Origin of the sequence: Paenibacillus xylanivorans, from assembly GCF_001280595.1 — a bacterium.
GTDB classification, from domain to species: Bacteria; Bacillota; Bacilli; order Paenibacillales; family Paenibacillaceae; genus Paenibacillus; species Paenibacillus xylanivorans.
In genome coordinates this window covers 41,867-99,537 of the sequence record NZ_LITU01000070.1, presented here as the reverse complement: position 1 = coordinate 99,537, position 57,671 = coordinate 41,867, and the positions used below count along the sequence as shown (strand labels likewise).

Here is a 57,671-nt window from a genome sequence, read left to right as displayed (position 1 = left end):
GACCCCGTTTGATGCACGTTTCGCGCTTTTCATCGGTGTGTTAATCGCTCTGGCTGGGTTCTTCGGAAGTCTGACGGTTTCTGTTCTGAAACGGGATTTGTTAATTGGAGATGACACCAAATTCGATGCACTGAAAAAAAGCTACCTGAGCCGAGTCGACAGCCTGACGTACACTTCTCCGGTCATGTTCCACGTGGTGCGTTATTTCTTCGACTTCATGTAGAGTAGTAGTACCCGTTAAAACACAAAGTTGAACGCCGCACGATCGACCAGTATGCGGTGTGACATTACGGCATCACTAAAAAGCAGCCATAAAGGCTGCTTTACATATTTAGGGGGAGAATTGAAGACGCACGCACAGTGTGTCCGTTTCATTCTCCATTTGGATCAACAGAAGAAGACGTAGCACACAGCAATAATCCGCCTGATTATTTTAATTTAATTTCCTTTTCCGAGGTGACTTCCTTCCCCTCGTCATTGGTAAATACAAACGTCGCTTTGCCCCGTTCCCCCTTCATCTCATCCGAATAGATAAGTCCGGAGAATTGCCCGTCACCGCTGATATAAAATCCTTCTTTTCCATTCCCACCATGCTCAATCGCTTCCTTGTAGGAATTCACAATCGTTACCGTGTTGGACGTCCAACGCATCTCGGTTAAAGCGTAACCCTCAGGGATTTGTTTGATCGCAAAATCAAAGCTGTTGCCTTCAGACGGCTTGTCCGTCTGGTCAATTACGATCATGACCTGTCCTTCCGCATCAGCAGAGGATTCCGATTGGGCGGTAGGTTTGCCCTCATTCCCACTTTCGTTCGCCTGATTATTGTTATTCTTCGCCTCAATATTGGGAACGGAACTATTCCCTGCTTCCTCTATGGGCTGCTTCGATTGTGGATAGGCGTGTTCCTGTACGGATTCATTGTTGTTTTTCGCTCCACATGCGCCGGTCAGCAACAGGATACATAGGGCAGAAACCCAGAGTATAGATTTATTTGTATTGAGATTCATCATTGGAACTCCCTTCATGTTCATCTAAAGTTACGAGCATTATGCATTCTTTCAAAGATAACGTTCCAATCATCAGCAACTCTTATAGTAATTACTACACCATATCGTCTCACATTAAGCTCCATATTATGTAAATGAGTTATAAGATAGCTCGATTATTTCATCGATTGTGCCCTATAAACTTAATTTAAATCAGGTACAAAACATAATTGGGATGACGTTCTGAAGTGCGTCTCCCTGGATATTGATGAGGAAAGCGTCATGATTGATGCCACGATTGTGCGTGTTCACCAGAATGGATCAGGCGCAAAAGGGGCAAGGCAAGCGATCGGACGTTCCCGCGAGTACTAAGCACCAAAATTCATACCGTAGTTGATGCGCTCGGAAACCCACTTCAATTCGAATTAACGGGGGATGAAGCTCATGACTCTGTCCAGGGCTTTATTGGAAATTGCTGATTGTGATTTAGATAACATAAAGTTAACCTTATTCATAAATAATGTTAATTTTATGTCATTCATCACTTAAATTGCTCTGATATAATTTCTGCTAGGTAGATAAATGGGGAATAAATTGTTGAAAAATGAGCGACATCGAAAAATAAAGTAAAAGCATCCCCCCATTTGATATACAGCAGTGAAGGATTACTCGCTGTATGGAAGTAGCTTTTAGCACATGGTGATATAAAAAACGATGGAACAGGAGATTTTAATCCATACGTGGATTAACTCAGTTATCAAGCGAGTAAACATGCGAAAACATAATTTTATAGTAGGAGTGTGAGATATGAAAAAAACATTATTGGCTTGTATGATGATAATGCTGATGTTAGCATCAGCTTGTGGAAAGGTTGAAACGACTTCAAGTTCAAATACATCTAGTGAGCCAAAACCTGAAGCAAAGGAGTCTACCAGTCCAGCTAGCACCTCCGAGTATTGTTCGCAAGGACGTGTAAAATTGGATAGTGAAACTGAAAAATTTATTTACGGAACTTGGAAAGTTAAGAAGCACCTTGGGTTTGCAAATTCTTATAATGATGCTTCTGAATATCCAACAGGGCAAAAATTTATTGGGGATGACCTTATAATCGAAAAAGACCTTTTTTCATCTAAAGGACTTAAAAACTATAGTGATTATCAATATGAGCTGAAGAATCCATTATATGAAATTACATCAACATGCGATAACGCTGACGCATTTTATAGACTATATAAAATAGATATGCCGGATCTGAATGCTAATGATGTAGTAAAAGCCATCGATATAAGTGATCCATCAACAAAGCTCAGTATACCTGTTAGCGTAAGTTTCTTTGTTGTTAATAACGATAGGCTGATCTTATTATCAGAGGGGACTATTTTTGAGCTTGAAAAAACGGATGACTAGATGAGTTTGCTTATGGTAATAAATTTTGTGATAAAAGAAAGAAAGGTAAGCCATAAAGGCTGACCTTTCCTGTATGTGTTGTAAGACGATTAAACTATAGTGTATATACTGGATATTTATGAGTATAACCCGAGCCTTTACAGAATAGTTCAGCTTCTTCATTTCTACGTCTTTGCAAACTTCTATCATATGAAAATGCTTTACTTACTAGTTTAGAATAATTGTCAAGTTCCTGAGTTGAACGTGGCCCTTGGAAAGATGGGTAGATTAGCTTGTATGCAAGCAGAGCTTCTACATCATCGGTACTAAGCACACCAGAGCCTGCATTAAAAGTAAGCGAAACAAGTGCATCAAACTGATTTTGTGAAAGGGACATACCTGCAGGAAGTGCCACTTTATTTACGGATGCTACAGCACTTGCAGTATCATTGGTGAAAAATGTATTTGCCTGAGACTGAGTAATTGGAGAAGTATAACTGAGTCCCAAAGATTTTGATAGAGCGTCAGCTTGTGCTTGGGTTAAAGTTGTATTTGCTGTGTATGTTTTAGACTTTGTTATCAGATGTCCATATCCAACTGTTGGAAAACCTTTTGGATCGGCATAGAATTTTAAGTTAAGTCCCTCATGCCCTTTCATAAAAGTTGCTCCATTAGCGCTTAGATTTGCCATAATAAATCACTCCTAAAGTTATTTTTATTAGTTATGAGAGCAATAAGGAGGAATCATAGCCAGAATAACCATTCCCAAGTTTTCTGCGATGCCGTATTGCCTTCACATATATATAAAGAGAAATAAGGCTCTTTTTTTACAACCACGCTCCAAATTTTATTTCAATTCACTAGTATCGAAAGTCTGTATCACCTCAATTATTTTGACATAGAGTTCCTGTCTTAAATCATCTCGATGATCAGGGGGGGACTTGTCGCAAGGAGGCTTTGATCTTTGGTGTGAAAGATTCTAGGATATGTAATGTTGCCTCGTGATCGTGGTGTTGCTGTGCTCGTACTAAAAGTTCGGCCAACATAAAATCACCGCTTTACGTTTTTTTGTATTTCATTCTTCAAGCCATTAATGGCATCGCTTAGATCAGATATTTTTTTTCAAAACGAATAAGTAGATACAAAGTAATTGCAATCGGAAAACCTAAATTAGCAATAAAAGTAGCAATGTCACCCTCCGTCATAATTCATCCCCCTTCCGTTATTAAGCTGCGCAATTTAGTTAGAGCTTTTAAGCGGTGTTTCGAGACATTTTGTTGGGATACTCCCAATATTCTGGCTATTTCCTTGTCATTTAGTGCTTGTACTTAAGCAAAAGATAAAATCTGTTTTTGTTGTGCTGAGAGGGATTCATAAGCTTGATAAAGTGAGTGCTCCGTAATGTGATCTTTTAAATTTGGTGGCACAGATTCTGAATCATGAACAGTAAGTAAGACAGATTCTAGGTTTTCATCGTTGTCTAAAGTCAGCGGGAATCCTCCATTTTTCGGTGTCTTATCCGGCTGACTGCTTCTAGACGAAGTCATTCAGAACTACGTATATATCGGTGGACTATGCATATTCCTAGGGATCTTTTTGGTAAACTGGAGTGGACGGACAAATCATAAGAAAACATCATCCAAATAAGCATGCTGCATGTTCAAATAAAAATATTCATGCCTGATTTTCGGCGATGCCCTGTGCATCGTTTTTTTATAATCAATTTGTGGAACTACGAAACGATACGACAAGGGAGAATACAGAACGAATTCGTCGTGACCTAGTGATATGTATAGCTCGTTTTGATACATCTATTGAAGTAAGGACGTGCGCCAATGATCTCTGCTGATCTGAAGAAACAATACTATGAGGCTCTTGTGGCTAAGGATTCGGAATACGAAGGTTTATTCTATGTAGGCGTCAAGACGACGGGTGTATTCTGTCGGCCTACCTGCCCCGCCCGAAAGCCGAAGTTCGAAAACTGTGAATTCTATGCGACGGCGCAGCAGGCATTGCTTGCTTCGTATCGTCCTTGCCAGCGCTGCCGTCCGTTATCTCATCCTAATCAGGTATCTGATGTGGTACGCATATTGGTGGAAGCGGTGGAGAAAAATCCGGAGAAACGCTGGAAAGGCCAGGATTTCAAGGCATTATCCATCGATGAATCCACCGCCAGACGTCAGTTCAAGAAGCGATTTGGCATGACATTTGTCGAGTATGCCCGCGCCCGTCGCATGGGACTGGCCCTGAAAAATATTCGCTCCGGTCGTACGGTCATTGATGCCCAGCTGTCCACCGGTTACGAATCCGGCAGCGGGTTCCGGGATGCCTTCTCGCGAATCATGGGCGCAGCGCCTACACAAGTGGATGAAGAGCATGTCTTGAAGGCATCCTGGATCGACACACGTCTTGGACCCATGATGGCTGTAGCCGATGAGAAAGCATTATATCTGCTCGAATTCGTGGATCGCAGAGGTCTGGAGCGTGAAGTAGAACGATTACGCAAACGGACAAAGTCAGCCATTGTTCCTGGAGTAACAGAGCCGATTCGTTCCATTGAACGGGAACTTGCACAGTATTTTGAAGGCACGTTAACTGTATTCCATACCCCGTTGTTCTGGTTAGGAACACCATTCCAGAAGAGTGTATGGGAGCAGTTGATTGCGATCCCGCCGGGGGAGACGAGGTCATATCAGGATATTGCGAATGCACTGGGTAAACCCACAGCATGTCGAGCGGTAGCACAGGCCAACGGAGCCAATCAGCTGGCCATTGTTATTCCATGTCACCGTGTGATCAATGCCAGTGGTGAACTGGGTGGATACGGAGGAGGTCTGACACGTAAAAACTGGCTTTTAACTCACGAAAAGCAGGGTGATAACTGAGTAGCTCAAGAGAAAAGAACGGCAAGTAGTATGAAGGATTACAGCTATGTAACGGAGGAGATAAGTATTATGAGTACCCTACAAGAAAAGGCGACGTTATTCCACCAATCCCATATGAAAGGTAATCCATTGGTTCTGGTCAATGTCTGGGATGCCGGAAGCGCACAAGCCATCCAATCTGCTGGAGCAACAGCAATCGCTACTGGCAGTTGGTCTGTAGCTGCCGCCCACGGCCAACAAGATGGCGAAGCGATGCCTTTCCAGCTGGTTCTGGACAATCTGTCCCGGATTACAGCAAGCGTGAATTTACCTGTAACGATCGATATTGAGGGAGGGTATGGCAAGTTTGCGTCAGAAGTGAAGGAAAATGTGAGCCAAGTGATCCATCACGGTGCCGTGGGAGTTAATATCGAGGATCAGCTCACCGATGGAATTGGACTGTACACTGTGGAGGAGCAATGCCTGAGACTGTCGGCTGCCCGGGAAGCTGCGGATGAGGCAGGCATTCCACTGTTCATTAACGCCCGCACAGATGTCTTTTTGCAAAATGCACCTGAACAACACAATCACACTCTCTTGGAAAAAGTGCTGATTCGTTCCAATGCATATGCAGAAGCAGGAGCCAGCGGGCTATTCGTTCCAGGCTTACAGAATCCACAACTGATTCAGGAATTGTGTGAACGTTCGTCGCTTCCGGTCAACGTGATGGTTACATCCCGCGAGCCTTTACCAAAACAACTTGCCGAGCTGGGTGTGGCACGCATAAGCTATGGGCCTTATCCTTATCTGCAAGCGATGGAACACCTGAAAAAGTTCGGGCGAAATATTCTGTCTGGAAGTTAACAGAAAGGCGCACTTCTCATTTTTCACCAGAGGGAGACTTACTTCCTCACAATTTTTAATATAAGCGTCTATTATAAAGCGATCATCTATGATGTGAATCCTCAAACAGGTGCTAGAATGCACCTGTTTGAGGATGCTTATTCCTTTTCACCTATGTTATAATCACCACTACCCAACACTAACAGGAGGAAAATATGCTTAACGTTGAACAAAAGCTTGAAGTGCTACAATCGTATCCCCAACTGCAACGCAAAGATGTTTCTCTCGGTCGTGTTAATTTCCATTATGAAGAAAGTGCGTATGACAAAAAGATTGTTGCTTTCCATATTCATCCTAACGGTAACGGTTATATCTATGCAGGGCTACTGCCCAACTATGAGACCGATGATAAAGGATTCGTCAATATTCGTGATTACTCCGAAGCAGATCTACGCACATTGTTAGATGAAACGATCAAAGCGATGTCTTACAACCCCAACGAAGTAGAATCAAAAGAGCCAGAACAAGCAAAAGCTGCTCCTATATTGGCTACAAGCTCTGCTGGCGGCGGAACATGGATCGATGAAGATGGACATACACTTACTTTAAAATATGAAGATGACATGTGGTATGTGTATTCCGGTCTTAATCTGGATATGGCTTTCGAATCTCGTAGCGAAGCTGGCGAGTATCTCAAAGACGAAGGATTTAAACCACAAGCTCAAGCTTAACTCATACAAAAAAACACGAGGCGTGTATATACTCCCTCGTGTTTTTCTGATCTTAATGGATAGTTAGCCTGCTTCATCAAAAGCGTCTCTTATCAGTCTTTTCTGCCTTTCATTGTAAGCGGCGCATTCTTCATCATGGGATACGTACTCAGAAGGAGAGCACCTCCAATGGCCCCCAGTGTGGTGACCAATGCGATAAGATTGACATTCGTAAACCACTGGACCCACACGCTCAGATCGGATAGAACAATTACCAGCGTGACGATTAAGCTAGCCCCAAAGAACAGGACGAAAAAATTACGCATCCCCAATCGAATCCAACAGACCGTTGAAAAGATGGATAATCCCAGCACCAGAAAACCAATCATCAGATCAAACCACAGGTAGGGAAAAAAATGATATTCACTTGAATACAGCATTCCTGGTTGATAAAAGGTTACGTCAAGCGTTCCATATTCATGGAGAAGATGCATAATGAAATAAATGACATTCAGTATGCCAATCGTCGCCACGACCATCCATATCGAATTGATATAAAAGGATTTCATAAACTGTATTCGTGTACTGCCCATACCTATTGCAACCGGAAACAATGTTATGATCCCCGCGATCGCAAAAGCACAGATTCCTCCGTACATTGGACCAAATAATTGCGTCGTATACGTCACATCAAATATGAATCCAATAGCCAAATAGACGACTGTAAGCATGAGTGTAATCGACGAGAAAATCATTAAATACCAGCGCATATCATCCAGAATCAGCCGGTTCGTACCTTTCGTTGCGTTCATCGCTTAACCCCCTCTTGATTACGGGTCCTGTTAATCAAATAATCTTGTAATGTCGCCTTCTCAATGGAAAGCCCTTGTGCATGAGCAATGTCTTTCCACACTTTGCAGTACGGCTCATCAATCATCACTCTCATGGTCGATCCCATCTGGGAAGATTCTATAACCTCCACGTCAGCTGTGACACGGTTGATGTCATCAATCCCTCCTGTTAGAAGAACTCCTTTTTCACGCATCTCTTCCATAGGCTGATTAAGTAACACTTTTCCCGCTTGTAGAACGATGAGGGACTCACATAAAGGCTGAATCTCCTCAATATGATGGCTTGATATTAGAATTAGACGCGGGTTATCTTCATAAGTCTCCAGTAAAGCATTGTAGAAGTATTTACGTTTCTCGGCATCAAGTCCATTGGTGGGCTCATCAAGAATCGTTACCCTTGCATTACTGGCAAGCCCCAGTATCATCTGGGCGGCGGTCTTCATGCCTTTTGAGAATTTGACGATCTTCTTCTTCACTGGCAATTCGAACCTATCGATTAACTGCTCCGCAAATGCCTGATCCCACTGTGGATGGAAGTATTGACCGAATCGAACCATGTCGTTGATCGTCCAGTTTCTACCCAGGGGATGGTTCTCCTGTATATAACACAGGTTTTCCTGCGCAGCCAAATTGTTGTAAGGGTCCTGGCCCATCACTTGAATGGTTCCAGCATCAGGTCGGTTATGACCTGCGAGCAGACTCATCAGGGTTGTTTTGCCGGCACCGTTTCTCCCCCACATTGCACTGATAATCGGCTCACTCTCAGTTAAAGTCACGTTGTTCAGCACGGGTGTCTGTTGATAGCTGTAGGTCACCTGCTCGATCTGAATCATAATTCACTCTCCTTATCCTTCTTGCCTCGGATCAAATCAACAATCATGTCCTCATTCATGTGAATCCGTCTGGCCTCTTCAAGTAAAGGCTTGATATATTCCTCGTAGAAATGCTGCTTTCGTTCAACAAGCAATGCTTCCCGGGCTCCCTTTGCAACAAACATGCCAACACCTCGTTGTTTGTATATGATGCCTTTGTCTACAAGCGATTGAAGTCCTTTCCGTGCCGTGGCTGGATTAATATTGTAAAAGCGAGAGAGTTCATTGGTTGAAGGGACCTGTTCCTCCACCATCAATCTGCCGTCTACAATGTCATCCATAATCATCATGGATATCTGATGAAAAATGGGCTGAGATTCATCCAAATTCGATTTCATGCGATTCCAACTTTCATTCATCGTTAATTAGTTAGTCGGTTAGTTACTCATGTGACTAACTATAGTGCACGAAAACCAATATGTAAATAGGCGAACCACTAATTGATCAACTTTTTCATTTTGGCTCGATTGTATTGATTAATAAGGCCGTCCAGAACTACAGATTGCTGGATAACTTCAGGATGAAGCAGACTGCCGTATTCCGACTGCAGGCGGTGAAGCTGTTGTCTGGCTTCTTCGATCTGTGACATTAACTCCAGGCAATCCATAGTACCCCTCCTTTTTGTCATATTTTAGTTTATTATGCCAATCGATAGGCCGCAAGGGGTACGACATACTTTTTCTTCCACCAGACGCAAAAAAAGACGCCTCTGAATGAATATTCAGAAGCGTCCCTTACCAATTTTTTAAGTTCCAAATCCGTGGTCAGCAGTTCTCATAATTGCGGGGTCTGGAACTTCCTTACCTGAGACAGGTTCCGTAGCAGGAGCTACAATGTAAATAATAATACTACATGTAGCTATCAGCAAAGCCAACTTTCTCTTCATTGAGTTTCTGCACCTCACTAATGATCAATTTGTATTGCTGTTTCGCCGTCTCAGTTGCAAACTCCCTATATTGCTCAAACAGTCCGACACCTCTAAGCATACCTCGTCCACTGCTAATTTCAATAGAGAATTGCAAACTATCCAGAACAAATTGTATTCCTGTGAAATACTCGTCCTTCTTTAGATAATACGCAGCGAGATCTGCTAAAAGACGTAGATATCGATCATCTGTAACCTGTCTGCTGACTTTTCCAATTCGGTTGCTCTGTTCTTGGTACGCAAAGTATGATTCATACTGTTCGAGCACATCATCAATATTTTTATCATAGCGATTCGCAGCAGTCACAATATCACAAAGCGCCGGGAAAATCTCATTTTCTTTTGTTGAGATATAATTCAAATATTCAGGCAACACATCAAACTGTCCGCTCATTAATTGATATATATAACGGTTGCCCTCAGCCCATTCCTGAAACTGATTCATAACTACCATTTCGTCCTGATCAGGGTTCTTCACCCAACTGTTATCCGTATATAAAGAAACATATTTAAGCGCGCTTTGATAGTCTTTAAGTTGATAGCACGCACTCCCTGAAGCCAAATAGGAATACAGAATGTAGAACACAATCGGTCTTTTGGTTTCTTCCTGTTTCCTTCTCCCGTTCAGCTCATAATGGATGGTTGCTTTCACCCTTAACTTCTCGGACAGCTCCTGTACTTTATTCCATCTGTGCAAGGCACCAAAAGCATTAATCAATTCGTTGAGCGCATCCAGCTGGTAGCGTTCATCGAGCCGATCCACATAGTATTCGAATTGAGCGGCGATGATCAGATTTCGTTGCTGATCATTGGTCAGTCCCAGCCTGAATAATCGATACTGACATAATGCGAGCCGTTCGGAGTGTTGCATTTTCTCACTTTCGGCTATCGTTTCATATAATAAAACGGCCGGTTTAAATTTACCAGCATGGTAGAATTCTTCAGCCAGATCAAATAACAAAGGAATGTAAGATAGATTATCCATCATCAACCGGATCACATCTTCAATACAATTCAATTTATCCAATTCTGCACATCGATGAAGGAATGGTCCCAGTCTTCGCCAGTCAGGGGCAGCATGGACAAAACACTCATCTATGTACAATTCATAGAAGTAACCTTCTTCAAGTCTCATAGCTGAAGTGATTCGATCCAGCTGCTGCATCGCAATCGGACGATTCTTGTTCAAAATATTGCTCAGCGTACCGGAGTTAATTCCTGACGTTTCCGAAAAAAGACTAATGGACATCTGCTCACGCTTCAGATAACTTTCTAAGTGATCGCGTATCGTGGTTGTCGGCTCCAAACTAACACCACCCTCCAAAATAAAAAACCATAAACAGGATTAACGGTATGCAAAAGTAATTATATGTAATAATTAAGCAAGGGTCAATAAGATAAATTCAACTAATTTGTATTAATTACAAAAAAAACCTTTTGTTAAAATAGAGGCCCTATCCTTATTTTATACCGGGAACGGACAAGCATCAAATAAAGGATAAAATAAAAACACGAGCGGCATATGCGCTCGTGTTTTACATGCAATATAGCAGAACGATCTGCTATATATATTACTCTTGGTTTAAGGTAGCACATTACCAGCCGCGCGATAAATTTCGTACCACTCTTGGCGTGTAAGGTGAACATCGCCAGCTTTGATGCAATCCTGCAAACGCTGGATATTCATCGTACCTGTCACTGGCTGCATTTGCGCCGGGTGACGCAGCAACCAAGCAATTGCGATAGTCGTGTTGGTCACTTCATATTTTGCAGCAATCTCGTCGATCTTCGCATTCAGTTCCGGGAACTTATCGCTGCCCAGGAATACGCCTTCGAAGAATCCGTATTGGAACGGGGACCATGGTTGAATTGTGATATCGTGCAGGCGGCAATAATCAAGAATACTGCCATCACGGTTAACCGCGGCATCGTTCTCCATATTCACGTTGATTCCACTGTCAATCATCGTGGTATTGGTAATACTCATCTGCAACTGGTTGGCCACCAGTGGCTGCTTCACGTATTTTTTCAACAGTTCGATCTGGTTCGGATTCTGGTTGGATATCCCGAAGTGACGTACTTTGCCTTCGCGCTCAAGTTGGTCAAAGGCTTCAGCCACTTCTTCCGGTTCAACCAATGTATCCGGGCGATGCAGCAACAGAACATCAAGATACTCAGTTTTCAAGCGTTGCAGAATGCCATCCACCGAATTCAAGATATGCTCTTTCGAGAAATCAAACATGCCTTTGCGGATACCGCATTTGGACTGAAGAATCATATTTTCACGAACCTGGGGATTCATCTGCACAGCCTCTGCAAAGATCTCCTCACACGCTCCGTTTCCATAAATATCAGCATGATCGAAGAAGTTCGCGCCTGCTTCCATGGCGGAATGAACAAAATGTTCAGCTTCTTTGCTGCTTAATGAATTAATTCGCATGCAGCCAACGGCTACAACCGGTATTTCGAGTGCGCTGCTGCCAAGTTTAATTGTTCTCAAGATGATTTCCCTCCATATTCGAATAGTATCGTACTCTAATTGCCATGATCATTGCCATCTAGTATATACTTGTCTTCCGTCTATGATTGTGACACAGAACTGCAATCGGTTTCAATGGAATTTTAGAACTCTTATATGGAATAATGGAGGTTTTTTTCTGTGTGATTCACTCGCCTATACTTCTTCCGGGACGATCACTTCAATATGCTGAGGCAATACACGGATTCGAATGGGCAGGGAAGGCCCTTCCTCTCCATCCACATTCGTGCGGATTGTTGCATCCGTCGAACGGACATGAACTTCTTTTGCCGTAAAATAGTCAACATCCTTGTGGTTCTTCAGATTGCCAAACAGCAGGGACGTTCCGAGTGTAACCGTATTGAAGACGTTCATGCTACGGATCACAAAACAATGAATTAACCCATCATCCACCGCTGCTTCCGGCGACAATTTCTCAAAACCTCCAACCGAATTGGTCAGCGCCGCGAGAAAAAGAGGAGACTCCCCCTCCCACGACTGCCCGTCATATTCAATGGTTAGTTGTTTGGCAGGTGTGTTCATCAGGTCTTTCAATCCTTCTTTCAAATAAGCGAATGAACCCAGCTTCGACTTTTCCTCCGACGACACCGAGAACAGCGCCTCCGCCAATGAACCGGCTGCCACCACGTTGGCAAACAGACGATCATTGATTTTACCGAGGTCCACCTTATGGATCTGCTCCGATCGCAACTGCCGAATGGCTTCCTCCGGATCAAGCGAGATATTCAGCGCACGCGCAAAATCATTCACCGTACCCAGCGGCACCACACCCAGTCTGGGACGATGCTCCTGATCCATCATGCCGTTAATCGTCTCATGTAACGTCCCATCCCCTCCAATGGAAATAACGAGATCACAGCCGTCTTGGCAGGCACTCAGGCAGTAGTTGGTCGCATCGCCCTCCCCGGCCGTCTCATTAATCACCACTTCATACTGCTGTGATTCAAGAATTTCCTGTACCTGGGACACATATTGCTGAGCTTCTTCTCTACCCGACGATGGATTGCTAATGATCATGGCTTGGCGCATACTCGCATCTTCTCCTCCAAATGGCATCTTTACTTCATCTATACCCTCTCTGCTATGGAGTTGAATAGGATTAGGGAGAGTTGTACAATTTTTTTTGAAAAAGATGGCTGGAAGAGTGCAGTATGGGGTTTGTATCATATAGAATAGAAGTAGATGCTCTGCCTGTCATGAATTTCATGTTCCTTTTACTCCATGATGGGTTAATAACTATAGATGTGTTTGTCTATTCTATCTGTCCATATCGTAACTATAATAGTTTATCGACATAAATTGGTACTCACAAGTACATAAGAACAGTACACTTACCTATCCTTAAAATCGGAATCGGAGGGAATTCATGCAATGAGAAGAATGACTCTACTATTTCTAGTATTCATCCTGAGTCTTGGGGCGGCTGGGCACGCGATGGCCTATACTACTGCGGACTTGGGCGAAGGCATCATTGAAGATCCTGCACTAGAGAACGGACTGAAGCTGATCCTGAACAAACCGGTAGATTCTCCTCTAACCTCATCCGATCTGGAGCAGTTGAACGTTGTGGATCTGAGCAATGCTGGCATTCAAAGCCTATCCGGTCTGGAATACGCCACGAATCTGACTCACCTCCGGTTATATGGCAACGAGATTGACAATCTAACACCGCTGGAGCATCTGACTCAGCTTCGCGAGGTTGACGTTCGCAATAATTACATTACATCGATTGATGCACTGGCTGATTTGAAAGACCTGGGACGGCTGTATATCAGCAACAATTCCATTTCTTCCATAGAAGTTGTACGTGGATTCAACCGACTACATACGTTTCACGCCAGCGGCAACCAGATTACCAGTCTCTCCGCTCTGGCTGATGCAGATGATCTTCAATGGCTCGAAATCTCGAACAATGCGATAACGGACCTGACACCACTGGCGGATAAAAGAAAACTTAAACAGCTCAATGTGGCCAACAACCATATTCACACACTGGATGTACTGGCTGAGCTGCCGAATACACTTCAGAAGCTGAATGTGGCAGGCAACGAGATTTCCGATCTGATGCCACTGGAGCATATAACACGTCTGCAGACGCTGGACTTCTCCGGGAATCAGGTTCAGCATCTGGCACCCTTGGAAGGCCTGATAGGGTTGAAAGAACTGAATGCGGAGTCCAATCAGATCTATGATCTTGAGCCATTACGACAGCTGTCCAAGCTGGAAGTACTGAAATTGTCCAATAACCGGGTGTGGGATCTTACACCGGTTGCCGGTTTTACTTTTACAAGAAATAGCTCTGCCAATACAAATACCATAACGGATATCTCGGATTCCACTTCCATATCCTCTGGCACCCAGACTTCGGTCTCTGAGCCGGAACCTGCAGGGCTAACGGTACAAAATAATTATCTAGATGTTGCGAACGGCAGTGACACGATGCGCCTGCTAAATCAAATGAATGTACGGGAGCAAAAGCGCACCCCGCAAGGCAAATTCCAACGACTGATTGAAGGGTCCACAACCGCCTATGTGGGTGATCAGGCTTACGCGCTGGAGGCTGCGCCTTTTATCGAGGATGGACGGACCTATGTGCCGCTCCGCTTTGTCTCGGAGCAATTGAATGCCAGCGTGAACTGGAATCCGGACACACAGGAGGTTCAGATTGCGCAAAATGGTACAGTGCTTAAGTGGACGGTGGGCAACAAACAGGTGAGTGTAGATGATACACTTGCAGTAAACGACGCACCTCTGTTGATGAGGGATGGCAAGGCGTTTGTCCCGGTACGATTTATTTCAGAGCAATTCCATACGACGGTTGGATATATCGGGAGCAGCAAAACGATTCTCATCTTCGAAAACAAGGCTCAAAACGAGAGTGTACAACAACCTTAATTAAGCAGAGTATAATCAAGCACAGCGAAGTCCCCGTCTGAACCGTCAGCGGGGATTTTTGGCGTGCATTATATTGGTTGTGGGCACGCGGGAATTCGGTTTATTCAAAAAAACGGATGCTGCCCATCGTCTGTCTGTATTCACTAGGACTCATGCCAGTCCATCGCCTGAACTGTCGGCTGAAATGCGCAAGACTAGAATATCCGAGCATGGCGGACACCCGGGTGAGGTTCAGATCAGGTTGATGTATCAGCTGCTTGGCCTCGTGGAGCTTCAGCTCGGACAAATATCTGCGTGGGGAGATGCCATATACTTTCTGAAACGTCTCCAGTGCATATCCAGGACTGATTTGGAGAGAAGCTGCGATCTCTTCAATACGGATCTCTTTATCCCCCAACCCTTCTAGTTGGATGTTCCCGGCATTGAAGCGGCTTTTGATGGCCTCGGCAATCAATGTTGCATAGTGCGCCACCGTAGGCGATACGGATTCTTGGGAGCGGGAGGAGCTTTGCTCTGACAAGATAGCCAAAATCTCCAGCAAACCAGACTGCATGCGGAACAGATCTGCCGTCGTAAATTCTTCTTTTTGCTGAAGAAGGTCCACCCATTTCATCATCACTTCCGTCAATCGCTGATTATCCTCGCTACCATTCGGGAACAACAGCTGCACTTGTCGGCTCATCCCTTGTCGGAACAAAGCCTCGTCCACATTGAAATGGGCAATAAAGTAGGTCAATCCCTGCTCCTGATTGCATTCATTGGTATGTTTGCACCCGGGCGGGATAAGTAATATATCTCCTTGATGAAGGTCATAACGGATATTCTCCAGTATTGTCGTTTGTGCGCCTTCCAAAATCAGAATTAATTCAAAGGCCAAATGGGATTCCTGGGGCACATGCCAGCCTTGGTTCACCTTCTGCATGTGTGCACCAAACAGCTTGACGTTCCAATCCGTCGCAGGCAACCACCGGCTCTCGGGAGACAGGTAGGAACGGTATGGTTCAGGGATGATCATGGATTTCACCACCTTGGATTAGGGCAAATTTTACGCGGTTCAGCGTATCTTCTTTTGGAGCAGGACTTGATATACTGACTGTACTGTACATCATACCTGAGGTTCAAGCGAGGAGGAAATTCCAATGTCCCTGACGTTACATGGCTATTCCACTACACCAGATCTTTCGTGGAAAGAGATTTCTTATACAATCGCAAATGAAAGCGCTAACTTAAAACTTACAGGTGAACAACATCAACTCGTAGAAGGATTTGGCGGCTGCTTCAATGAACTTGGTTATATCGCTCTTTCCCACTTAAATGAGGAGCAGCGACATGAAGTCTTTCATTCCCTCTTCCATCCGGAGGGCGAACACAAATTCAACATCTGCCGCCTGCCAATCGGCGCGAGTGATTATGCAGAGCAATGGTATAGTCATAATGAGGTAGACGGCGATGTGGCCATGGAACATTTTTCGATTGAACGCGACTTCAAATATCTGATTCCATACATCAAGGAGGCCCTGACCTACAATCCGAATCTTCAATTCTTTGCCTCACCGTGGAGCCCGCCTACCTGGATGAAGTCACCGAAAGCCTATAACTACGGAACACTGCGCTGGGAAAAAGATATCCTGGAAGCGTATGCGTTGTATTTCGTCAAATTCGTGCAGGCTTACCGTGAGGCAGGTGTTACTATCCATCAGGTTCACGTGCAGAACGAAGTCATCGCGGATCAGAAATTTCCTTCCTGTATGTGGACTGGCGAGCAGCTGCGCGAGTTTATCGCCGATTACCTGGGCCCTGCTTTTGACCAGCATGGTCTGGACACGGAAATCTGGCTGGGGACGATCAACGCACCCGATCCATGGGAAGAATTGATCAAGAAAAAATCGAATGATTTCGATGAATACGCCGGACTGGTGCTTAGTGATCCGAAAGCGTACGCCTATATCAAGGGAGTAGGTTATCAGTGGGCAGGCAAAAATGCCATTCAACGGACAGCCGCAAGCTACCCGGAGCTTCGTTACATGCAGACGGAGAATGAATGCGGCGATGGCAACAATTCGTGGAACTATGCCAAATATGTATTCAACCTGTACCAGCACTATTTCAGCAATGGGGTCAATGCGTACATTTACTGGAACATGGTTCTGGAGCCGAAAGGCCGCAGCACGTGGGGGTGGGAGCAGAACTCGATGATTACGGTAGACCCGGATACGAATGAGGCCATTCGAAATCCCGAGTATTATGTGATGAAGCATTTTGCCCATCATGTTGTTCCTGGTGCACGAAGAGTGGGTCTGTCTGGTGCCTGGAGCGGCAAATCGGTGGCTTTTCGCAACCCTGACAACAGTCTCGTGATTGTCATCAACAATCCGTTCAAGGAACTTCGTGACCTGTATTTGGCATACGAGGGGCAGACACTCAAGTTTGAATTGGAGGCTGACTCCTTCAACAGTATTGTTGTCTCGGAAGGCTAGAAAGAAGATACAAACAGAAATAGCGCCTTGCTCCGCGGCTTGACCGCGGAGCAAGGCGCTATTTGGGGATGCAGTTGATAGCATAAGAGCATGATTATGAAAACTTAGGGATTGTTGGCAAGATAATTTCTCAGCCATTGCATTGCTGGACGCTCCGTACCGTTGCTGTTGACCAGATGGGAACCACTTACCCAGGTTTGACCCTGATTGTAGCCCCACAGCGTCACACCTTTAACGGCAGAGTGCTGCCAGAGTACAGGAAATTTCTGCTGATAGCGCTGTAACTGCGTGTTATCATCGCCGGTCATGTCCAGTTCGGATACATAGATCGGCAGACCTGTCGCAGCCAGCTTGTTCAGCACGGTGTTCATCGTGCTTACGGAGACATTGTCCATATTAAAGTAGTGGGCCTGAATGCCGATGCCGTCAATCAGGCCTCTGCTTTTCAGGATATTGATGATCTGAACGTATTGATCAGCTGCGTTCGGATCGCCAATAATACCATAGTCATTCAGCAGAAGCTTGGCGTTCGGGAAGGCTTGTCTCGCCTGTTGGAAGGACCAAATTACCCAGTCCCAGCCTGTTGCTCCATCCCCTCCGATGGCATTGCGATAGGAAGGTTTGGCATGCAACGGTTCATTAACCACATCGACAAAAGCTGCTTTGGGATAACGCTGACCTGCCGCCTGAATCCACTGTGTCACTTCTGCTTTCTGATCGGCAGCGGAGAGTCCACCAATCCAACCTGGCTCCTGACTTCCCCAGACAAGCGTGTGAAACTTGAACGGAAATCCATTACTGTTGGCATAATTGTAGGCGATATCTGCCTGAGACCAGTTCATATTGTTACGCGTGGCTTCGACTGCGCCCCATTTCGTTGAGTTCTCCGGCGTTACTTGGTTCCAATAGGGACTGAAATTCGAGGGAACACTGCTTGCAATGATATTACCCAGAAACTTGCTTCCTTTGGCCAAACCTGCACTCACACTGCCGACGGCTACCGATGTGGCAAGCACACCCACTAACGCTAACGCACCCACGGTCTTAAACCATTTGGACTTGAACAATGTACTTCCTCCTTTAGTTTTTAATAGTTGACAAATTAGTAAGCGTTTACATTTATCATTTTACTGGATATATTTGTAATTATCCATGTAGAAAGTATAGCTTGTCCCTCAGAAAGTATAGATAATGGGCACTAACATGATAACTTCAACAAAGGCGTTACACTTTATTATATTTACAAATCTATAAATATAGATATAATGTAATTCTGAGAACTTATTATATCGGCTATAATTCCACACAGAGGCAAGGAGGTATTTTTTTAGTTTAATATATCTATTTTTCTATATATATAAATGAATTTGGAGGTCTACTTTAACATGAAATCACAACAGGTTAACCCGCTCCTCATCCTCATTCTGGCATTGGGTGTATTCGCAATCATCACTACAGAAGTAGGCATTATTGGAGTGCTGCCCTTGATCACGCAGAAATTCAATATCACCGCTGCACAGGCTGGATGGCTGGTAAGTATTTTCGCTCTAGTCGTTGCCGTATCCGGCCCTTTCCTGACTTTACTCGTATCTGGTATCAATCGTAAAACCATTTTGTTAATTGCCGTGCTGTTGTTCGCCATATCGAATGTAGTATATGCCTACACAACCCGCTTCGACATGATGTTAATCTTTCGGATTATCCCGGCCATTTTTCATCCGGTCTTCTTCTCCGTCGCTCTCGTCACGGGTGCCAAGCTGGTCCCACCGGAAAAAAGCAGTCAGGCGGTTGCCAAAGTGTTTACCGGAATCACTGCCGGCTTTGCATTTGGCGTGCCCCTAACTTCCTATCTTGCGGAACGTTTCTCGTTGGAAGCTGCGTTTTGGTTTGGAGCGGTTGTCAGTATCATTGCTTTCATCGGTATATGGATTTGGCTGCCATCAATGCCTGTGCAAGAGAAGATGTCTTATGGCAAACAGATCGGCGTTTTGCGTAAACCTGCACTGTGGCTAAATATTGCCACTGTCATTTTTATCTTTGCAGCGATGTTCTCCGTATACAGTTATTTCGCCGAATACCTTGGGCAAGTCACCCGTATGGACGGTTCATGGATTAGTGCGATGCTCTTGGCCTTTGGTGTTATTATGATCGCCGGCAATTTGGTATTCGGACAGCTTCTGCATCGGAATATTCCGAGAACCGTTCTCCTCTTCCCGGTGTTATACATGGCCGCTTATTTACTCGTTTTCTATGCAGGCTCCTATTTCATTCCGATGATTATCATGGTGTTCGTCTGGGGTGCGATTCACTCTGGTGGTCTGATTGTCAGCCAAACTTGGCTAACAACGGAGTCTCAGGAAGCACCGGAATTCGGAAATAGCCTCTTTGTCTCTTTCTCTAATCTGGGGATTACCCTCGGCACCTCCATTGGCGGCTGGTTCATTGCCCAACTTGGAATCCATCAGGTCATCTGGAGCGGAATAATCTTTGGTTTGCTTGCTTTGGTATCCATCGTTGTCAAAATAAAATTTTTCACCTCTCGTAGTCGTAGTTCAATTGAGACGGTATAAGAGTTAAGGGCACAGTTGGTCTGGACCAAATTGCTATCTCTACTCCATAACGAGAAAATCCCTTCTTCATCAGTAACATTCTGATACTGATGTGCCAAGCGTCATATACAATTAAATATGATTTGGGTGTTGTTGAGGAAGAAGTTTAAACATATAGAGAAACGTGTAGTGACTGCTCCGATCATTCCTTGTGGTGTTTCCATGGAATGATCCAGAGCGGTCTTTTTTTATTTGTCATTTTGTGGTTTACATTTACCAAATGTTTATCTAGTATTAAATCCAATTACACATATCTTTACATAACACTAGATAACAAGGGAGATTACAACATGCGCAAATTTTCGCCGAAACGTTACGCCGGATGGCCTTTATCATTCCTCTTATGTGCCTCCATCCTCTTCGCACCCTTCGCTTCCACACCGGCTCAGGCTGCTGAAGCAGACAAGGAAACCAAGATTACGTTGCTGGGAACATCGGACATTCATGGACGATTTATGCCATGGGACTACGCTCTCGACGGTCCGAATCCGACAGGCAGTATGACACAGTTGTATACGATTGTAAAAAAAGTGCGTGCTGAGAACCCGAATACAATCCTGCTGGATGCAGGCGATATGATTCAGGATAACTCAGCTGAACTGTTTAACGATCAACCTCAATCTCCCATGATGGTCGCAATGAACGAAATGAAATATGATGCATGGGTGATGGGAAATCATGAATTCAACTTTGGACTGGATGTATTAGAGAAGATTTCCTCACAGTTCAAGGGACAACCCTTGGTAGGTAACATTTTCAAAGAAAACGGCGACCGCTACATGCCAGCCTATACGATTATTGAGAAAGACGGTATCAAGGTTGGTGTCATCGGAATGAACACACCTATGATTACCGAGTTTGAGAAAGGTACGGATCACCTGGACGGCATCATTGTCAAAGATCCTGTGGAAGAGACCAAGAAGGCCATCGCCGAGCTGAAAGGCAAAGTGGATGTCATGGTTGGACTCATGCATATGGGACTGGATAACGAGAACGGGAACCCGGGCACCGGGGTCACGGATATCGCCAATGCCAACCCGGAGCTGGCTGCCATTTTTGCCGGACACATGCACACGCTGATTGAATCCCAAACGGTTAACGGCGTATTGATCTCCGAGCCGAACAAATATGGTTCACACATTTCACGGATTGACCTGACGTTTGCCAAAGAAGGCGACAAGGTTGTACTGAAAAGCAAGGAAGCTCAAGCACTCGCTGTAAAAGCAGCTGATGGCTCTTATGAAGTGTCCGATCCCGGACTGGAAGATACACTGCATCCGTTCCACGAGTTCGCTCGTGCCGATGCCAACATTGAGGTAGCTGAACTGAAAGGAACCAACCTGGTACCCGCGGATGAGATCAAAGGTATTCCTGCGGTGCAGATCCAGGAGACACCACTCTCGGATTTCTTCACCGAAGTCATGCTGCATTATAGCGATGCGGACGTTGTCGCGCACCAGATCGATAACGATAAAGCCAAACTGGATGTCGGACCGATCAAGAAGAAGGACATCGCGTTCAACTATCAATATGCCTTCGGAGAAGTAACGGTATATGAAGTGACCGGACGTGATCTGAAGGACTACATGGAATGGTCTGCGGGTTATTTTAACTCCACACGCCCTGGCGATGTGACGATCAGCTTTGATCCGAAACGGCGCGCTTCCAAATATAGTACCGACGATTTCTTCGGTGGAGTAACCTATGAAATTGACCTGACTAAGCCTTACGGCAGTCGGATCACGAATCTCAAGTACAGCAACGGCACAGTGGTCAAAGAAGGCGATACGCTGAAGCTCGGCATGAATGCCTACCGGATGGAAGCCCTTATTGCCAAAGGTGGCGCACTGGAAGGGCGTAAGTTCAAGCAATTATGGTCCTCCAAGGATGCTTCGGCATTCGGTGAGATTCAAGGTACGATCCGTAATCTGTCCATTTCTTACTTGAAAGATGTTATGAAAGGCGTCTATGAGCCGAAGATTCAGCACAACTGGAAAATCACCGGCGTAGACCTGACAGCACCTGCTCGTGCAGATATTGTAGAGTTGATTAATGATGGCATCATGTCCGTTCCGACAACGGAAGATGGCAAGTATACCAACATTGCGTCCATTAACATTTTGGATGCGGTGACTGAAGAAGAAATGACTGCTCTTGCCGGCAAAGCGAACGTAAGTATAGCGAAATTCTCTGGCGTGAAAACCAAGGGTGAGTTCTATCAGGAACTGAATAAAGCTCGCAAGGCGTCCACTGGTAGTGGTGAGGGAGAGACTACACCTGAGAAGCCTACGACACCAACGGTACCGAAACCGACACCAGACACATCGAAACCTAGCAAACCAGAAACATTACCAGGTAAACCGGGCGCAGTCGTTAAAGGCAAACAAGCCAAGGTTACTGCGACATACCTGAACGTGCGCTCCAGCGCTTCATCCAAAGCCAAAGTGGTTACTGCGGTACCGAAAGGCACCGTCCTTGAGGTAATCAGTACAGACAAGTATGGTTGGGTAAAAGTGAAACTGGATGGTCGCGTAGCTTATGTATACGGAAAATATGTAAGTATGCTGAAATAGCATGAAAGACCTCCTCCACAATGCATGTGGAAGAGGTCTTTTCTTTTTTTGATTCTATGAGTCATGCGTATTCATTTACTCATGTGCTAAGCTTCGAACCCTCTTTACAAACTTCTCCAGCCTGATTCCGTTCGTTTGTTTGGTGAATTCAAGTGCCTTGTTCGAGAACCCCTCGTAGGCAGAAAGGATATAATCACCATCGACGATATAGTACGTACCATAACGAGAGAACGAATAGCCTCCCCGTTGCTCGGCCTCTACTCCCTTTTTGATCGCTGTAACTATTCTCTGTCCAGGTTTAAGTTTAGGCTCGATCCCTGCAAACGCTGCGTTATAGAACAGAAACGTCTCCTTGGCTACATCTCCTCCTGTAATGACTTCCTGCACCTTTACTTCGTAGGAGATGAACTCTGCTTCGTAGGGAGTCATTCCCGTAGTCTCCTGCTTTTCTGCCATTTTGCGTTCGGGTGTATCTGGTTCAGTGGTCAACACCATGCTAAAATTCGGCAGAACGCTCACAACCTCTGCCACAACAACTGCATCTGCGAAGTCCATGATCTCTTTAAAGGTCACTTTTTTCATCCATGGAGTCACAAGAGACTGTGGTGATAGTGGGTACTCCTCCCTTAGTTCCTGTATCCGATCTTGGGAGAGAACATCTAATTTATCATCATCCGAGTTAGAAAAAGGGGGCGAACAACCCAATAGACCGACTGTTAACGTGATTGCAAACAACCAACACACTACACGAAGTTGTGTCACGCCCCCTTCTCCTCACTAACGTTTTCTCGCCTTATATTAACCCCGCTTGACATCCCAGCTCGCAAGCATGCCTCTTGCCATTTCCATATTGGACTCTTCCTCAGTGATTAACGCAAACTGTGCAACAATTGCCGGGTATGCCGCCCACTGCTCCCGAATATGCTCCAGCATTCGAGGCCACGTTCTCCCACCTGCCTTCTCATAGCGTTTCAGCAGATCACGCAATCCTTCCTCTTCGAAGAGCGCATAATAGATGACAAAATCCTTACCCGGGTCGGCAATCTCCGCCTCGGTCCAATCAATAAGTCCGGTGACCCGCTGGGCATCGTCGACGATAATATGCGGCGGATGCAGATCACAATGATTGAACGTCGAATGTTCAGGCCAATAGCTGTCCGTTGTCAGCCACGCTTCCCACCGCTTAGCCAGTTGATCTGGTACCTCAAAGCTTTGTTTAATCTCCTCAATATTAGCTGCAAAAGCTTCACGAGCTTCCGTAGGCGTCTTGCTGCGCACTCCGCCCTTCACCGCCTCAACGGGATCAATGTTGTGCAATGTCGCGAGTGTTGCCGCGAGGGAATCGAAAAAATCATCGGATAAGCTTTCCTGCGGAAATCGCCATGCATACCCTCCCCCTGCCGGATCGACGACCGCAATCGGCTCTCCATCAAGTAAAGGATAGGCGATCAGTTCCGGCGTAAAAATCCGCCATTCCGGCACCTCTACCGGCAGATGCCTTTTCACAACCTTCAGCACCTTGCGCTCATTTTCAGCCCGTTCCCATACATCCTCGCGCCGTGGCTGGCGCAGTATCCACTGTTGTCCCTGTTCATCGGTGGCAAACGCTACACGAAAGTCCATACCGGACTCATTGATTTTCATGGATTCCTCGACAATATGAAGCCCGTTCTGTTCAGCTAAAGATGTTAGTTTCTTTTGAAATTCCAAATGCTCATTCACACTGGGTTTTGTCATATCGGGTAATCCCCTTTTCCTCATTAAATAAAAAACACAGACATTCATGCCTGTGCAGTCCATTTCGGAAATTGGGCATACCTGGATGCTCGCAAAAAAATAGTAGTACATCAAAGAACCACTCCAGAAGAGCGTTTCGTTCATGACTAGCGGCATACGTGTAAATAGGCAAACCGATCCCAATGAGCTGCACACAGGCAGAAATACAGCAAGCGCAAACAAACGTTTCGCCAAACTATCTCAATCGGATAAAATTTGCCACACGTATCCCTCCGTTCTGTAAGTTACCCATATGTTAACATATTCCATTTTCTAGTTCCAGATTAAATGGAGGAATTTTTGTTCTTTTTCAGCGAGAGTGCCGAACTCATCATCGAAGGAGAAGAGACCACTGTCCCTTTAGATAAAACACTGATTGGCGGAAGTGCATAAGTGTGGACAGGTAATTCAATCGCAACATCACTCCCTCCCCAGGCTGGCGCTATGAGGATGGTCATCCATTAACACAAGTTTGAACAGATGATATGTTATAATAACGAAATAATCTTATAAGGAACGGGGAAGGATTCGCATGGACGCTAAGCAACCCCCAGATCAGGAGAATCCCATTTCTCGTGGTCGACCAAGGAGTACAGAAGTTCACAAACGCATACTGGATGCCACCTTAACCTTACTTGGCGAAGTAGGTGTGGAGAAACTGAGTATGGAGTCTGTCGCACAGCTCGCAGGCGTAGGCAAAAGCTCAATTTATCGGCGTTGGAGCAGCAAGGAAGCGCTGGTCGTGGATGCACTGGAACGTGTCAAGCCAGAGTTCAGCACAGCTGTACAAGGCGAACTACATGAAGTGTTGTACGAAATGGCCCAAAGTTTTGCCCATCAGATGAACAATCCGCTTGGGAAGCAGATGCTCTCTTTGCTGATTTCTACCCTATCTGGCAGTTCACAGATTTCAGAGTCGTATTGGGAAAACCATTCACTGCCGAAGACCAAGGAAATCTCCAGTTTGCTTGAACGTTATATCCCGAAAGAAAAACTCCGTCAAGATACAGATCTGGATCTGGTGTCTGATTTTATAATCGGCTTTATTATGTATCAACTCTTGCTCAAACCGACTTCATCCGATCTGGATAACGAACTGAAACGCGGTATTGATATGATTTTAAACGGAATACAACCCAAATGATTTAGGTCCCGCTAAGATTAGCAGGACCTTTTCATTGACAATTAACGATACGATACAGTATCGTATCTAATATAAAATCATTCAAGGGAGTGTAATCCATGAGTAAACCCAATAAAACAGTGATTATTACAGGCGGTAATACCGGTCTTGGATACGAATGTGCCAAAGTGATCGCTTCATCTCAGAAGTGGCATGTCGTTATTGCTTCTCGCAGCCTAAGTAGAGGAAACGCTGCGGTGCAGACTTTGATCCAATCTACGGGTAACCCCAATATCTCGGCTATGGAGCTAGATTTGGCTTCAACGACATCCATAAGAAAACTTGCAGCGCAATATATACAAACCGATCTTCCACCCCTCTATGCCATCGTTTGCAATGCCGGGTCTCAATTTGTGCAAAATACACAATCCACTACGGATGGTGTCGAGGCAACCTTTGGAGTGAACCATCTGGGGCATTTCCTGCTCGTCCGCTTGCTGCTTGAGTCGCTTCAGGAACAGGGGCGAATCATCGTTGTATCCAGTGACACGCATGATCCCGGAGCCAAAACCGGTATGCCCGCTCCTCGCTATGCTCATCCCAATATCATGTCTGATCCAGCCCAGTCGGATCAATTACTTTCAGACCTCTCTCCTTCTGCCCGGGGACAACTACGTTATACAACATCGAAGTTATGCAATTTGTATTTCACCTATGAACTCGCCCGCCAAGTCCAACAATCTGGAAGATCTGTTGCAGTCGCTGCATTTAATCCTGGGATGATGCCTGGCAAAGGTTCAGCTCTCACCAGAGAGTATCGACCACTCCTTCGGTTCATGTGGAATTATGTAATGCCTTTAATGCGTTTCTTTAATTCTGGCATACGCACCACCAGGCAGTCAGGAACTGACCTTGCAAGTCTCGTATTGCATCAACCTGTAAGCGAATTGAAGGGAACGTACTGGGATGGAACGCAGAAAATCCCTTCTTCCGAGGAATCCTACAGCCCTGAGCGTGCCATAGAATTATGGGACTGGAGTTCAGGAAGACTTGGTTTGCACAATACGATTTAAACATCATTGTGATTTACTCCGTTAACCCACCTGTATATAGAGTATAATGAAGAGGTATACGATAAATGTACGGTGCAATGCTTGTATGTAAGCATATTGCATAATTCGATTACAAACGCTCCCGTGTACAATTCGCTTTAAGGAATTATGCAATATGCTCCTGTATTCAAAACTAACGTAAAAGAGGTTAACGATGAGTAAGCAACAATTTAAAGATTATGGACTTGGCGAAGAAATCGTAAAAGCGCTGGATAGCCTGGGCTATGAAACACCAACTGAGGTTCAAACCAAAGTTATTCCAGTAGCCCTTGAAAATAAAGATCTTGTGGTCAAATCCCAAACAGGCAGCGGAAAAACAGCCGCCTACGGCATTCCGCTCTGTGAACTGGTGGATTGGAACGAAAATAAACCCCAGGCTTTGATTCTTACGCCAACCCGCGAGCTGGCTTTGCAAGTTAACGAAGATATTACCAATATCGGTCGCTTTAAGCGTATTAAAGCAACCGCACTATATGGTCAGTCCCCTTTTCATGTTCAAAAAGCTGAGTTAAAACAAAGAACGCATGTCGCTGTGGGCACACCTGGTCGGGTACTGGACCATATCGAGCGCGGCACCCTGCCGCTGGATCGGATCTCCTACCTTGTCATTGACGAAGCAGATGAGATGCTGAATATGGGCTTCATCGAGACGGTTCAATCTATCATTCAAGCACTGCCTAGCGAGCGAGTGACGATGTTATTTTCCGCTACGTTCCCTGAAGATGTAGCCAAGCTGTCACGCAAATACATGAACAATCCGGTGGAGATTGAGATCAAGGCAAGTGGCCTTACAACAGCCACCATTGAACATGCTGTAATTCACGTTCCAGAGGTGAACAAAACGGCGCTGCTTCAAGACTTGTTCATTGTTGAGAATCCGGACAGTTGTATCGTATTCTGCCGTACGCAGGAGAACGTGGATAAATTATTCCGGGTCATGGCTGACCTCGATTATCCAGCGGATCGCATCCACGGAGGCATGGAGCAAGATGAGCGCATCGAAGTGATGAATGCATTCAGAAGAGGACAATTCCGTTATCTGATTGCGACTGATGTAGCCGCTCGGGGAATTGATATCACGAATATTACCCATGTCATCAACTACGATATTCCTTTGGAAAAAGAAGGATACGTGCACCGTACAGGCCGTACGGGTCGCGCTGGCAAGACAGGTAAAGCCTTTACCCTGGTTACCCCGAAGGATGGCAGACGTCTAGCGGAGATCGAATCGTATATTGGATTTGCAATTCCTGTCGTTAAAGCTCCTTCCGAGGAAGCTGTTGACCGTCGTCGGGAAGAGTTCGAGAAGCGTTTGAAGATCGTTCCTGAACGCAAAAAGGACAAGCGTGAACAGTTGAATCAGCAGATCATGAAGCTGAACTTCAACGGAGGCAAGAAAAAGAAACTCCGTGCGGTAGACTTCGTGGGTACCATCGCCAAGATTGAAGGCGTCACTGCAGACGACATCGGGATTATTACCATTCTGGATAATGTAACCGATGTGGAAATTCTGAACGGCAAAGGACCACTCGTGCTTGAGATTATGCAAACTACAACGGTAAAACGCATGCAGCTCAAGGTTCGCAAAGGTCACAAATAGATTGGTAAGCAGGGTAGACTAACAGGTGTGCAAAAAGGGACAGCGACTTCTTAAGTCTGCCATCCCTTTTTTTCTGTCATTTCAATGCTTGTCTCTATATGATCCCATATGACTAGATGTTCTAAGTAGCACGAGGATACATACTAACTGTTCCCACATAGGAAACATCAACATTTACTCCGAGAGAGTTTGTGTTATATTCTAACTCATTTACAAATGCTGTAGCACCAAATTGAGTAATAACAGCTATTAGTAATGCAGGTGGATTTAAAATACCTGTTAAACCAAATATAGCAGTTGCCCAGTTAGCTTGAGTTTTAATGTTGTATGCTAAAGTTTTAGACTCTTGATTTGATAATTTGAAATTAATTCCCCACCAGTATGATTCAGCGCTAGCAAAAGGTTGTATAGTCCCTTGATCATTCTTAAGGGATTTTACAACCGCTGGCATGTTACTAACAAGTTGTCCATTTTCAATTTTCACTAAGTTATTAGCCAATGCTTCATTAGTAAGTGCCATACCACGTGAATAAGAATCGAATACTTCTTGACCCACATAATTCAACGCTTCTTCATCTAGTTCATAAAAATTATCATCATTCAATGTTACATATTTATCAATAATTGAAAGAGCGTTAAGATTTTCAGTTAACTGATCCTGTTGTTCTGCTGTTAAGCTGATAGATGTGATAGATGTCTGTTGATTTACTAGAAGAGGATTCTCAGATGTTGATGCAAAAGCACTTGATACAGGTACAGCTGCCAATACAGTAGCTAATGATAGAGCGACGATTTTTTTCTTCAATGTTTGGAACCTCCTAATATGTAATATCATTATCATAAATCCAACTCTCATTATTGTCAATATATTCCTTTGAAAATTTTGTATATTGATATTAATTAAAGTGAATAATACCACTATTTTCAATAATGATAGAGTTGCGTTGTAGCTAATGGATGCCTTTGCGAAGGGGATTTTAAAGCCAGGGGACTTGCTGCTAGCTGCTCAGGCCTATAAATATGTAAAAGCGCTTTTATAATGAGAATTTTAGAATCAGCTCATCAGAAAATCGATCAAAAAATCACCATGACTCCTTAAAAGTAAATGCATCTTGAATATTTATTGAGCACAAACACTTTATAAAAAGTAACAAATGTGATATTATGTAAAAAAACATTGCTGTAATGGATCCATCGAACTTAAAGTAATGTGCTTTAGAAGGAAAAATGGGTGTAGATCTTTGCCAAGAAGGTTCATATTGCTTGTACGATGGAGTTCCCGAAATCGAGTTGGGCAAAACCAGTATAGTTCTAACGATCTCAAAAGTTGATGAAGGTGGAACGTGAATGAAAAAACTCGGGCAGGACAGAAGTCTAATTAAGGACCACATTACTGTATAGGAGTGATTATTTTGAATATTTCATTTTTAGCTCTAATTATTGTAGGTATCATTTCCATTTACGCCATTGCAGCAACACTTATCATAAAATATATTGGCATGAAATTTTTCAAGGATAAAACCAATATGTATTTTCTATACGCTTCTATTATATTGGTAATCCAAGCTTTTTCTGTTACTAAAACTTTATTATCTAATCAGGTTATAAGTTCTTTCAATATTTTATTCTTCTTTATGGCGTTGGCATTTATTTATCAAGGGATAAAGAAAAAGAGATTAAATATTAAATAATGGGATATTTATTAAAAAGCTGTTTGGTTATTCCAAGCAGCTTTTTGAATTTCTCTACATTAATTTATTTTACTGAGCCATCAGCCTCGTTTCCCGTTATCCTTGAGTAAGCTGAGTTAACATATCTTGCTTAGCAAAGCTATGATCCTCTCTACACCATCGTACATGATATGTAAGAACAATTTCCCCGCTCTCACCGCTCAGCCCCGATGAAATGCCGGTTTGTTCAGAAATGGATGGATTGTTCACTTGAAAAAGAGTCTAGCTGAACTAAAATATAAATGAAAGCGCTATATTTAATTTGATATCTTTCGGGAGGTGTGTGTAATGGGTAACAGGAAAGCAGTCTGGTTTCTGGTCTTCGCGCTCACGCTAACCATGTTTGGCCTTCACCCCGAACGGACAAGCGCGGCAAGCGTGACCATCACCAACGGTTCCGATTGGCTGGATACCGCAGGCAACCCCATTCAGGCCAATAGCGGAAACATTCTGAAAGTCGGCAGCACGTATTATTGGTACGGCGAGCATGCGGTAGGCGGCAAGTTTGACAGCGTCAACGTCTATACTTCAACCGATCTGAAGAATTGGACGTTCAGCAATGCCATCCTGACCAAGGATTCGGCAACCGAGCTGGCTTCCAGCAAAATCGAACGCCCTAAAGTCATCTACAACGCCTCCACGAAGCAGTACGTGTTATGGGCGCATTACGAGAACGGCACAGATTACAATCTAGGGCGGGTCGCGGTAGCGACGAGCAGCACTCCAAACGGCAAATTCACGTATGAGGGAAGTTTTCGGCCTCTGAATTATGAGTCACGCGACATGACTGTTTTTGTAGATACAGACGGTACAGGCTATCTGGTCACAGCATCCCGCAAGAATGGCGGGGCCAATGATACGATGGCTATTTTCAAAATGAACGCCAGTTATACCGGGGTGGAATCCTTTGTGGGTTGGCAATTCGAGAATGCCTACCGTGAAGCTCCTGCCGTTGTGAAAAAAGGCAATCGCTACTACCTCTTCACCTCCCAAGCTGCTGGCTGGTATCCGAATCAGGGCGCGTATGCAACCGCATCGTCCATGACAGGCACGTGGTCCGCTCTTACACCTTATGGCAATCCATCGGCCTTCGGCTCCCAGATCCATGATATTGCCACCATTACAGGCAACAACACCACATCCTATATTTATATGGGCGACCGCTGGAATCCGCTCAATTTTGGCGAGCATAAGCACATCTGGCTGCCACTGACCCTGAATGATTCAAACGGCACCGCCTCACTGGAGTGGTACAAAGAGTGGAATATCGATGCTGCAACGGGTACGATGACACCACCCTCTCTTGTGAATCACGCCCAAGGCAAAACGGCTACCGCCATCTCCACAGCCTCCGGCTCATCTGCATCCAATGTCAATGACGGCAACTATCAGACTTCTTGGGCAGCGTCGTCCAATACTTGGCCAGCCTGGTGGCAGGTCGATTTCGGTGCACCGAAGACCATCACGGAGATCGATATCTCCTGGTTTATGTATAAAGGATCGGAAGGCTATTATAAGTACAAAATTGAGATCAGCAACGATGGCGTCAACTACTCTTCGCTGGATCGAACCAGCAATACCACCTATGGGTTTACGACCGACGCTGTTCATTTTACCGCCCGGTATGTACGTATCAATATGGTCAACGCTGTCCTGTGGAACAATCCGGGTAACTGGTACACCCCAACCCTTCACGAGGTCAAAATGCTAGGCCCAGCAACACCTGATGCGACGAATTACAGCCGTTTCAGCTCCTTCAATTATCCGGATCGGTACATCCGTCATTCCAACTTCACTGCACGGATCGACGCCAACGTCTCACCTGTACTAGATTCCCAGTTCCGCGTTGTACCCGGCTTGGCAAGCTCTACAGGCATCTCCCTGGAGTCCATCAACTTCCCTGGCTACTTCCTGAAGCGCAATGCCAGCAACAAAATCGTACTTGAAGCGTATACGGATACCGCCACCTACAAAGGAGATGCCACTTTCCTGAGCAGCGCCGGCTGGGCTGACAGCTCCAAAGTATCCCTCCAGTCGTACAGCCAGCCCGGATACTACATCCGGCATTACGACTATGTATTGCAGCTGGATGCCATCAATGCCTCCAGTAGTGCAACGGTGAAGAGTGATGCCACGTTTGGGCGAGCTGATTTTTAGTTTAGAAATTGGAGATGAGAATGAGCATCCACATCTTGGGAGAGAGGCTGCTTCTTCAGGAATCTTAACTGGAGACGTGGCCTCTTTCAGCTTTACCAAATTCCTAATTCGGAATGGGATAACCCTATTTGATATTGATTGAGAATGCAGGTTTGATTAAGGCATAATCTCCGGCCAGACTGGCTACCGGCCGCCAGTTTTCTATTGCTATTTTATAATCACCCGCATAAGCCTCATGATCAACCTGAGCCTGCTCTATTGTTCCAAGAACCAGATGATCTGTACCCACCTCAATAATCCGATCCAGTGTAAGTTCAAAGGCAATCGGAGCCTCAAGCACGGAAGGCACATTCACACGTTTGCCCGGATTAGGCGTAACACCTACCAGTTCGAATTCATTTTCCCCCGATGACACATCAGCTGACGATTGCTGCATCGACTCTACCAACGATGATGAGACCATATTAATGACATACTCACCTGTCTCCCGAATATTAACCAGTGTATCTTTGACGGTACCCTCCCTATCGCCTACGCCTGGTCCAATGGAAATGAGCAGTGTGGGTGGGTTGCGCGAAGCCACGGTAAAAAAACTAAAAGGCGCCAGATTAAGAACCCCATCCTTACTCCTCGTGGAAACCCACGCAATAGGCCTTGGCACCACGGACCCGATCATCAATTTATACATTTCCTCTACAGAGAGAGTTGCTGTTACAAACTCATTAGCATCATGTTTTGGCAATCTTTCTCGTCCTTTCTTCCATTCCCATTCGCGGCTCCTTCGGTTTACAAACTCCAATGGGACAAATATAGTTGATTTAAGAATATACACATGTTCAGTACAAAAAAAGTACGCACTTCAAAGTGCGTACCTACTCGAAGGAGCGTATCTACGATGGATAAACCAAGTACAACCAAGGAGGAAGCACTGACTCCATTTGACTACACCTTGTCCATCATTGGCGGAAAGTGGAAGATGAAGATCATGTATCAGCTTGCCTTTCATGGGGTTACACGTTACGGAGAACTCAAGAGACGTGTCCCTGGAATTACGTATAAGGTGTTAACCTCCCAACTGAATGATCTGGAGAGCGACGATATTGTGAAAAGAGTGGAGTATGACCAGACACCACCAAAGGTGGAGTATTCCTTAACACTCAGGGGGCAGAGCCTGATGCCGATTCTCGAGGAAATATGCAAATGGGGAGTACACAACGTACCGGACTCACTGACTCTAAATGAATTACAATGACTTATTGATGATCTCCAAAAATGCCTTCATATTGTATGTGTCGTCCTGAATGCGCCATTCCCCATGTTCTTGTAAAAAGGTAATCTCCCCTTCTAACGGAATGGTCTTCGTTTCTTCTCCATCATAATTCGTAAATACCAAATTCAGGGTGTACTCCACGAGCATCCAATCATTTTTACTTTCTTTCATCTTCGCTTGTATATCTTCCGTATGAAGTGACGCATCTTCTTTGTCTGCCACCTGAAATGGCAAACCCACGCTATTTCTTTCAAAGTTCCGTTCAGTCAGGAAAGGCTTCAAGATCTCTTTTTTGGCTAGCATCTTCTCTACGGTTAATAATTCTTCACTCTCCGTATTATCGACTGCAAACTCCGCCTTTTTATATTCCAAGGTCATTTCAAGAGCCTGCTGTTCTTCCTGGGCAGATGCCTTTTGGTTCGTCAATATACTCAACTGACTCGTTGAAGATGGAGCTGGCTCTTGAATACTTTCGGGTTTTGGGGACTCGTTACACCCCATCATTACGACAGACATCAGAGTAACTGTTCCGATGATATAATTTAATTTACGCAAAATCATCCTCCATCCTGTGCGTTCTTGTTATTGACTACAGCTGAATACATAAGCAGGCGGCAGGTTACGGTACACCCTTGTTATGCTTATGTTTTCGAAAAATCGCTTGAGCAAACCTCGTTTGAGTAACGTGTATTGAAAAGTAATGAATTTACCATCTTGTTTCAAATATTGCCTTGATTTAGCTAAAATGTCCAGTGATACCTCAGCAGGCAGACTCGCAAAAGGCAGTCCGGATACAATGTAATCAACCTTATCCAGTCCCATATTGTCGTATGTGCTGATCCACATGCACGGCAGAATCATGAATGATGTGTATATTCGGAAGATGACCGTATTTTTTACGCAGCAAATGGCAGAAACGTGCGTTGTTTTCAATCAAAATCAGGATAGTCCCCTGCTGTATGTTTGCAAGCAACTTTTCCGTAAACATCCCCGTGCCCGGCCCATACTCCACAATGCATGATGCACGGTCAAATGCGATGTCTTTCACCATTTTAGCTGCTAGATATTTTGAGCTGGGAGCAATCGCGCCAATCCATCGGGGCCCCTGGATGTATTGCTTCAAAAAGGATAACCACTCCATCTCGTTCGCCCCCTACGTTCAATTTCCTAAGATCAGTGTAGAACCCAAGTCCGAAGAAACTATCAAATCGATGAGAATAGGAGAAGAATGATGAGAATTTGAGAGCATGCTACATCATATTCCGAGTGGATAAAGCTTGCGAATGTTACGGGATAAACGCATAGAACTGTGGAGCACAAAAAAGAAGCCTATCGGATTACTCCTCGGGCCCCTTAATATAATCAAACTATATTATGCAAGATTAACGATTTGAAAATCTAAAGATTAACATTTCGCCATTATGGGTTTGGTCCTGCAGCTCCACATAGTTTCCCTGGGTATAGTTCGATACGGTCTTTCGCCAAAAATGTTGACCCACCTTATTTTTCTCCGAAGGATTCGTGAACAACTCCCATCGTCCCCGATATCTCCGCAATACCTCTTTTGCAGCATACTCAGCAATCCCCTCACCTCTAAATGGCTGCATCAGAAAGAATTCGTTTATAAAGAAATCCGTATCTGCCGAACAATGAGGCGCAGTAGCCACAAATACAAAACCCGCTGGCACGCCATCACCCCACGGCTGACGTAATGTGTCGTTAGAAACAGTCCTATAATCTCATTGTATTGCTCTTCTTCTGCACAATATAGGCAACAAACCATTTAAACCAAATCCTACACAAAAAGCCACATTCGATTTCTCGAATGCAGCTCTAACCTTTAAATCACTTTTTGGAATATACAATTTTCTTGATACTGTCGATGGACAAACAAAATTGCTCTATAAGTTGGTCAATGGACGTACCCGCAGCAAATAGCTGGCGGATCACATCGTTCCTTTGCTTCAACATCATCCGGCTGCCCGAACCCTCGCCCCACTTTTGATGGGCTTCCTTGGGTTTCGGGATATACACCAATCCACCAGGGATATGGCGCTGAATTTCCTTCAACAACTCTTCCGGGAAGATGGTGTCTGCGTTGATATATTTCATATTTGCTCCGCTCCTTAAAAGTTAAGATCTTTAAGGCAGCAGAGTCAACCGATGAACACTTCTTATACGCACTATACAGTTGTGGCGGAAATGAATTTCAAGCTCTATGCAAACAACCGCCGTTGTTCATCGCATGGACTCTGCATAGAGCGGATCGCGAAACTTCTTATGAATTGAATCATGGTAGCCCCCCATTCAGAGAATCATTTATCAGGTACTTTCATGGTACTCTTATAATTTCAATATGAGAACACGATATCCTTTTACAACGTATTGTACTGGTCCAAACTCCGTTCCAACATCTCTCTCACTTGTTGTTGCAGCTCCAGCGGCTCAATCACCTTTACTTCTGGTCCGTAGGAGAGCAGCTTCCGCGCTGTAAAAGGAAACTCCTCAGGTGGAACCAGTCCTCGCCATTCATTATCTTCAACCGACTTGAACAGTACATCTGATCCTGCCAGTCTCGCCCCAAAATCCGTGAATTGCAGCACGACTTCTGCGCTTTCTCTGTTTTCTTTTAAATTCAGCCATTCTTGCAAACTAGGAACCGACTCATCGATGGAATCCCGCATAACCAGCTCCTGCATGCGATCCACCCGATACAACAGCACCCGATCCTTTCTCTGGGCCGGCATATACCAATACCCGTGATCATAATAGATGCCGATGGGAACAACCTGTACTTTTTTATGTCCCTGCCGGGAATGATATATAAATTCAATCTCTCTTTTATCGACTGCTGCGCCTAATATCTCTGTTGTTACTGCCCCGGCCTGTACAGCATGATGTTGAAGAAACGTAATGTGCTGCCTCATACGTGTAATCAGATCCTGTACATCCTGAGGTAAAGTTGAATAATATTCCTCGGCCAGATGCCCACGAATCGATCCATACGGAAAATCTGGGACGTTCTCCAAGTATTCAATCATCATAAACAGACCCAACGCCTCATGCTGAGTAAGCTGAAGAGGTGGCAAAATCCGATTAGGAAGCACTCGGTAACCCCCGTTCACTCCAACCTCCGTATACAAAGGAAAGCCCAGCTCCTGCAGATCATTCAGATCTCGCTGGATCGTGCGGATGGACACCTGAAATCGCTCCGCCAATTCTCGGGCCGTAAACTTCTTTCTCGAATCCATAAGTCGCATCAATGCGAGTTTTCGATTATTCATATTCACCCCACCTAACTACGTCAACTTCTGTCATAGTTGGAGTGTATCATACAATTCAGAAGGGAGCGATTGATATGTCTAACAATAGAGTCGTGCTATACATTGCGATGAGTCTGGATGGGTACATTGCAAGACCAGATGGTTCTGTGGATTGGCTGTTTGATGTGGAAGGCGATGGTGGCGATAACGGGTATAGCGAGTTTTATTCAACGATTGGATCGGTAGTGATGGGTCGACTTACGTATGAAGAGGTGCTCAAGCTGTCGGATGAATTCCCCTATGCGGACCGCCCGACGTATGTACTTTCCCGTTCCAACCAAGCCCCTGCGCCACATGTACAATTTACGGACGAAGCAGTGGAAAACCTGATTTCCCGATTGAAGCAAGAATTCAGCGGTGATATCTGGATTGTAGGCGGAGGCCAGCTTGTCCAAGCCGTTCTGGAACAACAACTGCTCGATGAGGTTGAGATTGCCATTATTCCAAAAATCCTTGGCGACGGCATTCCCCTATTTCCAACAGGAACGGTACCAACCCATTTCAGAATGATTCATACGCAGACGCTGGGGCAAATCGTTTCAATCCGGTATCAGGTACAAGGAAAATAACAGTAGTTTAATCATCTCCTTAGATATACAAGACGCAAAAAAACAGAGCCGGTCCTTTTGTTCAAGAGAGGTCTGGCTCTGCCGATTTAAAATGTAAATTAAAATTTCAGAATTCCCTTCAGATATCCCGCTAAAGCATCAGCAGTCCTTCTATGAGACAACTCACCCGGATGACTTCTGGCGCCTACCGTCTCCTCCGTCGTATTGGGAAGCTGTATAACCGAGACCTTCGTATCGCCAGACTGTTTCGTATACGCATCAACAGCACGATAGATCGCGGGCATCATCGGGAATCCAAGCATGCCGTATGCCCATACGAGCTGCGCCTCTGGATTGTTCTTTCGAAGTTGAGTCAGGAATCGGGTCACGGCTTTCTCGAAGACAGCCAGATCCTCTTCATGGTAAGTGCCATCTTCGTTCAGGCGTTGCTTGTACAACTTTCCGGTAACGGGATCTTTCCATTCAGGGGTCTGAAAGGCGCCCCCATCATTGCTCCCCAGATTAACGACCACTACATCGGGCTGCCAGGAATTAAAATCATGCTGGTCCCCTGCGCCAAGTGCTGCGTTCTTATCTCCGGTCACCAATCCACAGACTTGCTCGTAATAATCAGGAATGTTCGCCTTCGGATTGTTATCCCAACTCGTCAGCACACCCCAGCCGCTCTGCGAGATGACGCGGTATTCTGCATTCAGCGCTTCTGCTGTCATGGCCGTATAATTATGTATGGCACTGAACCACATCGGAATCCAATCTTCTTCTGCTTTGGCCCCGATCGCACCTTCTCCAGATGTAATACTGTCACCGATAAATTCAATCTTGTACGGTTTTTCCTCTACAGGCACAAAGCTACCGTCCGATTTCAATGCATGAATTTGCAAGGAACACCCCGGATCTCCATTCATAGCCTGCACATCTTTGACGATACGTACGTTTTTCACCACATTCTCGTTCATGCCTCGGAATACGCAGATCCAATACCTTTCCGCCGTTAACATCTGTCTGCTCACCGGGACACCATTAATCAGAATGCTGATCCAGGGCTCATACAGATCATAATCGGACTCAATCTCGACCCACAATTCAGAACCTTTCACATTAAGTTCAACCGCACTTCCGGTCCAAAATAAGGTTAAGGGCACAAGTTGTCCTGTCGTCCTGCCATGGATTTTGAGATTGCTGACATCAGATAACGAGTACGTCCGTAATTTCTCATTAGACTTCACGATGTATTCCTCCCGCATGATTATTGCCCAGGGGGCAGCCTCATATGACTATATTTTAAGAAAACGGTCCACATGCTTCTGGTATTTCTCGTACCAGATTTTCCATTCTGATTCACGCGATTCCAAAGTACGGCCATCGAGTAATGCCTCAATGACATTCAGACAGACATGCCACCCTGCGAGATCCTTAGGTGTATGGCTTGTGATAGCATGAATGGTTTCGATCAGCAGCAGGCGACACCCATCCGACTCTGGATATAGCTCAAACCGAACCCGGTCTTCTGCCCAAGTGTATTCGAGAACGGAATAAGGCACAAAGTCCAGAATTTGAAGAACTAGGAATGTACCATCCGGCATATTAAACTTGATGCTCCCACCTTCCCGCAGTTCTTCCACCTGCAATTCGGTGAACCATTTTGCCAGCTTTTCATTTTCCGTTAAATAGGACCATACCTCTTCCACAGAGTACTTCCAATGACGTTCGAAACGAGCCATGTTTCCAGTTGGCGTTTGCTTCAGATCAGCGATCATAGTGTACCTCCTCCATTACGATAGATGGACTACAGGATGTGGTTACGGGGTTAACCGATGTTATGCAAGGCCTGAAGCGCTTCATCTTTGTTTTTCAAAAAGAAAACATGCTTGCCATGGTTGCACTCATAGATGAAGTCTCTGAGACTTTTGCTGTTGTATCCGTCAAAATCTCCGACTATGGCAAGTTTCACCTGGTAATTCACGTATTTCTGCAAAATATCACCTGCAAGTCTGGTCTTCAGTTCGAAGAAATCTTCGTTGAGGTTGGCTTTATTAATCAGAATTTTTTGAGCGTCATCCGTGTAATTCACAGAAGCCATCAAATCCAGTGCATCTTGAACATTGTTAATAACGATGTCATTGCTTTCGATAATAGCAACCTTGGAGCTGCCCTGTTGATCAATGGTTATATTCATTTCAAATTCCCCTTCCAGACAGCTTTTCTTTATAATATCTCCCAGTTCCATGGTGAAAAGCAACGACTTTTTGAGCGTGTTTATTTATTCATTTGAACAATCTGGTCCGCGCCGTCCTCATTGACAAGATTCCCTTTCGGAATCGATACAACAAATGCGGAACCCCTATTGCCTTGTGGCGCAGATTCCACGCTGATTCGACCTTCAAGAGACCGAACGATATCACGTACATGGGACAGTCCAATTCCGGTTGCTGCAATGCCCAATTCATTGAATTTGGTCGTATAACCGGGTTCGAAGATCACATCCCGCTTGCCCTCAGGTACACCTTTTCCAGAATCGATGACCACAAATTGTACGTCTGCTCCCTCTTCCAAAACGCGAATCTGAATCGTTCCTTCGTTCTCAATGGCTTCCACGGCATTGGCGATCAGATTGTTCATCACGGTTAAGAGAGGAATGTAGTAAGGGGAGTTACAATCATATTGCTGCTCGATGTGAATCTCAATCTTTTTGTTCAGCATTTCACTATATTTCCGATTTCCTTTGGTCGCAAAGTTCAGTACTTCGGAAAGACTCATATTCACTGATTTTTCGCTATCGTACAACTTCAACAGACCTGCAAGGATACGTTGGGAGTCCTTCTTGACCTCATGAATCTGTTGAGCGATGCCGAGTGTCCGCTGGCTATACTGGTTCAAATCCTGCTCTCTGAGATCGCGATATAGGTCGTAGCTGTCTACGGTAATCCCCTCAATCGTATTCATGGCTTTTTTCAGATAAAAGACTTCCCCATAAAGACCTGAGTTAACACTCAGCATCTGCTCCATCCGTTTTTCCTGCTCAGCATGCAGCAATCGCATCTGCCTCACCGCAAAGCTGTTATACAGCCCGATGATAAAGTAGCTTCGCAAACCACCGAGCACCAGCAGATAAAGCCATTCTTTCATATAAAAGATATTCGTCCCACTCAACACACCGCGAATGAAAAGCTCCACGAGATTAGATGAAAAATCAATACACGTAATCAATCCACCCAGCAGCAGAGGCGGTATCTCATGGAATCGGTTCTTGAACTTACTGAGGCCATAGGTAAACACGACATAATACATTCCCGCGCCCAGATTATCCTGCATGCTTTCGATGATTGAGATCGAATTCACATGATTCAGTAAATCAGCCGATTGAAAAATGAAGTTCACAATCCCCGCCAATATTCCCGTCTTCACATAAGACAGATGCGGCATAATCATCAGCAAAAATAAAAGTATACTTACACCCAGACCAATCCGGAAGTAATCTTCTCGAAAAGGATTTATTTTAAAAATCGCCCCTACAGCTGTAGCAAAAGCAACTGCGGTCATTTGCACATTTTCATTTCGAACCCAACTGCGCATCATATTCCACCCATCATAACCCCGTTTAGCGCCTCTCATTCATCCGCGCTTCTGACGTTAAACATACTAACATATGAAGAATTCATTATACATATTTAAAATAAGGAATTGTTCCTGCGATCCAGGAATAGCGGACATTGAATTGCTAGTCTGACGAAAGAGCCTGCACAACCTGCTCCAGGTCCATATATTACTCTCAAGTGCGTACGTCACTTTGAGGTGCGTACTTCTCATCTTTCTCTTTCTGATCCACAATTATGTTCAGAAGAAGAGAGGAGCATGCCCATTGAAACCCAATCAATCTATTACCAGTTACACTGCACTTGTTATCGGTGCTGGAGGCGTCATTGGAAGAAATCTGATTGATTATCTGATGACACTTCCGGAATGGAATATTATTGGTGTATCGCGTCGTGGAGGGGAGGATGCCCCTAGGTTACGTTATATCTCGGCCGATTTGCTAAACGAAGCGGATACTCAGGCCAAACTGTGTCATTTAACAACTGTTACTCATATTTTTTACGCTGCTTATCAGGATCGCCCAACCTGGGCTGAGTTGGTGCAGCCCAATCTTGCGATGCTCGTCAATGTGGTGAATACCATTGAACCGATCGCCCTCAATCTCCAACATATCAGTCTAATGCAAGGTTATAAGGTGTACGGTGCCCATCTGGGCCCATTTAAAACACCTGCAAGAGAAACGGATGCGAATCATATGCCCCCTGAATTCAATATCGATCAGCAGCAGTTTCTTGAGGAGCGGCAATCTGGAAGCAGTTGGAGCTGGTCAGCCCTGCGCCCATCTGTTGTATGTGGATTTGCTCTAGGTAATCCAATGAACCTCGCCATGGTTATTGGCGTGTATGCGTCCATCTCTAAGGAACTTGGCTTGCCACTTCGCTTTCCCGGAAAACCCGGAGCCTACCATTCCCTACTTGAAATGACCGATGCGTCACTGCTCGCTCGTGCGACTGTGTGGGCGGCAACCGATCCGCGCTGTGCCAATCAGGCGTTTAATATCACCAACGGCGATTTGTTTCGCTGGAACGAACTTTGGCCCAAAATCGCTGCGTTTTTCGAACTGGAAGCGGCTCCTCCACTGCCTCTCTCGCTTGCAACCGTTATGGCAGATAAAGAAATGCTTTGGAATTCCATGATTGAAAAATATGGATTAATGAATACCTCCTATGATGATGTCTCTTCCTGGCCATTTGGTGATTTTGTCTTCTCTTGGGATTATGATTTCTTCGCAGATGGATCCAAAGCCCGCCGCTTCGGATTTCACGATTTCGTTGATACAGAGAACATGTTTATGGATATTTTTGAAAATCTACGTGAGCGCAAGATCATCCCGTGAAACAAATAAAACGTACAATAAGCCGATTCCTGATTTTCAAGGATCGGCTTTGCATATGTACGTCAACATTCAGAGGTTGGCGGTTTGAATAGAATTTTCCCTCGATCTCCATAAACCTTTTCCACGTGTACATCTCCCCATCTACACATCAGATGAAGAATCTCTTTAAGACTCCACCCATACTCCGTTAACTCATACTCCACCTTCGGCGGGACCTGGTGATGGGAAATGCGGGCAATGATCCCCGCCTCCGACAGTTCACCAAGTTGTTGGGTCAACACTTTCTGTGTAATGTTAGGTAGCAGCCTCATCAGTTCGCCATTACGTTTCTTGCCAAAGGTAAGATGGAACAAGATAACTGGCTTCCACTTGCCGCCAATCACTTCAAGAAGAGCCTCAACAGCAGTGTTATATATTTTAATTGGTTCCTCCATATCACCTTCTATCTCCCTTCCAAAATTCAGTGTATCCTGAACAGATTATTCTCTTGTACACCAGCGATACGCTGGATCATTATTGATTTGAAGTGCTTGGCAAAGTTGCCTTACCCTTATATCATAACTAAAATTCTGCATGGATAGGTATTAGCGATACAAAAAAATAGCCTGGTTCCTTTATCTCAAAGGCTCAGGCTATTGTTCAATCTTCCCGATTCATCTTCTCAAAAATATTTACTAATTGTGCTCGATCCTCTTCGGTCAGTTTCTGGAATAAATTCTTACGCAGCTTCTGCCCCTCCAATATTGCTCTTTCAAGGACTTCGGCCCCTTTGTCGGTAATGTTCAAATATATAATGCGGCGGTCAGCTTCATCTACCATCCTGACGGCTAATTTCTTGGCAACCAGCTTATCAGCTAAATAACTGAGCGTAGGCGGGGTTAGCCCCAATAGTTTTGCAATATCCGAAGGTCGGCTTTTTCCATTTTGATTGAGATGACTGAGTACAAGCACATGAGAGACGCCGAGGTCCTCATTAAACGATTTGTTCCACTGTATAATCAATTTATTGGTAAAGTTGTCCATGTTGTGTATGAGCTCAAAAATGTTCTGTTCTTCCATGTGATCCTCCTCGTAAAAATAAACAACAGCCCTCATTCAACTTAAGGGCTGTCATCATTTTACACGCTATTGGGCTGAGTATCCACCATCGATAACCAGCTCAGATCCTGTAATGTACGAAGAATCATCCGAAGCCAGGAACAACGCGGCGTTGGCAATATCGATAGCCTGACCCAGACGTTGCAAAGGCGTTGCCTGAATTAGTCGGTCTAGCAGTTCCTTCGATGTGTTCAGGGATTGAGTCATTGGTGTTTCGATAATCCCAGGGAAAAGAGCATTCACCCGAACACCTTGACGACCAAAGGTTGTCGCCGCCGCTTTGGATAATGCGCGTACCGCGCCTTTGGATGCCGAGTAGTGGTTAAAGCCTTGTCCAATCAAAGCAGTGTATGAAGAAATATTAACGATGGAACCTTTCTTCTGCGCTGCCATATAAGGCGCGACATGTTTCATGCCAGCAAATGGACCAAAACCATTGATGGAGAGCATTTTCTGCCAATCCTGCGCATCGATTTCCTCAAACGGCTTCTCTGAAGAAATGCCCGCATTGTTGACCAGAATGTCAATTTTGCCAAAACGGTCGTTGACTGCCTTCGCCAATGCCTGCCAATCTTCATCTGATGAGACGTTCAACTTCATTCCGTGTACATTTGCTTTTTGACCTGCTTTCTCCAGTGCTTCCTCATTAATGTCTGCGGCAATAACGATGGCGCCTTCCTTTGCAAAAAGATCAACCATGCCTTCACCAATTCCTGAAGCTCCACCAGTAATAATAGCTACTTTATTATCTAATTTCCCCATTTGAAAATCTCCTAACTATATTTTATTTGGACGGCTCTACTTTAGTTGTTAAGTGTATTGTGCATGTTCATAAACTGTTCAAAATCCGGAACGGTTGGATTGGCAATATAATGGCCGCCCTCAACCTGAATAGTCTGTCCGGTAATGAATTTGGACTCATCTGAAGCCAGGAACAAGACGGTGTATCCAATATCATTGGGCTCCCCGTGATAAGGCAGCGCGTTATATTTTGCGAACATATTCAATACATCTGGGGGCATATTATTCTGGGCTGCCGGGGTCAAGATCAAGCCGGGTGCGACAGCATTGCAACGAATGTTATGTTTGCCATATTGAGTGGCAATATACCTTGTCAGATTCACAACGCCTGCTTTTGAAGCACCATAGGCAACCCGAACCGCATCTCCCGTAAAACCAGCCATGGAGGCTGTATTTATGATAGAGCCTTCACCTGCTTGAATCATATGTGGGATAGCGAATCTACAGCCAAGCAATACGCTTTTTAAATTGACGTTCATAAGCCTATCCCATTCATCCAGATCTACGTTGACCACATCCAGATCCTTCTTCAGATTGGTCAGACCAACATTGTTGAACAGGCACGTGAGTTTACCATATTGTTGCACCGTAAATTCCACAGCTTCCTTAATCGAAGCTTCATCTCCGGCATCAAGAAAAACGGCCACTGCATTTCCGCCTTGAGCCTGAATATTCGTTGCTGCTTCCTTTGCCCCATCAACATTGAAATCAGCAATAACGACTTGAGCTCCTTCTTTCGCCATCAATTGGGCTGCGGACAATCCTATTCCAGAAGCGCCTCCAGTTACAAGGGCTACTTTGTCTTTCATTCTCAACATGGTTCTCAAGCTCCTTTCATAAAGAAACCGAAAATAAATAAATAACCATTCTATTATTTAGATGACTAAATATTAGATGTCTAAATAATAGCAGAGGAATTGTCTTTCTGCAATGCATATGGCCCTGTATCCTTATTTTGGATGCCTTTAGCGAAGCAAGTGAATGTTCCAAATGGAAAAACCGGATAAGGATGACCTTATCCGGTTGGCTTAATTCGGACCTGTAATTGATCCATTCTTAATTCAACAATTCAACACAGTCATACACCCACCCGGCACTTAACCAATTGCCCAAGTCGCTGGAGCCGCTGATTGGCGTAATGGTCACCGTGTTGGACCCATTAACGAAATAGGATGCTGGTATATTCCAGGAAAAGGTTGTATTGTTGCCCCGATAGGTTCCAATCGTAAAGCTACGAGAGTTCGGTTGGGAGGAAGCTGCCGGATTGGTTAACGTATGACCGTTAATCGTTACGCTGGGTCTTCCATTGTTGTATGCTGCCGTAATACCGATGTTAAGTACATGCGAAGATGCCGCTTGGGAAGAGTTCAGGCTAAAGGTAACAGTTGTGGGCGAGTTTTGTCCACGGAACTGAATCGCTGGGAACTTGTTGGTTGCACTGCCGGTGGCATAACTGACAGGGCCCCAGCTTGGATTACGGCTATCGGAAGGATGTCGGATCGGAATCGTCTGGCCGTTCAGGAACTCGCCTCTACTTCCCTTATCAAAAAAATCTGTTCAGCATCCCTCTCGTGATCCTGAAACTTAGATGCGGCCTATCGCTACGAACACAGCTAATACCAGGAAAACGATATTCACGCCAATTTGCTTATACTCCTTACGAGCAATGTGGAATATGGCTCCTAACAGCACAACAATCGCGAGACCAATCGCTGCCAGTGGCGTTAATCCAGGGGCGATATTCGTTGCTTGAGGTACAATAAGTCCAATGACCCCAACCAGTTCCATGATACCGATAAAAAATACCAACCCTCTAGAAACTTCGTTTGCCCAAGGCCACGATTTCTTTGCCTTTTCATACTGGAACGCCTTCATCCATCCCGAGAAAATAAACCCTACTCCCAATATGCCTTGAACAATCCATAACGCCATATTCATAACCCGCATGCCCCTCTTCTTGTATATGATCAACACATAGGCATATAATATTTTATGGGGTAACTATTTGGAAGTAGGCACTTAAACTAAACATAGTATACAAAAAGAAACCTTAGATAAATTAAGGAGTGAGGACTTCATATGAGTACTTACTGCAAGTTTGAAACGGCGTTGGACATCCTTGTTGGGAAATGGAAACCGGTGATTTTACTTCGGCTTTTCGCTAATGGTACCATGAGATTTAGTGAACTTCAGAGGGCCATCCCTGACATTACCAAGAAAATGCTCACCCAACAATTAAGGGAATTGGAGTATCACGACATCGTCCATCGTGAGATCTATCAGCAGATTCCTCCCAAAGTCGAGTACTCCATCACGGAGTACGGTCAACGAATGACCCCTTTATTACAGGCCATGAATGACTGGGGCGAGGGCCACATCGAGCATTTGAACGAGCTTTATGGGGAAGATCCGACGACAGAGTCGCCTGAACGCAGCTAAACAAAACACACGGTAATCTCACCATCAACATTCCATGCTTCTTCTCCCGCATGGAATGAGAAGTTTTTAACTAAAAAAGCTGCACCCTTAGTGACGGATGCAGCTCTTCAATATTTTATATAACAGGAAGATTTAACCTTCTTTACAGTGAACCCTCAAGGTTTGCAGGTTGATTTTCCTCATTCACCAGGCCTTGAATAAAGGTCTCAACATTGGGCGCAAGCCAAGTGATTTTGTAGCCTTCTGCTTTATTCACATGAACAACCTCGGGCTCACCAGCATTGCCGGATTCACGATAATCCAGCATCACGACCTCCGAATCGGAAGGGCACTCAGACAGAACGACACCAATCTCGGGGTAACCCCCCTGCTCAATAATCACTCGGCTGCCAGCTTCTCCACACAATGAATGTGTCTTCTCCCGTCCAATACCCAGGATATTCAGAATTTCAATATGGATCTTCTCATTACTCTCCGCCTGACTAACCGCAAAATGACGATAGTGGGGAACACCACCATTATGTAGTTTCATCATATTCATATAGAATGTCGGCAGCTTGAACACCAATTGCTCCTCCACTGCTTCAATTTGCTCATCGGTAGGCGGGGACAATACATATTGATCGACGTATGCTGGACTGTCATTCCAAAAGCTCGTCGATTCCGGATGGATACCAGGAGCAGCTTCGATGATAGTTTCAGTCACCGAGTGGACTGTATCCACAGGCTCCTCTATCACTTCTTCTGTGAGCTCGTCTGCTGTTTTATTCCGAATCCATTCCAGGAACTCCTGTGTATCCTCATCTCCCGGCTCCAATCGGTCCGCTGCTTCAAAGGCTTCACGCGCGTTCTCATATTGCTCCAAATAATAATACGCCAGACCAATGCGGTAATGCCAAAGCGGATCATTCTGTCCCTCTGCTTCAACCGACAGGAATTGCTCCACCGCCTCCTGGTAACGCTCCATATTACTCAGCGCTCTGCCCAGATGGTTGACCAGAATATAATCCCGCTCCTCTTCCGGAACCTCTGTAATCGCATCCACAATCTCTTCAAATTCATCCTGTTCATGCCAAGCCTCTAGCCGTTCCAAGCGTTCATCATTCATTGATCTTGCCTCCCTCTCTTATTCGTTGTAGAAATTATATCATTTAGGTACTGCCCACTCCACAAAAGGCGATCGATATCAAATGTCCATAGTCTAAGAACCACAGAACAAAGCAACCTTTGCCGAACTTTAGTGTCAGCAAAGGTTGTTTGAATCACTTTTATTTATCAATTACATTAGTGGTTTTCAGCAATCTTGCGATCAGCGCAGTCCCGTTTCCGAATCGGTATCCATATCTCGCTTCTGTACTGCGGCAAAGTCACATCCTTGTGTTCGTTCCACAGGATTTCCGGCCCCTCGCTCAGTTCGTAATCCGAGGAGGGGAACCATTCCGCATAGATTCGCCCCCACACCTCCTGAAGCGTGCTAGGAAAAGGACCAACAGCGGTAAATACCGCCCATGTCGAGGCCGGCACCTCCAGCTTCACCAGGCCCTCAGGTGCCGCTTTTGTCGTGGCTGCACCAATGTAATGATCCAGCTCCCCCTTCTCCTCCATCCGACCCTCGCTGAAATGGGCTGAAGCACTGATTAACCCAAGCGGCTGAACGTCCGACAACCCCTTAATCGTCTCGATCCATTCCGGTGTAAGACGCTGATACATCGCAGCAATGTCCGGATTCACCCCGTGGAACACGATCGGCACCCTTTTGCTAATACCTACAATCCGAAAGGCCTCTTTGTCTTCAATGCGGTAATTCATTTCGCTTCCTCCTTGAATGGTCAATTGAAATGTCATCCGTGGGAAGGCTTTGAGCGATGGACCATGACTCCGCGCTTCGGAGGGCGTAACCCCATGCATGCTTTGAAAAGCCCTGGCGAAGGCATCCGGCGAGGCATACCCGTATTTCAGTGCAACATCAATAACTTTGCTGTCATTCCGGCTTAGCTCCAGTGCCGCCAGCGTCAAGCGCCGACGTCGAATATATTCCGACAACGTAATGCCGCTAAGAAAGGAAAACATGCGCGTAAAATGGTACTCCGAGCAGCAGGCGATCCGTGCAAGCTCTTTCATATCTACGGTGTCCGTCAGATTCTCCTCAATATAACTCAAGGCTTCGTTCAATCGCGCCAGCGTATCCATGTCATTCCCTCCCCCGTTACTTCCAGGATAGCAAAGCCATCCCCTTCGCATCCGACATTTCCTGCACCATTCTGCAGGCAGCTCCTCTCTTGCAAAAATTCCACTTGTTCATTTAAAAGGTTTCGTTTGATTTACTTCAACATGCAGAAGTCTGGTCTTCGTTACCATTCCCGCACTCTCCAATGCCCGTTTAGATGCGTCGTTATAGTACCAGCATCCAGCTATAGGCAAATGCCAAGTTCACCGCACCATTTACACAATTGTAAATCACACAAGACAATGGAGCAGACGGGTAATTTGACAAGTTATTGTGCGTATTCTCCATTTTGCAGATATGCCGTTCCTCTTATTTGCCGTTTACATATTTTAAAGAGAGATAGTTTTGATCATAACGGACAAGGGGAGCGATCGAAATGGGAGCCAAGCCAAAAAGCGCTATCAAAAAGCATGGAGTTTCTATTATTGCCTGCACGAAACGCCAAAGCTATATAAGAAACCTGTTTAATAACTACAGCCGACAGAACCATTCCAAGAAAGAACTTATCATTATTGTTAACAACGATAACATCCCCCTTACTCCTTATCTAAGCTTAGCCAAAAAACTTCCAAACGTACACGTTTATCGTCTTCCGGAACGTACCTCCCTCGGTGCTTGTCTAAATTACGCTATCAAGAAAACGAAATACAACTATATTGCCAAGTTTGATGATGATGATTATTACGCTCCCTACTATTTGGCGGAAAGCGTGCAGACCTTTCAAAGAACCAATGCCGATGTCATTGGCAAGCGGTCACATTATCTGTATTTACGTGGATCCAAGGATCTAATTCTTCGTTTTCCACATGATGAAAATCGACCCGTAACCCTGCTCCCTGGTGCAACGCTTGTCTTTAAACGGAATGTACTCCGGAATGTCAAGTTTCCGAATCGAAATGCCGGTGAAGATGATCTCTTTTGCATTAGAAGCAAACGAAAAGGCTACAAGGTATATTCAGCAGGTAGACATAATTTTGTTGCTATACGCAGGAAAAACTCATCCGATCATACATGGATCATCAGTGATAAAGAGCTAATCTCGCAAAGCAAAAAAATTCGAACGGGTAAGCATTACAAGAAATTTGTGCAGAAAAAACCTAAGGGGTTATCCTAATGGACACTCCGGTCCGTTCACATAGTCAAAAAGCCATCTCTATCATTGTGTGCACTAAACGGCGACAATGCATGGACAACCTTTTTTATAACTACAGCCGTCAGAGTTAAAGAACTTATTGTCATATTAAACAATGACAGGCTGGAGGTAAGCCAGTATATTAATGCTGCAAAACCATATAAGAACGTAAGGATATACACGTTACCGGAAAATCTATCGCTCGGCCATTGCCTCAATCACGGGGCCGCACTGGCTAGATATGACCTCATTGCCAAATTCGATGACGATGATTATTATGCGCCGGGCTATTTAACCGATAGCGTACAAACCCTAGTCAGAACCAATGCAGATATTGTAGGCAAACGAGCCCACTATATGTATTTGAGCAGCAAAAAACTCCTTCTGCTTCGTTACCCTACCAAGGCGAATCAATATGTTCCCCTGATCCAGGGCGCAACTCTTCTCGTCAAACGGCATGTGGTCATCGAAGTTGGTTTTCGTGATAAAAACCGAGGAGAATGCGTAACGTTTTGTTCTGATAGCTTGGCAAAGGGCTATTCGATCTATGCAGGAAGTCCATCCAATTTCCTTGCGATTCGCAGGAGAAACTCCAAAGATCATACTTGGATCGTGGGTGATAAATATCTTTTAACGAGAAATGTCAAAGTGCTGAAAGTGAAAAATCCAAAGAAATTTGTATGTGGACACTAGCTTTCTGTACCCGGTAACAGCTTCCTGATCTCTGCGAATAAAATATGTTTTGAAATTGCAAAAAAAAGAGCAGCTCAAGTGCTGCTCTCCTTTAACACTTCAAAAAAAGATTTCTATTTCACTCAAGCCAGATATTCCGCCATGATCTGCTCAATATCGAATGGGGTAATACCTTGCTCCACCGAATAAATCGTATCGGCCTGATCCATCGTGTCCACCCGTTCACCTCGGGCCTTGGCATGAAGCGTGAACAAGTCGTAGAGGTCCGGTTTACGCAACGTGGTCAGGGCTTTGCCCATGAGGACCATCCCTTTTTGATTGCCCTCAACATTATTGTAATATTCCGGGTGTCTAGTCAGTGCCAGATCCGTCCAAATGACCGTACGCTCTACCAAATCCATAATGACGGGAATCGCGATCTGCGTATCTGCCGTGATATCAATCTTGTTCGCCACCGTGGACGGCTCGAAGATCTCGCCAGAACCTGGCTTCTTCCGCATCATCCAGCCTACAAAGCATTCCGTCAAATCGCAATATGGATGACTCGTAAAGGAAAGCAGACTCGCCACCACATAACGTCCGCCATAAGCAACAATTGACGGAATATGCAGGTCAATAAACTCACTTGCTCCATGAGGCGCTGTCACGATATCCCCGCTGTGAACGGCCTTGTAGTTGGATGAACGCAGATTCGTATAGGAAATATGCTCCACATAGTTCCAGTTCTCATCGTACATCACCGCAGATAGATCGATATCCACGCGCCCCGTTGCTTGACCATTCACTGTGCCTTCCTTCCACCAGTTGAAGAAACGAATTGTGTCTCCTTCTGCCATCGGTACTCGGCTTCCTCGAACAATCGTATGAAGGGCCTTGCTCGCCGATCTTTGGGAAAAGGGAATCAGGTAATCATGGAGCTGTGGATCGACATACGTCTTCCCAAGCGAAGGAAGGGCTGCAAAGCGCTTCAACAGCGCCTGTTCACACATCTGCACAACGTCAAGACAAGTGCCATCGTCTATCTTCGGAAGCTGATTCGGAATGGCGTAAGCCTTCGCTACATTGCCTTTCGGGAAAAATACACGCAAATCCTGCGGCTCATTACGCCGGGCAAAATGCTGCTTCACCTGCAACAATACCGGGGTCGATACGTGCTCCAGAATTTCTCCGAACGCCAGCAATACATATTCCTTATCCGTGGTAGAACGCAACAGGTGATCCAATCTTCTCGCAAATTCACCAGGGCGCTGCTTCAACAGCTCAATCAAACTCCACACATTATGGTATTGGAAGGACAGCTCCACACTTCCGTTAAAGGTCGTAAACGACTTGTTATTACGCAAGATATCAAAAGCTTCCTCGCATCGTGGGTAACGAAGCTTATATTCAGATGGATGCAGAATTTCGCCCAGACGAATCCAGCGATCCTTGTAACGGAGCATATCTTCCGTAATTGAACCGCATTGCTCCAGCAACCCGAGCAACAGGCGTCTCTCACGCCGCTTGAATTTACGGAAAGGCGAAGCTAGAGCCAGACTGACATCGCCATCCGACCAGGCCACAGCGAGACGAAGGACATCCGTTGCCGTTCTGAAATACGGCCCGATTCGGTCGATATTGGCCTTTTCATACTTTAATAAGGAAGCTACTACGAACCCCACATTTTCCTTAAAAGGAATCTCGGCTGGCAACAGCGCATCTACTTCATCCGGTTCCGCATGCTCCAGCACCGTATCGATATCTGCTTTGTCTGTCTCCGAGATGGAGCCCTTCGCTTCAATCAGTTGGCGGATGAGCGTCTGAAATTCGGCCTTATTTCCGAGGCCAATGACTTTCAGGTTTACTTTGTCCAGCAAAGGTACTCTTTCGACGGATTCATGATTCGGATATACCAAGGTCAGATAATGAAGGATGGCGTTCAAGTAAAGCTCCACCTCATCTTCCTCCATCACCTGCGTTGGAAATCCAGGGTACATCGGTTTGTAGTCCACATGCGCGCCGACCATGATTCTCAGATCAGCCACAACCTGAGCAACCAATGCCCCAAACTGTTCCTTTGATAATGTTCGCACGGCTTGCATCAAATCATCCGAGAATGTGTATCCAAGCGTTTCTATATTTTTAAGGGCAGTCGCCAAATAAACCTTCGGCAGCTGATTCTCCCCTTGTTCTTGCTCGATCATGAGTTTGTTCGCTCTGCGCAAATAGATTGTATTGTTCATGATAAAAGAGTCCAGGAAAGCCATATCCCTACAATTGGTGGTCTGCTGTAGAAGGAAGGAATATGATAGCCTGGACGCCTCCTCTCTGAATTGAGATCTTCAGGAAAGCGGCGACCCTAAGTTCGCCAATGAAGTTAGAAGGAAGGATCGCCATAGCCTGAAGGCCAAAGGTCCGAAGCTTGTGACCCGAACCTTTGATGAACCCATCATCTCAGATTCCACGATCTCCCAACAGGGCGAAAGTATTACGACTGGTTAAATTAAGGGGGGATTCTCTAACTTGCGTCGAGTAGTACTGAAGAACGGCATACAACTGATAGTACATAAAAAAAGAGCTAAGCACGGTTTTTAGCCGGCTTAGCTCTTTATCACACGCATGGTAAACAGGTTGCATACAGTTCGTTACATCCGAACGACTGATTTCTCAGCCGTCAGCCCAAGCACCCGAGCGGTTGAAGCATGTACCTGGTTCAGTAGACTAAGATTGTCAACCAGTGATTCGCCATAGGAAGGAACCATTTCCTTGATCTTTGGTTCCCATGCATCCATATGCTGTGGGAAGCACTTCTGGAGGATCTCCAGCATCACGTGAACAGCAGTCGAAGCACCCGGTGAAGCACCGAGCAAAGCGGCAATCGAGCCATCCGCCGCAGTGACTACCTCCGTGCCGAATTGAAGCGTTCCTTTGCCGCCTTGAGCCGTATCCTTAATCACCTGCACACGCTGGCCTGCCAGCACCATGTCCCAATCCTCGCTCTTGGCGCCCGGAACAAAGTCACGCAATTCGGCCATGCGTTGTTCCTTGGATAACATCAGCTGTTGGATCAGATATTTCGTTAGTGAAATTTCTTTGACACCTGCCGCGAGCATCGTAAGCAGATTATGCAGCTTCACCGACGTAATCAGGTCGGCATTGGAGCCCGTCTTTAAGAATTTTGGCGAGAATCCGGCAAATGGTCCAAATAACAGCGATTTCTGGTTCTCGATAAATCGGGTATCCAGATGCGGAACAGACATCGGCGGAGCACCCACCGAAGCTTTTCCATATACTTTGGCATGGTGCTGCTCCACCACTTTCGGATTTTTGCACACCATGAAGATGCCGCTCACCGGGAAGCCACCAATATGTTTTCCTTCCGGAATGCCGGATTTTTGCAGCAAGTGCAAGCTTCCGCCACCCGCCCCGATAAAGACGAATTGCGCGGTGTGCCGTTCGACGGTTCCGCTCTTCAGATTTTTCACGGATAATTCCCAAGATCCATTGCTTGTGCGTTTCATATTCTTCACGCTATGTTGGTAGTGGATATCCACGTTTTGTTTCTTCAAGTGTTCCATTAGCATACGCGTTAAAGCACCAAAGTTAACATCCGTACCGGAGTCAATTTTGGTGGCTGCAATCGGTTCATTGCCTGTGCGGTTTTTCATCATTAGTGGAATCCATTCCGCCAGTTTTTTCTTATTATCCGAGAATTCCATACCCACGAATAACGGATGTTTTGCTAACGCTTCAAAGCGTCTTTTTAGAAACAGGACATTCTGCTCTCCATGTACATAACTCAAATGAGGAAGCGGCATAATGAAGTCCCGCGGATTACGAATCAGATTGCTTTTGACGAGATAGGACCAAAATTGCCTTGAGATTTGAAAATGCTCATTCACCGTAATGGCTTTGCTAATATCTACGGATCCGTCTGGTCGTTCAACGGTATAGTTAAGTTCGCACAATGCAGAATGCCCGGTTCCGGCATTATTCCATTCGTTGGAGCTTTCCTCCCCCGCACTGGCGAGCTTCTCAAAAACCTTAATATTCCAGTCTGGTGCCAATTGTTTAAGCAAAGTTCCCAAAGTTGCACTCATAATTCCGGCACCAATCAAGATAACATCTGTACTCGTTTGTCCCTGGCTCATGTCTACCGTCCTTATATCCTATATTTGCCAAAAGGATGTAAGCGTTATCGATTTGGCATTGCAGCAAGCCCCATTCTTGAACAGGCCCGCCCCTTCTCTGAATGAATATAACCTTGATCTAGTGTATCAATAATATGGGTCAATTTAAATATGCAATTTGAAGATATTTGCTATTCCATCAGTATACGCTAGTTTATGTCAGATAGATAACCCGGTTATAGGGCTGAAAGATTAATTTGTTCAATAAAAAGAGACAATTCTGGTTGCGTGGCCTGAATTGTCTCTGAAAGGTGAGTATGGTGCTACTATGAGACCACAATTTAAGGGCTTATCAACTAAAAAATTCTTTTTCTAAGTTGCCCTTATATGGATGTAAACTTGAATAGACGTACGATCTTTATATTTTTGTGAAATTAAATCGGTCTATACGATTATTTATTTCGTTCACTCACTCATTTACAAGCTTATTAACTTTCTTAGCAGTAAGTATCCCAGGGTACGATGTCTCCAGATTATCATAAAAAATTTCTATCTCGTCGCCAATTGCGAATTGGGAGATATTTACACCACTAACCCAATATACTTCACTATATTTGTTTGATTTAATTAATTTATTTGTATCTTCATCAAGATCATCTGATATCAAACCACTTACTACAAGGATTCTATCATTATGTTGGTCAATCTCTTTTACAGATCCTTGAATTCTTTGACTACCTGAATTAGAAATGGTACAGGCGCTCAATAAACATAGAGTGAAACATATTAGCAAAATCTTGCTCAATTTCACATCAATGCACCCCCTATTTAATTCAATAAGGGTTACCATTCAATCGTAAACTATATAGACATTACTTCCATTCGATTTGGCTGCTTCTAGAAACGTTGATATCCGTTGTGCGACTTCTGGTAGAGCAGGGATGATATTCTCTGAATTCTCTATTTGCTCGCCAGTTAATTTACTCATATCAAAAGATTTAAATAAATGAATAGCTGCATCAAGGTTCTGTATTTCCCATGGACTTTCTTCATACCAACCTTCATGAGCATAATACTCATGTAAGATACCTTCATTAGAAGGCTCGTACTGACACATAAGATCTAATAATGTCTCAAAATATCCATTCCACATTTTTAGAATATTCTTTTCGGTAAGGTTATCAAAAAGAATTAATATCTCGGGTTGCCCTTCAAATCCAATATAAAAGGAATCATTAACTAGTTCTTCTTTCATCGTATTACTCCTTCCAATGTCCTTGATCTAAAATCCTGACTTGTTCCGGCGTAGCAGTACCTGCTTTTCGTGCAGCTATTGCATCATACCACTTATATCCCTCAACCCACTCGCTTTCTCCAATCTTGTAAAAAGACTGTGGCCTGTTGCCCCCATTACCCGGAATTGTTCTTTGAATTACCCACGTGTTCCCTTGGTCAATAGGGGCACCAGATGTTCTAGTGTGCCATCTAACTTCATACTTATATGTCTCGTCACTCCATTTATAGGTTATCTGTTCATAGCCATCATTCATTGATTTAGCTTTCATATTCGCACTTTCAGGAATCTCAATTGGAGCATTTTGAGCATATCGTTTCGATATAGCTAATTGTTCATCTACATTCATATCAGAGAATTTCTTATTAGCTTCTATCTTTCCATTAGAACCTATGCCCTGGCCCTTACCTGTCTTCTCTTTAGCAGCCTCCATATTCTTCTTAATTTTCGCCACAGCTGAACTAGATGATGGTAAGCGAAATGGACCCTTGCCTCCCGGAACACTCCCACGAACCATCTGAATCGCCATAAATACTTGGGCAAATTTTAGAGAGGTAACCATGGTTCGAGCATAAGAATCAGAGACAGTTTCTCCTGTATAGGGATGTATTCCATTCTGAAATGCCTTGATCTGTAGTGTGAATATATCCTCCCCAGGTGGTTCAACCTTCTCACCTTGCATGCGATTAACATCCAGATGTCCATGATCCTTCTCATACGCCTGAAGAGCAGACTGATCCGCAACACCCTCCTCGTTGACAGGCATCCACACCCACTTTCCAAACATATTGATTTGTGCCATCCGATATCCCTTATCACCCGAGCTTGTATCATCTGCTGAATTGGTCATGATAGCTGCGGCACCGACAGCTCCAATTGCACCACCCAGACTTACCAACTGAGCATCTGCATCCTGGAAGCGCGTAGCGATGTCCTTCAATTCCTTGGATGTATTCACCATACTCTCCAGCGCTTTATCCAGTATAGGGCGTGATTGCTCAAACTCATAGTAAAACCGCTCCTGCGTCGCACCCATCCACATCATCTGAATGAACATGATCTGTCTCGTCAGATCACCACGTATACTCTCCAACTGTTGTCTGGCTTGATCCACCTGATTCGATACGTGATGTAGTTGTTCAGGGGTAACTTTGATTGTACTCATACGTTTCTCCGCTCATTTAAAATATGATTAACCTATGTTAGCAGAAGTTTGTAACACAGACCATCCGGCTAACATCCTGATTTGACCATTTTAAAACATAAGCTGTACCCCTCATCGGTGCTATGGTCCTATATGCATTTACCCATTTCAAAGCACTTATCACCAGCAAATAAACCCATTACCCTATCTCCCCAAAAACGCCCGATACCGCCCAATCTGCTCCGCTGTCGCATCTTCCCGCAACGATTCAAATAGTGCCGCGCATTTTTTGAAATACCGATTCATCTCAAGCTCATCCGCTAACCTGAGTGCCTGCAAAATGAACTCCACCGCTTTCTTTTGCCTTCCCATGCATTGTTCGTATAAAGCCCGGTGATAACAATAATGGTACATATTTCCGTTGTTTAAAGAATCCATTTCTCTGCCGACATCCTGAACCTGACTCGCAAACATATGTAAAACTTGATCAATCTGCCAACGATATCTAACCGCTGCCTCCACAATCGTTCTCAGACCTGCTATACATTCCTCTGGATGCTCTAGCAGAAAATTCACATACTCCTCCAACAGCTCTGCATGCCCCGCTTCAATCT

The 57,671-nt window shown here is 44.9% G+C and carries 58 protein-coding genes and 2 pseudogenes (1 of these 60 cut by a window edge); 20 read left to right on the top strand and 40 right to left on the bottom strand.

Annotation, left to right across the window (positions count from 1 at the left end):
- Nucleotides 1-223: the 3' portion of a phosphatidate cytidylyltransferase gene (locus AMS66_RS20315; protein ID WP_053782521.1), read on the top strand. Its footprint begins 695 nt before the window's first position; 223 of the gene's 918 nt are visible here — the last part of the coding sequence; its start codon lies off the left edge, out of view; the stop codon is at nt 221-223.
- Between the two features lie 205 nt (nt 224-428).
- Here the strand turns inward: AMS66_RS20315 and AMS66_RS20310 are convergent, their stop codons facing one another.
- Nucleotides 429-1,031 (bottom strand): hypothetical protein, encoded by a 603-nt coding sequence (locus AMS66_RS20310; protein WP_236703541.1) that lies wholly within the window; start codon nt 1,029-1,031, stop codon nt 429-431.
- A 762-nt stretch (nt 1,032-1,793) separates the two neighbouring features.
- Here AMS66_RS20310 and AMS66_RS20305 point away from each other — a divergent pair.
- Nucleotides 1,794-2,393: a hypothetical protein gene (locus tag AMS66_RS20305; protein ID WP_053782519.1), complete on the top strand. Its 600-nt coding sequence runs from the start codon at nt 1,794-1,796 to the stop codon at nt 2,391-2,393.
- 94 nt (nt 2,394-2,487) lie between these two features.
- On the opposite strand, the gene AMS66_RS20300 is transcribed toward AMS66_RS20305, so the two are convergent.
- The 3 genes from AMS66_RS20300 to AMS66_RS34760 all read right to left on the bottom strand — a co-directional run bounded on the left by AMS66_RS20300 (nt 2,488) and on the right by AMS66_RS34760 (nt 3,676).
- Nucleotides 2,488-3,063 (bottom strand): lysozyme, encoded by a 576-nt coding sequence (locus AMS66_RS20300; RefSeq protein WP_053782518.1) that lies wholly within the window; start codon nt 3,061-3,063, stop codon nt 2,488-2,490.
- Nucleotides 3,064-3,475: 412 nt separating this feature from the next.
- A complete protein-coding gene (locus AMS66_RS31910) occupies nt 3,476-3,577 on the bottom strand; it encodes a YvrJ family protein (RefSeq protein WP_082350811.1) in 102 nt (33 codons plus the stop codon).
- A gap of 3 nt (nt 3,578-3,580) precedes the next feature.
- Entirely contained in the window at nt 3,581-3,676 is a 96-nt protein-coding gene (locus tag AMS66_RS34760) for a hypothetical protein (protein ID WP_144424572.1), read from the bottom strand.
- Between the two features lie 531 nt (nt 3,677-4,207).
- Here AMS66_RS34760 and AMS66_RS20295 point away from each other — a divergent pair.
- From AMS66_RS20295 to AMS66_RS20285, 3 genes are all read left to right on the top strand, one after another.
- Nucleotides 4,208-5,257 (top strand): bifunctional transcriptional activator/DNA repair enzyme AdaA, encoded by a 1,050-nt coding sequence (locus AMS66_RS20295; protein ID WP_053782517.1) that lies wholly within the window; start codon nt 4,208-4,210, stop codon nt 5,255-5,257.
- A gap of 69 nt (nt 5,258-5,326) precedes the next feature.
- Nucleotides 5,327-6,100, top strand: coding sequence for an isocitrate lyase/PEP mutase family protein (locus AMS66_RS20290; protein WP_053782516.1), 774 nt, complete (start codon nt 5,327-5,329; stop codon nt 6,098-6,100).
- 194 nt (nt 6,101-6,294) lie between these two features.
- Complete coding sequence (locus AMS66_RS20285) at nt 6,295-6,810, top strand: hypothetical protein (RefSeq protein ID WP_053782515.1); 516 nt, start codon at nt 6,295-6,297, stop codon at nt 6,808-6,810.
- Nucleotides 6,811-6,902: 92 nt separating this feature from the next.
- On the opposite strand, the gene AMS66_RS20280 is transcribed toward AMS66_RS20285, so the two are convergent.
- The 7 genes from AMS66_RS20280 to AMS66_RS20255 form a co-directional block, all read right to left on the bottom strand.
- The gene (locus AMS66_RS20280; RefSeq protein ID WP_053782514.1) at nt 6,903-7,601 is read right to left on the bottom strand and encodes a hypothetical protein; all 699 of its coding nucleotides are present in this window, start codon (nt 7,599-7,601) and stop codon (nt 6,903-6,905) included.
- Entirely contained in the window at nt 7,598-8,473 is an 876-nt protein-coding gene (locus tag AMS66_RS20275) for an ATP-binding cassette domain-containing protein (protein ID WP_053782513.1), read from the bottom strand. The genes AMS66_RS20280 and AMS66_RS20275 overlap by 4 nt, the downstream gene beginning before the upstream one ends.
- Entirely contained in the window at nt 8,470-8,850 is a 381-nt protein-coding gene (locus AMS66_RS20270) for a GntR family transcriptional regulator (protein ID WP_053782882.1), read from the bottom strand. The genes AMS66_RS20275 and AMS66_RS20270 overlap by 4 nt, the downstream gene beginning before the upstream one ends.
- Before the next feature lie 98 nt (nt 8,851-8,948).
- Nucleotides 8,949-9,119, bottom strand: coding sequence for an aspartyl-phosphate phosphatase Spo0E family protein (locus AMS66_RS31905; RefSeq protein ID WP_076287270.1), 171 nt, complete (start codon nt 9,117-9,119; stop codon nt 8,949-8,951).
- A 241-nt stretch (nt 9,120-9,360) separates the two neighbouring features.
- On the bottom strand, nt 9,361-10,743 hold the full coding sequence (locus tag AMS66_RS20265) for a hypothetical protein (RefSeq protein WP_053782512.1): 1,383 nt from the start codon (nt 10,741-10,743) through the stop codon (nt 9,361-9,363).
- A gap of 276 nt (nt 10,744-11,019) precedes the next feature.
- Nucleotides 11,020-11,937, bottom strand: a complete 918-nt coding sequence (locus AMS66_RS20260; protein ID WP_053782511.1) for an aldo/keto reductase — start codon at nt 11,935-11,937, stop codon at nt 11,020-11,022.
- A gap of 174 nt (nt 11,938-12,111) precedes the next feature.
- Entirely contained in the window at nt 12,112-13,005 is an 894-nt protein-coding gene (locus tag AMS66_RS20255; RefSeq protein ID WP_053782510.1) for a diacylglycerol/lipid kinase family protein, read from the bottom strand.
- 342 nt (nt 13,006-13,347) lie between these two features.
- Between AMS66_RS20255 and AMS66_RS20250 the strand changes: the two genes are divergently transcribed.
- Nucleotides 13,348-14,871: a leucine-rich repeat domain-containing protein gene (locus AMS66_RS20250; RefSeq protein WP_082350810.1), complete on the top strand. Its 1,524-nt coding sequence runs from the start codon at nt 13,348-13,350 to the stop codon at nt 14,869-14,871.
- Between the two features lie 100 nt (nt 14,872-14,971).
- Here the strand turns inward: AMS66_RS20250 and AMS66_RS20245 are convergent, their stop codons facing one another.
- Nucleotides 14,972-15,886 carry a helix-turn-helix transcriptional regulator gene (locus AMS66_RS20245; RefSeq protein ID WP_053782508.1) on the bottom strand — a complete coding sequence of 305 codons (915 nt, stop codon included), beginning with the start codon at nt 15,884-15,886 and terminating at the stop codon, nt 14,972-14,974.
- 124 nt (nt 15,887-16,010) lie between these two features.
- Between AMS66_RS20245 and AMS66_RS20240 the strand changes: the two genes are divergently transcribed.
- Nucleotides 16,011-17,348 (top strand): glycoside hydrolase family 30 protein, encoded by a 1,338-nt coding sequence (locus AMS66_RS20240; RefSeq protein ID WP_053782507.1) that lies wholly within the window; start codon nt 16,011-16,013, stop codon nt 17,346-17,348.
- A gap of 104 nt (nt 17,349-17,452) precedes the next feature.
- Here AMS66_RS20240 and AMS66_RS20235 read toward each other — a convergent pair whose 3' ends face one another.
- Nucleotides 17,453-18,415, bottom strand: coding sequence for an endo-1,4-beta-xylanase (locus AMS66_RS20235; protein WP_053782506.1), 963 nt, complete (start codon nt 18,413-18,415; stop codon nt 17,453-17,455).
- A 318-nt stretch (nt 18,416-18,733) separates the two neighbouring features.
- On the opposite strand from AMS66_RS20235, the gene AMS66_RS20230 reads away from it, so the two are divergent.
- Nucleotides 18,734-19,918: an MFS transporter gene (locus tag AMS66_RS20230; RefSeq protein WP_053782505.1), complete on the top strand. Its 1,185-nt coding sequence runs from the start codon at nt 18,734-18,736 to the stop codon at nt 19,916-19,918.
- Nucleotides 19,919-20,247: 329 nt separating this feature from the next.
- On the top strand, nt 20,248-22,530 hold the full coding sequence (locus AMS66_RS20225) for a 5'-nucleotidase C-terminal domain-containing protein (RefSeq protein WP_053782504.1): 2,283 nt from the start codon (nt 20,248-20,250) through the stop codon (nt 22,528-22,530).
- Nucleotides 22,531-22,605: 75 nt separating this feature from the next.
- Here the strand turns inward: AMS66_RS20225 and AMS66_RS20220 are convergent, their stop codons facing one another.
- Both AMS66_RS20220 and AMS66_RS20215 read right to left on the bottom strand, forming a co-directional pair.
- Complete coding sequence (locus tag AMS66_RS20220) at nt 22,606-23,292, bottom strand: hypothetical protein (protein ID WP_053782503.1); 687 nt, start codon at nt 23,290-23,292, stop codon at nt 22,606-22,608.
- Nucleotides 23,293-23,328: 36 nt separating this feature from the next.
- Entirely contained in the window at nt 23,329-24,267 is a 939-nt protein-coding gene (locus AMS66_RS20215; protein ID WP_053782502.1) for a macrolide 2'-phosphotransferase, read from the bottom strand.
- Nucleotides 24,268-24,838: 571 nt separating this feature from the next.
- Between AMS66_RS20215 and AMS66_RS20210 the strand changes: the two genes are divergently transcribed.
- From AMS66_RS20210 to AMS66_RS20200, 3 genes are all read left to right on the top strand, one after another.
- Entirely contained in the window at nt 24,839-25,450 is a 612-nt protein-coding gene (locus AMS66_RS20210; RefSeq protein WP_024629643.1) for a TetR/AcrR family transcriptional regulator, read from the top strand.
- 98 nt (nt 25,451-25,548) lie between these two features.
- Nucleotides 25,549-26,502 carry an SDR family NAD(P)-dependent oxidoreductase gene (locus AMS66_RS20205; RefSeq protein WP_053782501.1) on the top strand — a complete coding sequence of 318 codons (954 nt, stop codon included), beginning with the start codon at nt 25,549-25,551 and terminating at the stop codon, nt 26,500-26,502.
- 193 nt (nt 26,503-26,695) lie between these two features.
- Nucleotides 26,696-28,141 carry a DEAD/DEAH box helicase gene (locus tag AMS66_RS20200; protein ID WP_053782500.1) on the top strand — a complete coding sequence of 482 codons (1,446 nt, stop codon included), beginning with the start codon at nt 26,696-26,698 and terminating at the stop codon, nt 28,139-28,141.
- 121 nt (nt 28,142-28,262) lie between these two features.
- Here the strand turns inward: AMS66_RS20200 and AMS66_RS20195 are convergent, their stop codons facing one another.
- Entirely contained in the window at nt 28,263-28,946 is a 684-nt protein-coding gene (locus AMS66_RS20195; protein ID WP_053782499.1) for a hypothetical protein, read from the bottom strand.
- A 607-nt stretch (nt 28,947-29,553) separates the two neighbouring features.
- On the opposite strand from AMS66_RS20195, the gene AMS66_RS20190 reads away from it, so the two are divergent.
- Nucleotides 29,554-29,832, top strand: a complete 279-nt coding sequence (locus AMS66_RS20190; protein ID WP_053782498.1) for a hypothetical protein — start codon at nt 29,554-29,556, stop codon at nt 29,830-29,832.
- A 378-nt stretch (nt 29,833-30,210) separates the two neighbouring features.
- On the top strand, nt 30,211-32,028 hold the full coding sequence (locus tag AMS66_RS20185; RefSeq protein ID WP_236703569.1) for an AbfB domain-containing protein: 1,818 nt from the start codon (nt 30,211-30,213) through the stop codon (nt 32,026-32,028).
- A gap of 124 nt (nt 32,029-32,152) precedes the next feature.
- Here the strand turns inward: AMS66_RS20185 and AMS66_RS20180 are convergent, their stop codons facing one another.
- Nucleotides 32,153-32,704, bottom strand: coding sequence for a flavin reductase family protein (locus tag AMS66_RS20180; protein WP_236703568.1), 552 nt, complete (start codon nt 32,702-32,704; stop codon nt 32,153-32,155).
- 219 nt (nt 32,705-32,923) lie between these two features.
- On the opposite strand from AMS66_RS20180, the gene AMS66_RS20175 reads away from it, so the two are divergent.
- Nucleotides 32,924-33,280 (top strand): winged helix-turn-helix transcriptional regulator, encoded by a 357-nt coding sequence (locus AMS66_RS20175; RefSeq protein ID WP_053782496.1) that lies wholly within the window; start codon nt 32,924-32,926, stop codon nt 33,278-33,280.
- Here the strand turns inward: AMS66_RS20175 and AMS66_RS20170 are convergent.
- The 5 genes from AMS66_RS20170 to AMS66_RS20150 form a co-directional block, all read right to left on the bottom strand.
- The gene (locus AMS66_RS20170) at nt 33,272-33,853 is read right to left on the bottom strand and encodes a hypothetical protein (RefSeq protein WP_053782495.1); all 582 of its coding nucleotides are present in this window, start codon (nt 33,851-33,853) and stop codon (nt 33,272-33,274) included. The two genes, AMS66_RS20175 and AMS66_RS20170, sit on opposite strands and share 9 nt — an antisense overlap.
- A gap of 253 nt (nt 33,854-34,106) precedes the next feature.
- A complete protein-coding gene (locus AMS66_RS34570; protein WP_330219336.1) occupies nt 34,107-34,439 on the bottom strand; it encodes a class I SAM-dependent methyltransferase in 333 nt (110 codons plus the stop codon).
- A 241-nt stretch (nt 34,440-34,680) separates the two neighbouring features.
- Nucleotides 34,681-34,965 carry a hypothetical protein gene (locus tag AMS66_RS20160; RefSeq protein WP_201782206.1) on the bottom strand — a complete coding sequence of 95 codons (285 nt, stop codon included), beginning with the start codon at nt 34,963-34,965 and terminating at the stop codon, nt 34,681-34,683.
- Nucleotides 34,966-35,143: 178 nt separating this feature from the next.
- Entirely contained in the window at nt 35,144-35,410 is a 267-nt protein-coding gene (locus tag AMS66_RS20155) for a CD3324 family protein (RefSeq protein WP_053782493.1), read from the bottom strand.
- Nucleotides 35,411-35,673: 263 nt separating this feature from the next.
- Complete coding sequence (locus tag AMS66_RS20150; RefSeq protein WP_053782492.1) at nt 35,674-36,582, bottom strand: helix-turn-helix transcriptional regulator; 909 nt, start codon at nt 36,580-36,582, stop codon at nt 35,674-35,676.
- A gap of 74 nt (nt 36,583-36,656) precedes the next feature.
- On the opposite strand from AMS66_RS20150, the gene AMS66_RS20145 reads away from it, so the two are divergent.
- On the top strand, nt 36,657-37,190 hold the full coding sequence (locus tag AMS66_RS20145) for a dihydrofolate reductase family protein (protein WP_407944562.1): 534 nt from the start codon (nt 36,657-36,659) through the stop codon (nt 37,188-37,190).
- 98 nt (nt 37,191-37,288) lie between these two features.
- Here the strand turns inward: AMS66_RS20145 and AMS66_RS20140 are convergent, their stop codons facing one another.
- From AMS66_RS20140 to AMS66_RS20125, 4 genes are all read right to left on the bottom strand, one after another.
- Nucleotides 37,289-38,434, bottom strand: coding sequence for an SGNH/GDSL hydrolase family protein (locus AMS66_RS20140; RefSeq protein WP_407944561.1), 1,146 nt, complete (start codon nt 38,432-38,434; stop codon nt 37,289-37,291).
- A 30-nt stretch (nt 38,435-38,464) separates the two neighbouring features.
- On the bottom strand, nt 38,465-38,947 hold the full coding sequence (locus AMS66_RS20135; RefSeq protein ID WP_053782490.1) for an SRPBCC family protein: 483 nt from the start codon (nt 38,945-38,947) through the stop codon (nt 38,465-38,467).
- A gap of 50 nt (nt 38,948-38,997) precedes the next feature.
- Nucleotides 38,998-39,366 (bottom strand): DUF4180 domain-containing protein, encoded by a 369-nt coding sequence (locus tag AMS66_RS20130; protein ID WP_053782489.1) that lies wholly within the window; start codon nt 39,364-39,366, stop codon nt 38,998-39,000.
- Nucleotides 39,367-39,446: 80 nt separating this feature from the next.
- Complete coding sequence (locus AMS66_RS20125) at nt 39,447-40,766, bottom strand: ATP-binding protein (protein ID WP_236703540.1); 1,320 nt, start codon at nt 40,764-40,766, stop codon at nt 39,447-39,449.
- Nucleotides 40,767-41,049: 283 nt separating this feature from the next.
- Here AMS66_RS20125 and AMS66_RS20120 point away from each other — a divergent pair, with 283 nt between their 5' ends.
- Entirely contained in the window at nt 41,050-42,120 is a 1,071-nt protein-coding gene (locus AMS66_RS20120) for an SDR family oxidoreductase (protein ID WP_053782487.1), read from the top strand.
- Between the two features lie 62 nt (nt 42,121-42,182).
- Here the strand turns inward: AMS66_RS20120 and AMS66_RS20115 are convergent, their stop codons facing one another.
- From AMS66_RS20115 to AMS66_RS20095, 6 genes and pseudogenes are all read right to left on the bottom strand, one after another.
- On the bottom strand, nt 42,183-42,554 hold the full coding sequence (locus tag AMS66_RS20115) for a winged helix-turn-helix transcriptional regulator (protein WP_053782486.1): 372 nt from the start codon (nt 42,552-42,554) through the stop codon (nt 42,183-42,185).
- Between the two features lie 205 nt (nt 42,555-42,759).
- Nucleotides 42,760-43,179, bottom strand: coding sequence for a MarR family winged helix-turn-helix transcriptional regulator (locus AMS66_RS20110; RefSeq protein WP_053782485.1), 420 nt, complete (start codon nt 43,177-43,179; stop codon nt 42,760-42,762).
- Nucleotides 43,180-43,245: 66 nt separating this feature from the next.
- Nucleotides 43,246-43,980: an SDR family NAD(P)-dependent oxidoreductase gene (locus AMS66_RS20105; RefSeq protein WP_053782484.1), complete on the bottom strand. Its 735-nt coding sequence runs from the start codon at nt 43,978-43,980 to the stop codon at nt 43,246-43,248.
- 41 nt (nt 43,981-44,021) lie between these two features.
- The gene (locus tag AMS66_RS20100) at nt 44,022-44,837 is read right to left on the bottom strand and encodes an SDR family NAD(P)-dependent oxidoreductase (RefSeq protein WP_053782483.1); all 816 of its coding nucleotides are present in this window, start codon (nt 44,835-44,837) and stop codon (nt 44,022-44,024) included.
- Nucleotides 44,838-45,075: 238 nt separating this feature from the next.
- Nucleotides 45,076-45,543 (bottom strand): annotated as a pseudogene (locus AMS66_RS31900) (polysaccharide lyase family protein); the annotation flags it as partial.
- A gap of 60 nt (nt 45,544-45,603) precedes the next feature.
- Nucleotides 45,604-45,957 carry a DoxX family protein gene (locus AMS66_RS20095; protein ID WP_053782482.1) on the bottom strand — a complete coding sequence of 118 codons (354 nt, stop codon included), beginning with the start codon at nt 45,955-45,957 and terminating at the stop codon, nt 45,604-45,606.
- Nucleotides 45,958-46,098: 141 nt separating this feature from the next.
- Here AMS66_RS20095 and AMS66_RS20090 point away from each other — a divergent pair, with 141 nt between their 5' ends.
- Nucleotides 46,099-46,458 (top strand): winged helix-turn-helix transcriptional regulator, encoded by a 360-nt coding sequence (locus tag AMS66_RS20090; protein WP_053782481.1) that lies wholly within the window; start codon nt 46,099-46,101, stop codon nt 46,456-46,458.
- Nucleotides 46,459-46,600: 142 nt separating this feature from the next.
- On the opposite strand, the gene AMS66_RS20085 is transcribed toward AMS66_RS20090, so the two are convergent.
- A complete protein-coding gene (locus AMS66_RS20085) occupies nt 46,601-47,566 on the bottom strand; it encodes an SMI1/KNR4 family protein (RefSeq protein WP_053782480.1) in 966 nt (321 codons plus the stop codon).
- Between the two features lie 176 nt (nt 47,567-47,742).
- A complete protein-coding gene (locus AMS66_RS20080) occupies nt 47,743-48,648 on the bottom strand; it encodes an AraC family transcriptional regulator (RefSeq protein WP_053782479.1) in 906 nt (301 codons plus the stop codon).
- A 413-nt stretch (nt 48,649-49,061) separates the two neighbouring features.
- Between AMS66_RS20080 and AMS66_RS20075 the strand changes: the two genes are divergently transcribed.
- Together AMS66_RS20075 and AMS66_RS20070 are read left to right on the top strand one after the other, a co-directional pair.
- Nucleotides 49,062-49,799: a glycosyltransferase gene (locus AMS66_RS20075; RefSeq protein WP_053782478.1), complete on the top strand. Its 738-nt coding sequence runs from the start codon at nt 49,062-49,064 to the stop codon at nt 49,797-49,799.
- 45 nt (nt 49,800-49,844) lie between these two features.
- A complete protein-coding gene (locus AMS66_RS20070; RefSeq protein ID WP_236703539.1) occupies nt 49,845-50,510 on the top strand; it encodes a glycosyltransferase in 666 nt (221 codons plus the stop codon).
- Between the two features lie 122 nt (nt 50,511-50,632).
- Here AMS66_RS20070 and AMS66_RS20065 read toward each other — a convergent pair whose 3' ends face one another.
- The 6 genes and pseudogenes from AMS66_RS20065 to AMS66_RS34005 all read right to left on the bottom strand — a co-directional run.
- Nucleotides 50,633-52,732, bottom strand: a complete 2,100-nt coding sequence (locus AMS66_RS20065; RefSeq protein WP_053782879.1) for a TerD family protein — start codon at nt 52,730-52,732, stop codon at nt 50,633-50,635.
- Nucleotides 52,733-53,134: 402 nt separating this feature from the next.
- On the bottom strand, nt 53,135-54,640 hold the full coding sequence (locus AMS66_RS20060) for a malate:quinone oxidoreductase (protein ID WP_053782477.1): 1,506 nt from the start codon (nt 54,638-54,640) through the stop codon (nt 53,135-53,137).
- A gap of 448 nt (nt 54,641-55,088) precedes the next feature.
- Entirely contained in the window at nt 55,089-55,430 is a 342-nt protein-coding gene (locus AMS66_RS20055) for a DUF3221 domain-containing protein (protein ID WP_053782476.1), read from the bottom strand.
- A 39-nt stretch (nt 55,431-55,469) separates the two neighbouring features.
- Complete coding sequence (locus tag AMS66_RS20050) at nt 55,470-55,874, bottom strand: hypothetical protein (RefSeq protein ID WP_053782475.1); 405 nt, start codon at nt 55,872-55,874, stop codon at nt 55,470-55,472.
- A gap of 4 nt (nt 55,875-55,878) precedes the next feature.
- A complete protein-coding gene (locus tag AMS66_RS20045; protein WP_053782474.1) occupies nt 55,879-57,078 on the bottom strand; it encodes a WXG100 family type VII secretion target in 1,200 nt (399 codons plus the stop codon).
- Between the two features lie 183 nt (nt 57,079-57,261).
- Nucleotides 57,262-57,671: pseudogene (locus tag AMS66_RS34005) on the bottom strand (DNA-binding protein); the annotation flags it as partial.

What these genes read in the sequence shown, in the direction of transcription:
- AMS66_RS20310 (WP_236703541.1), bottom strand. Translation starts at nt 1,031, where the DNA reads ATGAACATGAAGGGAGTTCCAATGATGAATCTCAATACAAATAAATCT.
- AMS66_RS20305 (WP_053782519.1), top strand. Translation starts at nt 1,794, where the DNA reads ATGAAAAAAACATTATTGGCTTGTATGATGATAATGCTGATGTTAGCA.
- AMS66_RS20300 (WP_053782518.1), bottom strand. Translation starts at nt 3,063, where the DNA reads ATGGCAAATCTAAGCGCTAATGGAGCAACTTTTATGAAAGGGCATGAG.
- AMS66_RS31910 (WP_082350811.1), bottom strand. Translation starts at nt 3,577, where the DNA reads ATGACGGAGGGTGACATTGCTACTTTTATTGCTAATTTAGGTTTTCCG.
- AMS66_RS20295 (WP_053782517.1), top strand. Translation starts at nt 4,208, where the DNA reads ATGATCTCTGCTGATCTGAAGAAACAATACTATGAGGCTCTTGTGGCT.
- AMS66_RS20290 (WP_053782516.1), top strand. Translation starts at nt 5,327, where the DNA reads ATGAGTACCCTACAAGAAAAGGCGACGTTATTCCACCAATCCCATATG.
- AMS66_RS20285 (WP_053782515.1), top strand. Translation starts at nt 6,295, where the DNA reads ATGCTTAACGTTGAACAAAAGCTTGAAGTGCTACAATCGTATCCCCAA.
- AMS66_RS20280 (WP_053782514.1), bottom strand. Translation starts at nt 7,601, where the DNA reads ATGAACGCAACGAAAGGTACGAACCGGCTGATTCTGGATGATATGCGC.
- AMS66_RS20275 (WP_053782513.1), bottom strand. Translation starts at nt 8,473, where the DNA reads ATGATTCAGATCGAGCAGGTGACCTACAGCTATCAACAGACACCCGTG.
- AMS66_RS20270 (WP_053782882.1), bottom strand. Translation starts at nt 8,850, where the DNA reads ATGAAATCGAATTTGGATGAATCTCAGCCCATTTTTCATCAGATATCC.
- AMS66_RS31905 (WP_076287270.1), bottom strand. Translation starts at nt 9,119, where the DNA reads ATGGATTGCCTGGAGTTAATGTCACAGATCGAAGAAGCCAGACAACAG.
- AMS66_RS20255 (WP_053782510.1), bottom strand. Translation starts at nt 13,005, where the DNA reads ATGCGCCAAGCCATGATCATTAGCAATCCATCGTCGGGTAGAGAAGAA.
- AMS66_RS20250 (WP_082350810.1), top strand. Translation starts at nt 13,348, where the DNA reads ATGAGAAGAATGACTCTACTATTTCTAGTATTCATCCTGAGTCTTGGG.
- AMS66_RS20245 (WP_053782508.1), bottom strand. Translation starts at nt 15,886, where the DNA reads ATGATCATCCCTGAACCATACCGTTCCTACCTGTCTCCCGAGAGCCGG.
- AMS66_RS20240 (WP_053782507.1), top strand. Translation starts at nt 16,011, where the DNA reads ATGTCCCTGACGTTACATGGCTATTCCACTACACCAGATCTTTCGTGG.
- AMS66_RS20230 (WP_053782505.1), top strand. Translation starts at nt 18,734, where the DNA reads ATGAAATCACAACAGGTTAACCCGCTCCTCATCCTCATTCTGGCATTG.
- AMS66_RS20225 (WP_053782504.1), top strand. Translation starts at nt 20,248, where the DNA reads ATGCGCAAATTTTCGCCGAAACGTTACGCCGGATGGCCTTTATCATTC.
- AMS66_RS20215 (WP_053782502.1), bottom strand. Translation starts at nt 24,267, where the DNA reads ATGACAAAACCCAGTGTGAATGAGCATTTGGAATTTCAAAAGAAACTA.
- AMS66_RS20210 (WP_024629643.1), top strand. Translation starts at nt 24,839, where the DNA reads ATGGACGCTAAGCAACCCCCAGATCAGGAGAATCCCATTTCTCGTGGT.
- AMS66_RS20205 (WP_053782501.1), top strand. Translation starts at nt 25,549, where the DNA reads ATGAGTAAACCCAATAAAACAGTGATTATTACAGGCGGTAATACCGGT.
- AMS66_RS20200 (WP_053782500.1), top strand. Translation starts at nt 26,696, where the DNA reads ATGAGTAAGCAACAATTTAAAGATTATGGACTTGGCGAAGAAATCGTA.
- AMS66_RS20185 (WP_236703569.1), top strand. Translation starts at nt 30,211, where the DNA reads ATGTTTGGCCTTCACCCCGAACGGACAAGCGCGGCAAGCGTGACCATC.
- AMS66_RS20180 (WP_236703568.1), bottom strand. Translation starts at nt 32,704, where the DNA reads ATGATCGGGTCCGTGGTGCCAAGGCCTATTGCGTGGGTTTCCACGAGG.
- AMS66_RS20175 (WP_053782496.1), top strand. Translation starts at nt 32,924, where the DNA reads ATGGATAAACCAAGTACAACCAAGGAGGAAGCACTGACTCCATTTGAC.
- AMS66_RS34570 (WP_330219336.1), bottom strand. Translation starts at nt 34,439, where the DNA reads ATGGAGTGGTTATCCTTTTTGAAGCAATACATCCAGGGGCCCCGATGG.
- AMS66_RS20155 (WP_053782493.1), bottom strand. Translation starts at nt 35,410, where the DNA reads ATGAAATATATCAACGCAGACACCATCTTCCCGGAAGAGTTGTTGAAG.
- AMS66_RS20150 (WP_053782492.1), bottom strand. Translation starts at nt 36,582, where the DNA reads ATGAATAATCGAAAACTCGCATTGATGCGACTTATGGATTCGAGAAAG.
- AMS66_RS20145 (WP_407944562.1), top strand. Translation starts at nt 36,657, where the DNA reads ATGTCTAACAATAGAGTCGTGCTATACATTGCGATGAGTCTGGATGGG.
- AMS66_RS20140 (WP_407944561.1), bottom strand. Translation starts at nt 38,434, where the DNA reads ATGCGGGAGGAATACATCGTGAAGTCTAATGAGAAATTACGGACGTAC.
- AMS66_RS20135 (WP_053782490.1), bottom strand. Translation starts at nt 38,947, where the DNA reads ATGATCGCTGATCTGAAGCAAACGCCAACTGGAAACATGGCTCGTTTC.
- AMS66_RS20130 (WP_053782489.1), bottom strand. Translation starts at nt 39,366, where the DNA reads ATGAATATAACCATTGATCAACAGGGCAGCTCCAAGGTTGCTATTATC.
- AMS66_RS20125 (WP_236703540.1), bottom strand. Translation starts at nt 40,766, where the DNA reads ATGATGCGCAGTTGGGTTCGAAATGAAAATGTGCAAATGACCGCAGTT.
- AMS66_RS20115 (WP_053782486.1), bottom strand. Translation starts at nt 42,554, where the DNA reads ATGGAGGAACCAATTAAAATATATAACACTGCTGTTGAGGCTCTTCTT.
- AMS66_RS20110 (WP_053782485.1), bottom strand. Translation starts at nt 43,179, where the DNA reads ATGGAAGAACAGAACATTTTTGAGCTCATACACAACATGGACAACTTT.
- AMS66_RS20105 (WP_053782484.1), bottom strand. Translation starts at nt 43,980, where the DNA reads ATGGGGAAATTAGATAATAAAGTAGCTATTATTACTGGTGGAGCTTCA.
- AMS66_RS20100 (WP_053782483.1), bottom strand. Translation starts at nt 44,837, where the DNA reads ATGTTGAGAATGAAAGACAAAGTAGCCCTTGTAACTGGAGGCGCTTCT.
- AMS66_RS20095 (WP_053782482.1), bottom strand. Translation starts at nt 45,957, where the DNA reads ATGAATATGGCGTTATGGATTGTTCAAGGCATATTGGGAGTAGGGTTT.
- AMS66_RS20090 (WP_053782481.1), top strand. Translation starts at nt 46,099, where the DNA reads ATGAGTACTTACTGCAAGTTTGAAACGGCGTTGGACATCCTTGTTGGG.
- AMS66_RS20085 (WP_053782480.1), bottom strand. Translation starts at nt 47,566, where the DNA reads ATGAATGATGAACGCTTGGAACGGCTAGAGGCTTGGCATGAACAGGAT.
- AMS66_RS20080 (WP_053782479.1), bottom strand. Translation starts at nt 48,648, where the DNA reads ATGGATACGCTGGCGCGATTGAACGAAGCCTTGAGTTATATTGAGGAG.
- AMS66_RS20075 (WP_053782478.1), top strand. Translation starts at nt 49,062, where the DNA reads ATGGGAGCCAAGCCAAAAAGCGCTATCAAAAAGCATGGAGTTTCTATT.
- AMS66_RS20065 (WP_053782879.1), bottom strand. Translation starts at nt 52,732, where the DNA reads ATGAACAATACAATCTATTTGCGCAGAGCGAACAAACTCATGATCGAG.
- AMS66_RS20060 (WP_053782477.1), bottom strand. Translation starts at nt 54,640, where the DNA reads ATGAGCCAGGGACAAACGAGTACAGATGTTATCTTGATTGGTGCCGGA.
- AMS66_RS20050 (WP_053782475.1), bottom strand. Translation starts at nt 55,874, where the DNA reads ATGAAAGAAGAACTAGTTAATGATTCCTTTTATATTGGATTTGAAGGG.
- AMS66_RS20045 (WP_053782474.1), bottom strand. Translation starts at nt 57,078, where the DNA reads ATGAGTACAATCAAAGTTACCCCTGAACAACTACATCACGTATCGAAT.